This is a genomic window from uncultured Bifidobacterium sp. (assembly GCF_945269915.1).
GTDB lineage: Bacteria > Actinomycetota > Actinomycetes > Actinomycetales > Bifidobacteriaceae > Bombiscardovia > Bombiscardovia indica.
The window spans coordinates 1-52,317 of sequence record NZ_CALYOY010000013.1; the positions used below are offsets into that span (position 1 = coordinate 1).

Here is a 52,317-nt window from a genome sequence, read left to right on the forward strand (position 1 = left end):
GGCGCAACGTCAGCGACCGGACCGACCACGACCACAAACCCATACACATCACCATCACAGGGACCAAGGACTCTTTGGCACACACCCGAACCTCACGCCTGAACAACCGGAAAAACCATCCAACACCCCCTCTACCCTGCGGTCTCCACTCTTTCACGGATACCAGCAGAGCACACTATTCATGCCGTCGCTGTAGATCTGAACTGATCAATCCCGGTCTCGAAGTTGGTACGGTTGTATTGTTTGGACAATTGAGAATCTACGTCTCCGTATCATAGGGGTACGGCGATAGAATGATGGTGACTGGATTTAAGGACACAACATGAAATATATGAACATCGGCACCTCTGGTGTCAAAGCATCCCGTGTGGCTCTTGGAGTCATGCGCATCGATACCAAGTCGCCGGAAGAGGCTGCCACAATAGTGCGGACGGCCCTGGATGCTGGAATCGACTACTTCGATACGGCAGATTGCTACCATGGTGGTGAAAGCAGCAGGGTGTTGGGTCGGGCCCTGAAGGAACTCGGCATCGACCGGGCCAGTATCGGCATCCAGACCAAGGTAGGCATCTACCGCGATCCTGCCAGTGATCAGATCACACGGTACGACTTCTCTGCCAAGCACTTGATTCAGGCTGTGGACCAGGAACTGAAGAATCTGCAGACCGATTATGTCGACTACCTACTCCTGCACAGGCCGGATACCCTGGTTGAGCTGGACCAGTTGGCAGAGGCCTTCAACACGATGCAGACCTCGGGGAAGGTCCGGCACTTCGGGGTCAGCAATGTCAATCCTATGCAGGTAGAGCTCCTGCAAAGCGGAATCAGCCAGAAGTTGGATGTCAATCAGATTCAGTTCGGCCTAGGACATACGGGCATGGTTCAGCAGGAATTCCACGTCAACATGATTGACGATTCCAGCCTGGATCACGATGGCGGTCTGATTTCCTACTCGCGCCTGAAGCACATGACCATTCAGGCCTGGAGCCCCTTCCAGACGGGCTTCTTCGAGGGGGTCTTCATCGACAATCCCAAGTTCCCCGACCTGAATGATTGCCTGCAGAAAATCGCCGAGCAGCACGGCGTCAGCAAGAGCGCCATAGCCGTGGCATGGATTCTTCGCCACCCAGCCGGCATGCAGGTTCTGCTGGGGTCCATGACCCCCTCCCGCATTACCGAGATGGCAGCAGGTGCCGATGTGGATCTGACCGCCCAGGAATGGTACGACCTGTACCTTTCCGCCGGGAACGACCTTCCCTAAGATAATTCCGGTAGGTCGAGCGGCTCGGTTTCAAGGTAGTTCCCATGCACTATTTCACTCCCAAGCGATGCGCAAGCACGTCGAAGATCATGTATCATGACAAGGCAAAAGCGCTCCGTGCAGCTGATCAGAGCCTGATGGAGCGGGGTGCCCGGCTCTGGGTGTATCGGTGCCAGTACTGTGGTTTCTGGCATCTGACCAGCCATGAGCCGGGCTCTTACACCCGGGTGCCCCTCAATCAGCAGCTGAAACCCCATTCGAGGAGGAAGGGCTACAAGCCCCGGCATTTGAGATGAGGATGCCACTAGCAGGCCTGCCGCTTGGTTATCGGGTCATATCGAATCCCTGTGCCTGGATGGAGGGGAGCATCGGCTCGTGGTCCTCCTTGGGGTTGCAGGCCTTGTCCGCGATAATCCTGCTGAAAGTCTTGCGCGGAGCATCCATGTGGCGCAGGTCCCGGTAGTAAAGCTTGACCGTCTCGTCAAAGTCCTTTAGTGCCTGGTCCGGGGTGCCCGGGGTATCGGACCGGCCATAGGAGTCGAGGAATATCTGGGCCGGCCTGGGCATGCGGGGCTTCATGGGTGGATCCTGGGCAGGATGGCCTATGGCCAGGCCCAGTACCGGGTAAACCAGGCGTGGCAGGTCGAGCAGGTCGATCATCCGATTCACATCATTGATGACGCTGCCGAGGATGACACATCCCAGACCCATGGAATTGGCCGCGGTTTCCATGGCATGCAGGGCGAGAACGGCATCGTTCTGGGACTGTAGGAAGACATACCCTGTGTTGAGTACGAACCCTTTGGAGTCGATATCGATACCTTCGCGCTTTGCCAGGTCCGCATTGCGGCGCTGGTCGGCCAGGAAGATGTAAAGGAGGGGAGCCTGGGCCACATAGTCCTGGTGGGCCATGTCTGCGATGGCCCTGGCCTTGGTCGGGTCAGAGATGCGGATGGCGGACCACTCGTTGAAGTACCTGCTGGTGGCGGCATGCTGGGCCGTCTCTTCAAGCAGGGCAACCGTGTCGGGATCGATTGTCTCATCGGTGAAGGCGCGGATGGTCCGACGGTTGAGCAGTGTGTTGATGGTTTCGTTGTGTATCGTGGCTTCTGGTTTGGCGGATCTGCCGCCCTTCCCGGGTCTGCCGGGGGATTGTGGTGAAGTGGTCATGGGTCCCATTGTGTCCATTGCAACAGACGGGCACAAGACCCTGAAGGGTGTTCTTGCTGTGGGAGTAGTGACATATACCAACGCATGCCCTCCGTGCCGACTGCTTCGGGGTGCGCAAAAGGATGTATGACGGGTTGATCCGTAAAGCCTGATTCATGGCCGTTGACCCGTAATCTTACTCATGACATCCGGGTCGGTGAAAGCCGGCTTGTGGCATGCTGGCTTATGCGAGCCCGCTGAGGGGCGTGGCCTCTACTTATGGCGCCGATCGATCAAGGTCTGGGAACCCCGTTCGATCAGGGTTGATGCCAGTGTGGTCACGGCGGCCGAAAGGACGGCGAACAGCAAGCCAGCTGTGGCGCTCTCCTGGTCACCCTCTTCGGTGTCCACGCCACCGTTGCGTTTGCGCACCAGGCTGCTCCAGAAGGCTTGGAAGAGCTTGCCGGCCACCAGACCAGCGATGCTGGGGAGGGCAAACTTCGCAACCTTGTCCATGAGTGTTTCCGGATCCGACTCAATCGAAGAACGCATGCTGTTCACCTTTTCATCTATCCGGTGGAATACGCCGACCAGCTGGTCGGCTTGATTGCCCGGTTCCTGTCCTACCATGCTCATGAAGCCATTATTCCACGGATTTGGCTTAAAGGTGGCGCACTCGTGGGTGGTAAGATACCAGCATGATACATGCTGCGTCATCAGGCAAGGATGCCTCGAACGGCGGATATGCCGTGCTCCTGCGACACGGACAGACCGCATGGAGTGAGACGGGTCAGTACACGGGCAGGACGAATCTGTCCCTGACTGCAGAAGGCAGGAATCAGGCTAAAGCGGCAGGTGAGCGATTGCGCCTTGCCTTCCCGGATGGATTCGACCCTGAGTTTACCTTTGCCAGCCCCCTGCAGAGAGCCCAGGAAACGGCCCGGCTGGCTGGTTATGATCGGCTTGCCGATATGCCCGAGATCGTGGAATGGGATTACGGTCACGCTGAGGGACGTCGGCCTGCGGACGTGAGTGCCGAGATCGGGAGGGACTGGTGCCTGTGGGTTGACGGACCCCAGGCGCTGCGTGGCTGCCCGGCCCAGGATTGGAAGACCGAACTGCCGACTGGTAAGCGGATTAAGGTTCATGTCACCGAGGGAGAGACCCTGGACCAGGTGGCCCGACGCACCCGCAAGGTCGTGTCCCGTATCGAGCCTGTGGTCCGTGCAGGCGGACACGTTCTCCTGGTCGCCCATGCCCATGTTTTGCGTATCCTGGTCACCCAGTGGATGGACTTGGATCCGGACAAGGCCCAACTCCTCCGCATGGACACGGCCCATTACGGTGTGCTCGGCATCTACCAGGACAAGCGCGTCCTCAAGCAGTGGAATGTGTGAATCGTCGGTACCGTCAGCACTCCCCGGTGCGCATAGGCTGTAGTGGCCATCGGCTCACGATACATGCAAACGGTGTCAGCTTGGTATATGTCCGAGCCTTATTGGAGATAATCTGCTTCTGTGTGATATTTTAGGGTGTCTATGATAACGTATGCAATACGGTAAGTCGCATGGCCACCATGCGGCGTCATCGGTGACGATAACGGAATAAGGCCGGTCTCCTTTCGGTATGGAATCAAGCCGAATCGCCCCTCGGGCGTACAGCTGACACAGTGTCGTGGGGAGGTTGATATGGCCGGATGTATGCAATATATGGAGGCAGCAGAAGATGGTTGATGCGACCCAGTCGGGCCTGTCGATGTCGGCAGAGGAGTTTGCCCAGGCAGTGCGTCAGAGAGTGACGAATGCCTATGGCACCGAGTGTTCCCAGGCACGCGTCGAGGACGTCTATCAGGCTGTTGCCGGCCTTGTCCGTGAGCAGCTGATGCGCTCCTGGGTCAGGAACAACCAGCGAATGGTCGAGGGTTCCACCAAGGCGGTTGGGTATTTGAGTGCCGAGTATCTGTTGGGCAAACAGCTCTCCAACGCCCTGTTGAATGCCGGCCTGACCGATCAATTCGATGAGGCCATGCAAATACTGGGTTTTGACCCCAGGAAGGTCATCGAAGCGGAGCATGAACCCGGTCTGGGCAATGGTGGCCTGGGGCGTTTGGCGGCCTGCTATGTAGATTCACTGGCCTCCCTTGACGTACCGGCCTTTGGCTACGGAATTCGGTACGACTACGGCATATTCGAGCAGTCCTTCGACAGCCAGGGCCGACAGGTCGAGCGCCCTGACTACTGGCTGGAAGAGGAAGACGCCTGGGGTCATGAGAACCCGGGCAGGGTGCAGAGGATATCCTTCGGTGGCCGCGTGGTAAGCAAGGACGTCCGCCGGGTCTGGGAACCAGAATGGTCGGTCCGCGCCGTACCGGTCGACTACCCGGTTCCGGGATATGCATCCGGCAGGGTCAACACCCTGAGGCTGTGGGAGGCTCGGTCCTACGATGAATTCGATTTGGATGCGTTCAATAAGGCGGACTATCTCGGTGCCGTCAAGCCCCAGGTGGAGGCCGAGACCATCAGCAAGGTGCTCTATCCGGAGGATTCCACCACTGCGGGCAAGTTGTTGAGGCTCGAGCAGCAGTACTTCTTTGTGGCCGCCTCCATTGCGGATGCCATCGCCACTTTCTACCCGGGCGAGGAGCATCCGGATCTCACGGGATTGCCCGATAAGATCTGCTTCCAATTGAATGACACGCATCCGGTCATCGGTATCGTTGAGCTGATGCGGGTATTGCTTGATGTCTATGGGTATGAATGGGGCCAGGCCTGGGAGATCACCCGGTCGACCTTCAACTACACTTGTCACACCCTTCTTCCCGAGGCCCTGGAGGAATGGCCGGCGGACCTCATCGCCCAGCTTCTTCCCCGTCATATGGAGATCATCGAAGACATCGATCGTCATTTTGTGGCGGAACTGCAGGCCAAGGGGGTTGGTGCCGATCAGATCGACAGGATGCGCATCGTCACCCCTGGTGATGGCCGCAGGGTCAGGATGGCCTACCTGGCCACTGTGGGTGGGCAGAAGGTCAACGGTGTGGCCGAACTGCACTCCCAGCTGCTCAGGGACATCACTCTGAAGGACTTCAACGCCGTCTACCCCCAGAAGTTCACCAATGTCACCAACGGGGTCACCCCTCGTCGGTTCATCCGCTTGGCCAACCCCCGACTGTCCGCGCTGATTACGGAAGGCCTGGGTACGGATCGGTGGATTTCCGACCTTGACAGGCTGGAGGGTCTGGAAAAGCTCGCTGATGATGCCTCCTTCGTGGATCGGTTCATGCAGGTCAAGAAGGCGAACAAGGTGGACTTCGCGGATCATGCCGAAAGGCGCTATGGATTCCGCCCGGATCCGTCGACCATGTTCGATGTCATGGTGAAGCGTCTGCATGAGTACAAAAGGCAGTCCCTGAAGATACTGTCGGTGATTGCGCAGTACAACGCCATCAGGAGTGGCGCGGTCGATTTGACCACGATGCAGCCTCGGACCGTGATTTTCGGCGCCAAGGCTGCTCCCGGCTATGCCATGGCCAAGCTGACCATTCAATTGATCAACAATGTGGCACGGGTCGTCAATGCCGATCCTCAGGTCAATGGCCTCCTGGGGGTCTACTTCCCCTGGAACTACAACATTGAGCTGGCCGAGCACCTGATACCCGCCACCGATCTGGATGAGCAGATATCGCAGGCGGGCAAGGAGGCGAGCGGCACCAGCAACATGAAGTTCGCCCTGAACGGTGCCCTCACCGTTGGTACGCTTGATGGCGCCAATGTAGAGATCCGCAACCAGGTCGGGGAAGACAACTTCTTCCTCTTCGGCATGGACGTATCGCAGGTGCAGGATCTGTACGACCGTGGGTATGATCCGCGGGCCTACTATGAAGCCGATTCACGGTTGAAGGATGCCGTGGACATGGTTGCATCGGGTGCTTTCTCGTACGGTGATACCAGCACGTACCGGGATCTGGTCCAGGACTGGTTGAACAAGGACTACTTCATGACCATGGCTGATTTCACCGCCTACATGGACATCCAGGATGACATCGAGCAAGCCTACAGGGACGATGGGGAATGGGCACGTAAGGCGATACTGAACATCGCCCGCTGCGGTACCTTCAGCTCCGATAGGGCCGTCGAGGATTACCTTGACCGGATCTGGATGACCGGACCACAGGACTGAACGGCATCGTGCGGGTGACATCCGGTTGCGACCGCATGTCACCCGCACGGGTTTCTTACGACCTGGGAGGTTTGGTCGTGTCCCTCAGCACCAGATGGGTCGGAAACATCTGGAAGCGAGTATGAGGTTCGCGGTCGGCGATAAGGTCCAGAACCTTTTCGGCCGCCGACTTGCCCATGGCGTATGGGTCCTGCCTGATGGTCGTCAGGCCCATCTGGCGGCTATAGGTGCTGTCGTCGAAGCCGATCATGGAGAGATCCTCCGGTACGTGTCTTCCGTAGCGGCGAATTCGGTAGAGGACGGGTATGGCCAGCTCGTCGGTCTGGAAGCAGACGGCCGAAGGGGCAGGGTCGAGGGCCAGCAGCTGGGAGAGTGCCGAGTTGGAGACGTCCTGGCCCGGAGGACACTGTATGGCTGTGACCTGATCGGTGATACCGGCATCCTTGCAGGCGTCCATGAACCCGGCAAGGCGTTCGTCGGCACGGTATTGGAAGGGTGAGCCGTGGCCGGCCCTGACGAACGCAATCCTGTGATGGCCGAGGCCTATGAGGTGGTTGACCGCCAGTTTCATGGAATCGTGGTCATTCACGTTGACCGCCGCGTTGAACCGGTCGGTGGCAGGTATGTTGATGCCTACGATCGGCACGTCCATATCTCCGAGTTTGGCTATCTCCTTCGGCTCGATGTTGAAGGAGCAGACGACGATGGCATCGGCGTTGCGTCGGACCGGCAGGTTGGTGAAGAAGCGGTTGCGCGCTTCAAAGGTGTTCATGGAGTAGATCGAGATGTCGTAGCCGGCATCCTGCAGAACGTCATTCAGGCCTTCGAAGACGTGGCTGTTGAACCATTTGGTGATGCTGTCGCTGATAAGCATGGCGATGCGCAGGGATTGCCCCGATTTCAAGGCCGCAGCCGACCGGGAAATCCTGAAGTCCAATTGCTCGGCCACTTCCAGCACCCGATCACGGGTGCGGCTCGACACCAATTGCGGACGGGTAAAGGACCTGGACACCGTGGAGACGGAAACCCCCGCCTTTTCGGCTACATCTTGGATTGTGGACTTCATCGACCCCCTCCGATCGGCAGGCACCTATGACGGCGGGAGAACACCTGAGACCTGAACATGGGCAAACCGACCATACCTATCCTCCCGACTACAGTGTGACAGCAAGATTTCAGCAAGGTGTCCGGTTCGGAGACAACGATAGCATCATCTTCCATACTATTGCCCTTGCAATTATATGATGACCGGCCTCTTGAGATCTGGTTCTGGATGCTATGTGGGCGTTTCACTGGTCTGCTCACGAGATGGTTACGTTTTCATTATTGAGACACACGGTGGGGTCCTTCTGGTTGGATCTGCTCCACAGTTGCAGGGATGGTCCCGAAAGTTGCATGTTGCTACATTCCATCGCCCGGATGCTGGATCCACCCGACATCTTGTCTTTCTTACGGTCTTTAGGGGACAGCCTGAATTTGGTCGAGAAGTGGCGGACCGGCATGGCACGTATGCTATCGTTTGCATTTTTTGGAAATTTGTAGACAATGGTAGATAGATCGGATTTCATGTCAACGCGGATCCAGTGCATTGGCATCGTGAGGAATTCGGCACGAACAAGAGAAAGGTTCGATGATGAATCAAATGGTAACCAAGGGGGTCGGTCTTCTGGCGGCCCTGACCTTGTCGGTTGGTGCCCTTGCGGGATGCGGTTCCTCGTCTTCATCCGGAGACGACAAGGCCGATGCGGGCAAGGTGTTCTTCATGAACTTCAAGCCCGAGGCAGCGGATCAGTGGAAGGACATCGCTGACGAGTACACCAAGGAGACCGGCGTAAAGGTCGATGTGCAAACCGCCGCTTCCGGCACCTATGAGCAGACGCTCAAGTCGGAGATCGCAAAGTCACAGCCTCCGACACTCTTCCAGGTCAACGGCCCTGTGGGTCTGTCGAGCTGGAAGTCCTACACGGCCGACATGTCCAAGAGCGAGGTTTACAAGCAGCTCAACAACAAGGACCTGGCCCTGAAGTCGGACGATGGTTCCCAGGTGCTCGGTGTCCCCTATGCCATGGAGACCTATGGGTTGATCTACAACAAGGACATCCTCGGCAAATACATGAAGCTCTCGGATGCCAGGGTCAAGTCCGTCAAGGAAATCGACTCCTTCGAGAAGCTCAAGGAGGTGGCCGACGGTATCCAGCAGCATAAGGATGAACTCGGTGTCAAGGGTGCGTTCACGTCCGCAGGGTTCGATTCCAGCTCCGATTGGCGCTTCAAGACCCACCTGGCCAACATCCCCCTCTACTATGAGCTGAAGGATGAGAACGTCAAGGCACAGCCCGAGACCGTCAAGGGCACATACATGCCTCAGTTCAAGCAGATTTTCGATCTGTACCTGAAGGACTCCACCACCGATCCCAAGCAGCTGAGCTCCAAGACCGGTGATGACGCCAACTCCGAATTCGCCCTGGGTGAGGCCGCACTGTACCAGAACGGGACCTGGGCATGGTCGGACCTGGAGAAGGCGGGCATGGACAAGTCGAACGTGGGCATGATGCCCATTTACATCGGGGCACCCGGCGAGAAGAAGCAGGGACTGGCCACAGGATCCGAGAATTACTGGTGCATCAACAAGAAGGCCTCCAAGAAGGACCAGCAGGCCACTGAGAAGTTCCTGGCCTGGATGATCACATCCGAGAAGGGGAAGAAGGCCATGAGTTCCGACATGGGCCTCACCACCCCTTTCAAGAGCTTCGACAAGGTCAAGTCCGACAACCCCCTGGTCGAGGAGGCCGTGAAGGACTCCAAGTCGGGCAAGGAGCAGGTCGGCTGGAACTTCACCATGATGCCTTCCGAGCAGTGGAAGAACGATCTGGGCAACGCCATGCTGGAATATGCCCAGGGCACCGGTGACTGGGACAAGGTCAAGAGCGCGTTTGTCGACAACTGGGCCAAGGAGTATCAGGCCAACCATAAGGCTTGAGACTCTCGATCCTGTTCCCGCAAGTGGTCGTGTGAGTTGACTCGGTCCTGCACGCCTTCCGGCCTTTGGCGCGGAAGGGGTGCAGGACAATCTGAACAGCGGGGATCGAGGAAGGATATACATGGTTTCGATGGTTGGTAGGTCTGTTCGTAGGTGGTGGGGGTTGTTTACGTTGCCTACGGTGTTGGCTTTTGTTGTTGGTTTTGTGGTGCCGTTTGTGATGGGTGTGTATTTGAGTTTCTGTCGGTTCACGACGGTGACGGATGCGCGGTTCATTGGTCTGGGGAATTACCGGGCGGCCTTGTCGGATGGTGAGTTCTGGCATGCGTTGGTGTATACGGTGGCGTTCACGGTGGTGACGACGTTGGTGGTCAATGTCGTGGCTTTCGCGGTGGCGTTCCTGTTGACGAAGGCGATCCGCGGGGCGAATGTGTTCCGTTCGGTGTTCTTCATGCCGAACCTGATCGGCGGGATCATCCTGGGGTATATCTGGTTGTTGCTGCTCAACGGGGTGTTGGCCCATTGGGGTCGTTCGATCACGTATTCGGGTGTGTATGGGTTCTGGGGGATGGTGATGTTGTATTGCTGGCAGCAGATCGGCTATATGATGATCATCTATATCGCGGGTCTGCAGGCTCTTCCCGGTGATGTGATCGAGGCGGCGCAGGTCGATGGCGCCAATGGGCGGCAGACCTTGTTCCGGGTGACGTTGCCGTTGATGATGCCCAGTATCACGGTGTGTTCCTTCCTGACGGTGACGAACGGGTTCAAGATGTTCGACCAGAACCTGGCGTTGACCAACGGGGCCCCGTCGAACACGTCCGAGTTGTTGGCGCTGAACATCTACCGGACCTTCTACGGCAGGACCGGTTTCGAGGGTGTGGGCCAGGCCAAGGCGGTGGTGTTCTTCGTGATCGTGGCGGTGATCGCGGTGTTGCAGAACAGGTTGACGACCAGCAGGGAGGTGTCGGCATGAGTGAGCGTATCAGGCATTCGTGGTTGTGGACGGTTCTGTTCACGGTGGTCTCCCTGTTGTGGGTGTTCCCGATCGTGCTGGTGGTGGTCAATTCCTTCAAGAACAAGGCGTATATCTCTCGTGACGCGTTCTCGGTCCCGCGGGGCCGGGCCTTCGTGGGGTTGGATAACTACGCGCGGGGGATCGAGCGGACGAACCTGTTGGCGAGCTTCGGCTGGACCGTGGTGGTCACGGTGGGTTCGGTGGCCCTGATCCTGTTGTGCACGTCCATGTGCGCCTGGTGGATCGTGCGGGTGGGCAACCGGGTGGCGAGGTTCCTGTACCTGTTGTTCCTGTTCAACATGATCGTGCCGTTCCAGATGGTGATGTTCACGCTTTCCAAGCTTGCGGACATGCTGGGGCTGAACACGCCCTGGGGGTTGTGGATCGTGTATCTGGGGTTCGGCGCCGGTCTGGCGGTGTTCATCTTCACGGGTGTCGTCAAGGGCATCCCGGTGGAGCTGGAGGAGTCGGCCATGATCGACGGGGCGAGCATCCCGCGCACCTTCTTCGGGATCGTGGTGCCCATCATGCGTCCCTCGATCGTGTCGGTGGCGATCCTGGAGGCGATGTGGATATGGAACGACTTCCTGCTGCCCTACCTGACCCTGGACATGCGTAAGTACAAGACCATGAGCATAGCGATCCAGTACCTCAAGGGCGGGTACGGCAGCGTGGACATGGGGGCCATGATGGGATGCCTGGTCCTGGCCATCATCCCCATCATCGTCTTCTACCTCGTCTGCCAACGCTACATCATCAGCGGCGTCCTCGCCGGCGCCGTCAAAGGATAACCACACACAGGAACCAGACAGGACCGGCCCCGGTGTATCGTCAGGATAACCGAGCCGGTCCTTCCATACCCGGCACCACACCCCGGAGGCGATCATGAACTTCCTTTCACCGGACTCCGGTTTCATGCGCGGCTTGTCCGATGCCATAGACGCCATCTGGATCAACCTCCTGATGGTGGTCACCAGCCTGCCTTTGGTAACGGTGGGTGCCGCCTTGGCGGCGGGGCATGACGCGGCAAGGCGAATGCTGGAAGGCCAGGGGAACGTCACGGCTAACTACTTCAGGGCCTTTAAGGCGAACTTCGCCAAGGCCACCCTGATCTGGCTGGTGTTCGGCCCGACCCTGGCTGTCCTGGTCTTCTCCTGGGTGGTCTTGCAGATCCCCCTGCTCCTGATCGTCAAGTTCGCCTTCAGTATCGTCTGGATCATCGGTTTCGAGTGGGTGTGGGCCCTGCAGGCCAGGTTCGAGAATTCCGTCGGGCGCACACTCTTGAATGCCATGGTTTTCGGCGTGGTCGGATGGATCAGGACCCTGGCCATGGTGGCCATGGACCTGTGCTACCTGGCTCTGGTTGCGGCATCATGGTTCTACATGCCTCAGGGGCTCTTCCTCCTGGCCATTCTTGGGTACGGGACCCTGATCACGCTGCACACCCCTCTCCTGAATGGGGCTCTTGCGCGGTACGTGTCCTGATTCCCGGTGAAAGGGGACTTTACCTATCGCCCGGGTCCGGGGCTGAGGCGGAAAGTTGTGCCGCGCGATTAGGATTGGACAGCATGGTCACATTGCAGGATGTCGCACGGGAAGCAGGCGTTTCGATTGCCACGGCATCCTGGGCGGTCAATGACAACAAGAATGTCAGGATACCGGAATCGACCAGGAAGAAGGTCAGGAAGGTCGCCGAAGACCTGGGGTATCGGCAGAATGCGATGGCTCGGAGTCTGGCCAGGGGGCGCTCCGACCTGATAGGGTTCGTCAGCGACGGCGTGGCCACGTCGCCATTTGCCGGCCAGGTTATTCAGGGTGCGCAGGATGAGGCATGGCGGAACGGCAAGATACTGCTCATCGTCGATACGCATGGCGATCCAAGCATAGAACGCAGGGCCTGTGCTTTTATGCTGGAGCGCCAGGTTGAGGGAATCGCCTACTCGTCATGGGTGCATCATGAGGTCCAGCCTCCACGCGATCTTGGCAATGTCAACGCGGTTCTGGTCAACTGCTTTGACAAGAGGGGGCGTTTTCCCGCCGTTGTCCCCGATGAGGTCCAGGGCGGACGTACCGCCACGGAGCTACTGATTGAAGCGGGACACAGGAGAATAGCCTTCGTCAATGATGTCGGAGTCTCGCCTGCTTCGAAGGGGCGACTGCAGGGGTACAAGGAGGCTCTTGCCCATGCAGGGGTGGCTTTTGACCCGGACCTGGTCCTTCAGTGCAGGGCTGACCAGGACGGTGGTTATGGGGTGATGCGGCAGGTTCTGCAAACGCAGGCCACGGCGGTGTTCTGCCACAACGACAGAACAGCCATGGGTCTGTATGACGCCATGCGTGAGCGCGGACTGCATGTGCCCGATGATCTTTCAGTCGTGGGATTCGACAATCAGGAACTAATTTCGGCCCATCTCCATCCGGCCCTTTCAACCGTCGGTCTGCCCCAGTATGAGCTGGGTGTTCTCGGCATCCGTACCCTCCTTCAGTACCAGGAGCGACGAACAGAAGGCGCGACCAAGAAGGGGGAGGGTGTCAACAAGCCTTTCTACGAGCCCATACGAGTGGTCTGCCCACCTGTCCGCCGGAGCTCAGTCAAGCCCATAGCCGACTAGTGGGTGCCAGAACGATTCCTTAGGGTTGGAGGCTCGCATTTGACTTTCGGTGTAAGGAATCTATAATAAGTGCTTAATCGCTTAAACAGAGCAGTCGAAAGCGTTGTACTGAGATATGAGAACCCGAAAGGACATAATGACGAAGCTGTACTATCAATTCCCTGGCACTTGGTTCGGTGATTGTATGCCCTTTGGGAAGGGCGATGAGTTCTACCTCTTCCACCAGCGTGATGATCGCGATCCTGTTCCCTTTGGTCAGCCTTTCGGCTGGTCGCTGGCTACGACCAAGGATTTCGTGCACTATAAGGACTGCGGTATCGCTATACCTCGGGGAAGTGACCAGGACCAGGACCAGTTCATCTATGCCGGCAGCATCTTCCAAGCCGAGGGGCAGTACCACGCTTTCTACACTGGGTATAACCGGGATTATCCAGCCCAGGGCAAGCCCTCGCAGGTGCTGATGCATGCCGTCAGCGATGACCTCCAGCATTGGCGGAAGACCCAGGACGCCCTGACCTTTACCCCTCAGGAGGGGTACGATCCTGACGATTGGCGTGACCCCTGGGTTATTCGTGATGAAGACAAGGACCAGTACCTTCTGGTGCTGGGTGCCAGGAAGCAGGGTCCGAAGACCAGGCAAAGCGGACGGACCGTGGCCTTCACCTCCAAGGATCTGAAGGACTGGCGATTCGAAGGCGACTTCTGGGCTCCCGACCTGTACACCATGCATGAGATGCCTGATCTGTTCAAGATGGGTGACTGGTGGTATCACATCGTTACCGAGTACAGCGACAAACACGGCATGATCTACAGGATGGCACCCAGCCTGGAAGGCCCGTGGACCGCCCCTGTCGACGACGCCTTTGATGGCAGTGCCTATTATGCCGGAAGGACCTTCGAGCTGAACGGCAAACGCGTCCTGTTCGGCTGGGTCGCCACCAAGGAACACGACGATGACACGAGCAATTATGAGTGGGGCGGTACATTCGTGCCCCATCAGATCATGCAGCGTCAGGATGGTTCACTGGGCGTGCAGCCGGTGGACACCCTCTGGGAGTCCTTCGACGATCGGCGTGCCCTGCCTGATGTGAGCCTGGATTCACCCGACAGGTGTTCGGAACAGGTCCTGGATGATCAGAGCGGTGACTTGATCAGCTTCGAGGCCGATGTCTCATTCTCTGCCGGTACGCGTGCCTTCGGTTTGCGTCTGTATGAAAACGAGCAGACCGGTGAATCGTACCAGTTCGATTTCAAGGTCGGTGAGAATCGTTATCTCTTTGAGGGGAACCCGAACTACCCCTGGTTCAGCAACATGAACATTGGGCTGGAAAGGCCCATAAGGCTCGAACCTGACACCGTGTACCACATGCAGCTTGTGGTCGATGACACCATAGCCACCTTATATGTTGATGGTGTTGCCCTGAACGCCCGGGTGTACCGCCATTATGGGGACGGACTGAGTATGTTCGTCACCGAAGGCTCCATCAAGGTCTCGGGCATATCCATCTCCAACACCTTGAAGGAGGTGTAGTCACTTACCAAGAACCCATCAGGTAACCGGCATCCGTCGATGACGCAGTGGATGCCGGTGAGTACGATCCCACCACCCATGAAGCGTGAGTGGAGTCTTTTTAGCTTAAGCGCTTATCCATTTGTGATTGAAGTGAATAAGCGTCCCGATAAAGTAGTCGGTCTCAAAGCAATGGAGTGAATATGAGAAGAATCATGAAGGCCACGGCGGCAGTAGGCGTCCTGGTGCTGTCCGTCAGTGGGCTTGCCGCCTGCGGAGGGTCTCAGGAGAGCGCGGATAAGGGTCACGTGTACTATTTGAGCGCGAAACCCGAGCAGCAGGATGAATTCAAGGAGCTGGGCAAGCAGTTCACCAAGGATACGGGAATCCCCGTCGATATATCAGTGGCATCATCGGGTACTTATGAGCAGTCCCTGAAGAGCGAGCTGGCCAAATCGAATGCCCCCACCATGTTTGATGTCGATAACAATGACTTCCAGAACTGGGGGGATTACTACAGTGACATGTCGGGCACCGGCATTTACAAGGATCTGAAGAACAAGGATTACGCACTCAAGCTCAATGACAAGGTCATTGCAGTGCCCTATGTCATGGAGCGCTACGGAATCATCTACAACAAGGCTTTGATGAAGCAGTATTTCGACGCAAAGTGGTCGAGCATCAAGTCCATCAAGGAAGTGAACAATTTCAAGGCCTTGAAAACTGTCGCTGATGAGATCCAGGAGCATAAGGGGGATCTGGGCGTCAAGGGCGCTTTCAGCTCGGCAGGATTCGACGCCAGCTCCAGCAAGCGCTTTGGGGATCAGCTCGCCCACATTCCCGTCTATTACGAGTACCGGGACCAGAATGCCGTGGAAGAGCCCCCGACCATTTCAGGCAAGTACATGGAGAACTTCAAGAACATCTTCGACCTGTATCTGAAGGATTCGACCACCCCGCCGACCCAGCTGTCGAGTGCGACGATGGATGACTCGAACAACGAGTTCGCCACCAAGCAGTCCGTTTTCCTGCAAAACGGTTCATGGGGGTACCCGCAGATAAAGGACCAGGATGTGCCCGATGGGGATATAGGAGTGCTGCCCATCTACATCGGTGTCCCCGGTGAGGAGAAGTCCGGTCTGACGGTCAGTTTCATGTACTTCGCCACCAACAAGAAGGCCTCCGACAAGGATAAGAAGGCGACGGCGCAGTTCCTGGATTACTTCCTGAAGAACAACAACGCCAGGAAGATCGTGACTGACGATATGGGCTTCGAGACGCCTTTCAAGTCATATGAGAAGGATGGCTTCAAGTCGAAGAACCCTGTTCAGCGGGCCAATGATGCCTACGCCAAGGCCGGTGATTACGATACGGTGATTCACCCGCTTCCCAGCGCCCAGTGGGTGGCTTCGCTCAGCGATGCCATGCTTGAGTATGCTCAGGGAACAGGTGACTGGTCCAAGGTCCAGAGTTCGTTCGTTGACGGCTGGGCCAAGGAGTACAAGACCACGCACTGACAGGAAGGCAGAAGTCCAGGGTGGGGGCGTTCCGTCGGATTCCCGCAGAACGTCCCCGCCGGCCCTACCGGTGCAGCGGTTGATGGCGAGGTACTCATTGTCGAGTGCCGTGACTGATTCCAAAGGAAAGGGATGAGGTGCGAGATGAAAGCCAAATCGATTCTGGCAGTGGCTGCTTCCTTGTGCATGATGCTGGGTGTCTCGGCCTGTGGGGGGTCATCGAATCCCTCCGCCGAGGGGCGGGTGTACATGATCAGTCAAAAGGTCGAGAACAATGATCAGTTCGTTGAACTGGGTAAGCAGTTCACCAAGGATACAGGGATCGCGTTCAATGTTGTCTCCCCTGCGGCGGACAGCTATGAGCAGACACTGAAAAGCGAGCTTGCCAAGAGCAACGCCCCGACCATCATCGGACTCGATAACAACGACTATCCGAATTGGGCGGAGTACTGTGCGGACCTATCCGGCACAAGTATGTACAAGGACCTGAAGGATCCCAATTACGTGTTAAAGACCGGCGATAAGGTCGGGGCCATACCGTTCGTTTTGGACCGGTACGGCATCATCTACAACAAGGCGATACTGGGGAAGTACTTCCACGCTTCCTGGGCCAGTCTCCACTCCGTGGATGAGATCCGTGGTTTTGATGCCTTGAAGACCGTGGCAGATGAGATCCAGGCGCATAAGGATGAACTCGGCATCAAAGGGGCCTTTACCTCAGCTGGTTTTGAGTCAAGTTCCATCCGGCGTTATGGCGATCAGCTCGCCCACATCCCCGTTTACTACGAGTACCGGGATCAGGGCAGGACAGATCTGCCTCCCACGGTATCCGATAAGTACGTACCCGACATGAAGAGGATATTCGACCTGTACATCAAGGATGAAACGGTGCCTGCGACACAGCTGTCGAGTGCCACCTTTGACGATGCGGTATCCGAATTCTCGCTTGGGGATGCCGTTTTCATCCAGACGGGATCCTGGGCGTATCCGCAGCTCAAGGGCCAGAAGGTCGAAGACAAGGATATGGGCGTCCTGCCGATATACATGGGTGTGCCCGGAGAGGACAAGGCCGGGCTGACGATCAGTTCCAACTACTTCGCCATCAACAAGAAGATCCCTGCCGCCGACAGGAAGGCGACCGAGCGCTTCCTGGACTGGATGCTGACCAATGATGGGGCCAGGAAGATCGTGACGGACACCATGGGCTTTGAGACGCCTTTCAAGTCCTATTCCAAGGCAGGGTACAAGACCCGAAATCCCATTCTCAGATCCAACGATGCCTATGCCAAGAGGCATTGCTACGACATGACCATCCGTCCTCTACCCTCGCAACAGTGGTCCCTCAGTCTTGGGAACGCCATGTTGGAGTATGCCCAGGGTACGGGGGACTGGTCCAAGGTCCAATCGGCCTTCGTCGACGGCTGGGCTTCGGAATACAAAACGACTCACCAAGGATGAGGATGCCTATGGGCGCGATTGAGCACGGTTTCAATGTTTGCTGTCGTACATATCGGCGGGGTTGTGTCTCTGGTCATCCACGTTTCTCAGTGAGACCGGACCGGGCACTGACTCGGGATATGGGTTAGGAGGTTATGGTGGTTTCGATGGTTGGTAGGTCTGTTCGTAGGTGGTGGGGGTTGTTTACGTTGCCTACGGTGTTGGCTTTTGTTGTTGGTTTTGTGGTGCCGTTTGTGATGGGTGTGTATTTGAGTTTCTGTCGGTTCACGACGGTGACGGATGCGCGGTTCATTGGTCTGGGGAATTACCGGGCGGCCTTGTCGGATGGTGAGTTCTGGCATGCGTTGGTGTATACGGTGGCGTTCACGGTGGTGACGACGTTGGTGGTCAATGTCGTGGCTTTCGCGGTGGCGTTCCTGTTGACGAAGGCGATCCGCGGGGCGAATGTGTTCCGTTCGGTGTTCTTCATGCCGAACCTGATCGGCGGGATCATCCTGGGGTATATCTGGTTGTTGCTGCTCAACGGGGTGTTGGCCCATTGGGGTCGTTCGATCACGTATTCGGGTGTGTATGGGTTCTGGGGGATGGTGATGTTGTATTGCTGGCAGCAGATCGGCTATATGATGATCATCTATATCGCGGGTCTGCAGGCTCTTCCCGGTGATGTGATCGAGGCGGCGCAGGTCGATGGCGCCAATGGGCGGCAGACCTTGTTCCGGGTGACGTTGCCGTTGATGATGCCCAGTATCACGGTGTGTTCCTTCCTGACGGTGACGAACGGGTTCAAGATGTTCGACCAGAACCTGGCGTTGACCAACGGGGCCCCGTCGAACACGTCCGAGTTGTTGGCGCTGAACATCTACCGGACCTTCTACGGCAGGACCGGTTTCGAGGGTGTGGGCCAGGCCAAGGCGGTGGTGTTCTTCGTGATCGTGGCGGTGATCGCGGTGTTGCAGAACAGGTTGACGACCAGCAGGGAGGTGTCGGCATGAGTGAGCGTATCAGGCATTCGTGGTTGTGGACGGTTCTGTTCACGGTGGTCTCCCTGTTGTGGGTGTTCCCGATCGTGCTGGTGGTGGTCAATTCCTTCAAGAACAAGGCGTATATCTCTCGTGACGCGTTCTCGGTCCCGCGGGGCCGGGCCTTCGTGGGGTTGGATAACTACGCGCGGGGGATCGAGCGGACGAACCTGTTGGCGAGCTTCGGCTGGACCGTGGTGGTCACGGTGGGTTCGGTGGCCCTGATCCTGTTGTGCACGTCCATGTGCGCCTGGTGGATCGTGCGGGTGGGCAACCGGGTGGCGAGGTTCCTGTACCTGTTGTTCCTGTTCAACATGATCGTGCCGTTCCAGATGGTGATGTTCACGCTTTCCAAGCTTGCGGACATGCTGGGGCTGAACACGCCCTGGGGGTTGTGGATCGTGTATCTGGGGTTCGGCGCCGGTCTGGCGGTGTTCATCTTCACGGGTGTCGTCAAGGGCATCCCGGTGGAGCTGGAGGAGTCGGCCATGATCGACGGGGCGAGCATCCCGCGCACCTTCTTCGGGATCGTGGTGCCCATCATGCGTCCCTCGATCGTGTCGGTGGCGATCCTGGAGGCGATGTGGATATGGAACGACTTCCTGCTGCCCTACCTGACCCTGGACATGCGTAAGTACAAGACCATGAGCATAGCGATCCAGTACCTCAAGGGCGGGTACGGCAGCGTGGACATGGGGGCCATGATGGGATGCCTGGTCCTGGCCATCATCCCCATCATCGTCTTCTACCTCGTCTGCCAACGCTACATCATCAGCGGCGTCCTCGCCGGCGCCGTCAAAGGATAACCACACACAGGAACCAGTGCGGGCCTATTTGTGTATGGCCCACTGGTATTTGAGGTTAGACCGACCCACCGGTTGCTCCTTCGAGCACGGTGGGTCGGCTTTTCTGGTTGGCGTGTATGAGGCCAGAAGATACGAGGGGGTTGGGTATTCTGTATTCCCGTAAGGACGGTGTCCGCAAGGCATCGGCCGGTCGGCTGTCTGATGGGGGCGGACCCCGTCGAAACCTTTCACCGGCTCGCGCCGATATATGGAGACGGTACTTGGTTGTTCAAGCGAAGTTGATGGAAATGCACCGGAGGAGGATGGCAGTGGATACGGATGTGCTCGAAGACGACTGGTGGAAGCAGGCAGTGGTCTATCAGGTTTACCCTCGTAGCTTCAAGGACTCGGATGGAGACGGTCTGGGGGATCTGCCGGGAATCATCGATAAGATTCCCTATCTGAAAGCGCTCGGCATTGACGCGGTCTGGCTTTCCCCCTTCTACCCGTCGGCCTTGGCCGACGGCGGATACGATGTGATCGACTATCGCAATGTGGATCCCAGGCTGGGCACGATGGGCGATTTCGACTCCATGGCGGATGCCCTCCATGCAGCCGGCCTGAAGCTGATTGTCGATATCGTTCCCAACCACACCTCCAACCTGCATCCTTGGTTCCGGGAGGCCCTTGAGGCCGGACGTGGGTCCAGCGGGCGCGATCGGTATATCTTCAGGGAGGGGAGGGGCGACCATGGCGAACTCCCCCCGAACGATTGGCGGTCCCTCTTCGGTGGTCCTGCCTGGGAACGGGTGGATGACGGCCAGTGGTACCTGCACATCTTCGCCAGGGAGCAGCCGGATCTGAATTGGAAGGATCCTCGGGTTCATGAGGACTTCCAGCGGACCCTGCGATTCTGGTCGGACCATGGGGCCGATGGTTTCCGCATTGATGTCGCCCACGGCCTGGCCAAGGAGCTGGACGACAGGCCCCTGGACCAGATGGATCCCGATGCGGTCGGGAATACCCTCTCCCACGATGGCACAAGTCCTCTCTGGGACCGCAACGAGGTGCACGACATCTACAGGGAATGGCGGGCTGTCTTTAACGAGTACCGACCGCCCCGTTTTGCGGTCGGCGAGGCCTGGGTGGTGCCCGAGCACCAGTATCGGTATGCCTCGCCGACGGAACTCGGCCAGGTGTTCAACTTCGAGTTCGCCAAGGCGAACTGGAACCGGGAACAAATGGGCACGGCGATCCGCGAGGGTATGGAGGCTGCAGACAGATCCGGGTCGACCACGACCTGGGTCATGAGCAATCACGACATTCCCCGTCATGCGAGCAGGTACGGTCTTCCCCAGGTCGATGCCACGAATTATCACCAGCTGGCAAATGATTGGATCCTCCGTGACGGCCGCAGCTACCGCGAGGACAGGGCCCTGGGAACGCGGAGGGCTCGTGCCGCCATATTGATGGAACTGGCTCTGCCCGGATCGGTGTATATCTATCAGGGAGAGGAGCTTGGCCTGTTCGAGGTTCCCGATCTTCCCTGGGACCGTCTCGAGGATCCCACCGCCCGTCGTACCCATGGAAGCGCGACGGAGAAGGGGCGGGATGGTTGTCGCGTTCCCCTGCCGTGGAGTTCCGAGGACCAGCCTGAGTCGGCTCCCTGGCAGGCAACCTTCGGACAGGGCGGGTCCTTCGGGTTCTCGCCGGACACCAAGGAGGACGGTACACCCAGCGACGATCCGCACCTGCCGCAGCCCCTGTGGTTCAAGGACTTCTGCGTCGACCTTCAGGAGGGTGACGACTCGTCCATGCTGGCCCTCTATAGGAAGGCCCTGGCCCTGCGATCCGAATGGATGAAGAAGGCCCTGGCTTCGGGGCTGGACCTCGAGGAGAGGAAGGATGATGTGCTGACCTTCCGGCGGGCGGATGTCTCTGGATCGGGTGGACTCGTCTGCATGACAAACTTCGGGACCAATCCTGTCCCCGTCCAAGACGGTTCCATTGTGCTGGCTTCGGGAGCGCTCCAGGAAGGGATGATTCCAACCGATACCACCGTCTGGATCCGCTTCTGATTTCTCTCCTTCTTGCTGCAATCGAGTGCAGTGAGAAGGAGAGAATTGACATTGTTTCGTGTCAAGCGGCATAATAACTAATATCAACTAATGACAACGATTGCAATAATGCAGTCAATAGAATATCGGACCTGCCGATTTTCTGATCTTGCTGTGCGACGTGTCCGAGTGGTCGAGTGATGAGGAGACGAGTGATGCCCTACGTGGGTGATGTCCATTGTGGTCATATGCAGACGCCGAAGACGACCTGTGAGATTTCGGATGGTGCCTCGTGGTGAGTGAACAGGAAACAAGGCGTTCCGCTGACAATGCCCTGCATGAGCTGGCCGAACTGTACGGTGTGGCTAGCGAGTATGAGGACCAGCAGGGCACCCCCCGGTACATAACGGATGATGTCCTGGTGCGCGTGCTGGGGGATTTGGGTGTTTCGGCGCGGGACGAGAAGGAGGTCTCCCGGTCGCTGAAGACAGCACGCCAGGAAAAGGCTGACGAGTTCTGCCCCCCGACGATTCTGCAGATCCTGGGCGAGGAGACCAGGGTGGAACTGGGCCGGGTCGATGGGCCTGTCACGGTTAGGCTGGTGCTTGAAGACGGCAGGGACCTGTCTCGGTCGGTGCGGTGTGTCTCCTCGGTGCTTCTTGTCGGGGCCGATGTTCCGATGGGATATCACACCCTGTCGGTTTCCGATGGTGCGCATGGCGCCGATTCGACGCTCATCACCGCCCCACGGCGTATACCCCTGCCGCAATCCGTCGCCGACCATCCGAGGTGGGGATGGATGGCGCAGCTGTATTCCGTCAGGTCCAAAGATTCATGGGGCATCGGCGATTTCTGCGACCTGCAGCAGCTCTTGAAGGATGCGGCCTCCAAATCCGGGGCGGATTTCATGCTTATCAACCCGATTCATGCCTCGGAGCCCGTACCACCGCTGACGCCTTCTCCCTACTTCCCGGATTCCAGGACCTTCCTCAATCCCATCTATATACGGCCGGAGGCTATTCCCGAGTTCGCCAGGCTGGATTCCACCGACAGGGCACGCATTGCGGATCTGCTGGCCAAGATTGCTCCGACTGATGCGAATGCCAACGTTCTTGACAGGGATGGGTGCTGGGACAGCAAGCAGAAGGCGCTGAGAATCATCCACGACCAGGTAAAGCTGACACCTGAGAGGGCAAAGGAGTTCAAGGGATTCGTTCAGTCCGGTGGCGAGGAACTGGAGGGCTTCGCCTTGTGGTGCCTGGCTTATAGCTGGTGGGGGGCGCCCACCCAGGATGAAGGATCCTGGTTTCGTAGGGAGAGTCCGAGCTCCCCATCCATTCAGGACCTGAAGCAGGAACACCCTGATGACTTCGGCTTCTGTCTCTGGCTGCAATGGGTGGCCGATCAGCAGCTGAGCGCAGCACAGCGTACCTCCAAGGCGGTCGGCATGGCCGTTGGGCTGATGGAGGACATGGCGGTCGGGGTCAACCCGCTTGGTGCCGATGTCTGGTCCCATCCCAGCCGGTATGCTTCCGGGGCCACGGTCGGGGCGCCCCCTGATGCCTTCAACCAGCAGGGACAGAACTGGATGCAGCCGCCCCTGGATCCGAATGAGCTCAGGAAGAGCGGCTACCGCGCCTACAGGCAGCTGGTCCATGGCATGTTTGCGCATTGCGGGGCCATTCGAATAGACCATGCCCTGGGGCTGTTCCGGTTGTGGTGGATTCCGAACGGCTCGCCTGCAAGCCAGGGGACCTATGTGTACTATGACCACGATGCGATGCTCTCCATTCTGGCCATCGAGGCCACCCGTGTGCAGGGGATGGTCATCGGTGAGGACCTGGGCGTGGTGCCAAGGTTCGCTTCCAAGGCCCTGGCCGACCGCGGGGTTCTCGGTACGATCATCGAATGGTTCGAGCAGGCAGACGGGGAGTTTGTGGATCCTGCCCGCTACCGGACCTACGCCCTGGCTGCAGTGACGACCCACGATCTGCCGCCGACAGCCGGCTACCTGGAGTATGAGCACGTCAGGTTGCGTGAGGATCTGGGTCTGCTCGTCACATCTCCCGAGGAGTTCGAGCGTTCGGCCCGGCAGGAACATGCCGCGATGATCCGTTTCCTTGTTTCCCACGGCTGGTTGTCGCCTCGGGTGGCTGGGGACGAGGAGGGGCATCTGCAGGAAATCGTCGAGGCCATGCATCGTGCCATCGTCCACTCTCCCTGCCTGCTGAGAGTGGCCGCCTTGGTCGATGGTGTTGGTGAAAAGCGCTCGCAGAACCAACCGGGCACCGTCGACGAGTACCCGAATTGGCGTGTGCCCCTGGCTGACGGTGATGGAAAGGTCGTGTATGCGGATCAGGTCTTCGATCTTCCCCGCATCCAGTCCCTAGCCGCAGTAATGCGTGGGGAGGACTGAACCGGTGACCTCCTGAGTGGGATTGCTTCCTACGGGTTCCTGCATCATGGCGGTTTCGACATCTTCTTCGGGGAACGGGAATAATAGTTGCCGAAAGAAGTTGAGTGATGTAGGCTCAAGTTTTGGAGTGGTCAGGATGGCTGCTTACCGGGGCCGACGGAGGTCGGCCATCGGGGCCACGAACGAAGCGCGAGTGGAAAACGTAGAAAGCAAGGGGTGCAGGCACAGGTCCTGCACCGGAACTCATCAGGAGGTAATGAGTTATGGCACGTGCAGTTGGCATTGATCTGGGAACCACCAATTCCTGCATCGCAACACTCGAGGGCGGCGAGCCCACGGTCATCGTGAACGCCGAGGGTGCCCGCACCACACCGTCGGTGGTGGCGTTCAGCAAGTCCGGCGAGATTCTGGTCGGCGAGGTGGCCAAGCGTCAGGCCGTCACCAACGTGGACCGGACCATCAGCTCGGTCAAGCGCCACATGGGCACCGATTGGTCGGTCGAAATCGATGGGAAGAAGTGGACCCCCCAGGAGATTTCGGCGCAGATTCTGATGAAGCTGAAGAGGGACGCCGAATCCTATTTGGGAGAGCCGGTCACCGATGCGGTCATCACCTGCCCCGCCTACTTCAACGACGCCCAGCGCCAGGCCACCAAGGACGCAGGCAAGATCGCGGGTCTGAACGTCCTTCGTATCATCAACGAGCCCACTGCGGCCGCTCTGGCCTATGGTCTGGAGAAGGGCAAGGAGGACGAGCGCATCCTGGTCTTCGATCTGGGTGGCGGCACCTTCGATGTCTCCCTGCTGGAGATCGGCAAGGATGACGACGGCTTCTCGACCATCCAGGTCCAGGCCACCAACGGCGACAACAAGCTGGGTGGCGATGACTGGGATCAGAAGATCATCGACTGGTTGGTCGGCGAGGTCAAGAACAAGTACAACGTGGACCTCTCCAAGGACAAGATCGCCCTGCAGAGGCTGAAGGAAGCGGCGGAGCAGGCCAAGAAGGAGCTGAGCTCCTCCTCCTCCACCAACATCTCCATGCAGTACCTGGCCATGACCCCCGACGGGACCCCCGTCCACCTGGACGAGACCCTGACCCGCGCACACTTCGAGGAAATGACCTCCGACCTGCTGGGCCGTTGCCGCACGCCCTTCAACAACGTGCTGCACGATGCCGGCATCTCCGTCCAGGACATCGACCACGTGGTCCTGGTCGGCGGCTCCACCCGTATGCCCGCCGTCAAGGACCTGGTCAAGGAACTGACCGGCGGCAAGGAAGCCAACCAGACCGTCAACCCCGACGAGGTCGTGGCCGTTGGCGCCGCCGTCCAGTCCGGCGTCATCAAGGGTGACCGCAAGGACGTCCTCCTGATCGACGTGACCCCGCTCTCCCTGGGCATCGAGACCAAGGGCGGAATCATGACCAAGCTGATCGACCGCAACACGGCCATCCCGACCAAGCGTTCCGAGGTCTTCTCGACCGCCGAGGACAATCAGCCATCGGTGCTGATCCAGGTCTACCAGGGTGAGCGCGAATTCGCCCGTGACAACAAGCCCCTGGGCACCTTCGAGCTGACCGGCATCGCGCCGGCTCCCCGTGGCATTCCTCAGATCGAGGTCACCTTCGACATCGATGCCAATGGTATCGTGCACGTCTCCGCCAAGGACAAGGGCACCGGCAAGGAGCAGTCCATGACCATCACCGGCGGATCCGCCCTGCCCAAGGACGAGATCGACCGGATGGTCAAGGAGGCCGAGTCCCACGAGGCCGAGGACAAGCAGCGTCGTGAGGATGCCGACACCCGTAACGCCGCCGAGTCCGCCGCCTACCAGACCGAGAAGCTGGTCAACGACAACAAGGACAAGATCTCCGATGAGGTCGCCAAGGAGGTCACCGACAAGGTCAACGCTCTGAAGGAGGCTCTGAAGGGTGACGACATGGACAAGATCAAGAGCGCCCAGAGCGAGCTGATGACCTCCGCCCAGAAGATCGGTGAGGCCCTCTACTCCCAGCAGGCGGCTGACCAGGCCGCTGGTGCACAGGGAGCCGCAGCGGCCGGGGCCGGCCAGGCTTCCGGTTCCTCCGATGACGACGTGGTTGACGCCGAGGTCGTGGACGACGATGACAAGAAGAAGGACGGCGAGTGATATGTCAGCCTTTGACAAGGATGACTATCTGACCGGCATGGATGATGCCGAGTCGCTCAAGGGCGATGCGGCCTCGTCCGGCCGGGCCGGGGGTTCCCCTGGCAGCGGGTCCGACCAGGATCCGCGTGAGGGCCAGGGCCGGCAGGACCCGACCAGGAATGATGGCACCCCCAAAGGATGCCACGCCGCCCAGTCGGACGAGGCGCAGGGCCAGGGGGCCGATGGCCAGGATTCCGGTGGCGCGGCCCCGGGCGACCAGGCCAAGGGCAGGCACCAGGTCCCGGAAGATGGTGATACCCCGGTCCGGGATCAGGAAGGTCAGAGCCAGGACGGCGATTCCGCCGATGACGATGGTCTGACCCCCCTGGGCAAGGCCAAGAAGGAGGCCGCCGAATACCTGGATGCCCTTCAGCGTGAGCGGGCCGAATTCGTCAACTTCCGCAACAGGACCAAGAAGGAACAGGACCTTTTCCGCCAGCACGGCATCGTGGATGTCCTCACTGCCCTCCTGCCCGCCCTGGACGACATCGATCGGATCCGGGAGCACGGCCAGATGGACGATTCCTTCCAGGCCGTGGCCAACAGGATCGACAAGACCTTCGAGAAGTTCGGGGTCGAGAAGTTCGGAGAAAAGGGTGAGGACTTCGACCCCACCAAGCACGAGGCCATCCTGCACAAGCCCGATCCCGAGGCCAAGAAGGAGACCGTCGATACGGTCGTCGAGGCCGGGTACCGGATTGGCGACAGGGTGATTCGGGCCGCCAGGGTGGTGGTGACGTCGCCCGGACAATAGGCGGCTGGTGATCGTGGACGATCCACACAGTGAATCGGCGCCCGGGCATGCGGCGGCGAGGCGGGCTGATTCCGCCCGCCGCCGCACGCACAGGTGGCGGTTCCTATCCGATATTCGTTACTTATGAGGAAAGGAGACATGGATGGCTGAGAATGAATGGCTGAGCAAGGACTATTACAAGGTCCTTGGTGTCTCCAAGGACGCCAGCGATGCGGAGATCACCAAGGCATACCGCAAGCTTGCCCGCAAATACCATCCCGATCTCAATAAGACCAAGGAGGCCGAGGAGAAGTTCAAGGACATCTCCGAGGCCTACGACGTGCTCAGCAACAAGGAGCAGCGTCAGAAGTACGATGCCATCCGCCAGTTCGGCATGGGGGGCGCACGCTTTTCCGGGGGTTCCGGACAGGGAGGGTTCAGCACCGATGCCTTCTCCGACATCTTCGGCTCCATGTTCGGCGCAGGTGGCGCCCCGGGAGGCAGCAGGATCCGCTTCAGCACCGGAGGGGGTCAGCCCGACTTCTCCGACATCTTCTCCGCCTTCGGCGGGGGTGGGGCCCCGAGCGGCAACACGTCAGGCTATGGCGGGTATGAGACCCGGCAGGAGGCCAGGCCGGTCAAGGGTCGGGACCGCAACTCCTCGATCAGTCTCTCCTTCCGGCAGGCTGTAAAGGGTGCCACGGTCTCCCTGAGCGTGGGCGGGTCCAAGTTCAAGACCCACATCCCCGCCGGGGTGCGTAACGGGCAGAAGATCCGTCTGCCCGGCAAGGGCAGGCCAGGAAGCAATGGGGGCGCCAGTGGCGACCTCTACCTGCAGATCGAGGTCAAACCCAGCACCCGCTTCAGCATGGACGGGCGCGATCTGGTCATGGACCTCCCGGTCACCGTGTCCGAGGCGGCCCTGGGAGCCAAGGTCCGGGCGCGCGATGTGGACGATCAGGTGGTCACCTTCAAGGTGCCGGCCGGGTCATCCAGCGGTGACCAGGTCAAGGTGGCCGGTCGTGGCGTCCAGGACAGGCGCGGCAACGGCGATCTGGTCGGCCGCATCCAGATACGGATGCCCGACAGGATCGGCATGGCCCAGAAGAAGGCCCTTCGGGAGTTCGCCAAGGCCAGCCAGGACTTCGATGCCCAGGTGGCCGATGACCGCCTGAAGATCTGAACGGGCTGGTATTCGACAGGAGTTATATCCGTTTCCCTTCCGGTTCCCGCCGGAAGGGCACCCGGTGGGGTCCGATGCATCGGACCGGATTGCGCCAGGGAAGGGAAAGGGGATGAAGGCCATGACGCGGATAGACAGGGAGACCCGGCGTATGTACCTGGCCTGTGCCCAGGCCCTGGTCCGGGACGAGATGAATCTGGATGCGGCCGACGATGCCGGGATGGACATCGAGTTGCCGGTCTTCAGCGTGGGCCAGGTGGCCGACCTGGCCGATATCCATCCGCAGACCCTTCGCCAGTATGACCGCCTGGGCCTGATTGTGCCCAAGCGGACCGAGGGGGGAGCGCGACGCTACTCCCTGCGCGATCTGGACCGGTTGACCCGGGCCCAGCACCTGAGCCAGGACGAGTCCATCAATCTGGCGGGGGTGACCAGGATCCTGGCCCTGGCCGAGGAGAACCGACAGTTACGTCGTCAGCTCAGGCGGACCAGGCAGGCCGAGGAGCCCAGCATGTTCGCTGCCGCAGCGGACGGCCGGGTGGTTGAGATCAAGCGTTCCGGCAGCGCCCGTCTCTGGCGCCAGGAGATCATGCACGAGTATGATCGGTACCCCAGCGGGGAACCCGTCCGGAGGGGCAAGAAGCCTGTATCCACCTCCAAGTCCCTGATCATATGGGGCATGCGTTCCTGATTCGTCGGTCGGGCTCGTGGTTCTGTGGTATTGTTGACAGGTTGGCCGGTTCTGTCCAGGAATGCAGACCAATCGTCGCCTGAATGCTGTGATTGCCGGGAAATGCTACGCGCTTCCGCGAAATCTTCTGCTTTGCTCGCGGCTCGCGGGCTGTCAACCGATATGCCCGTTGTTTTTCCCATTTGAAAGGCTATCCTTGACTTCTCACGTCATGCCTGAAACTGCAACTTCATCCACACCAGCATCCAAGACCGGTACCAGCTTCGCCGATCTGGGCGTTCCCGAGGCCCTGGTCAGCGTCCTCGAGGCCGACGGGAAGACCGAGGCCTTCCCCATCCAGGAAGACACCCTGCCCGATTCCCTGGCCGGGCGCGACATTCTGGGCCGTGGCCGGACCGGATCCGGCAAGACCCTGGCCTTCGCGATTCCACTGGTGGCCCGCCTGGCCCTGGATAGGACCACCCTGCCCAAGGGGTCCAAGGAAGCCGACCGTGGCCGTGGCCGCAAGCCCCTGCCCCATCCGCGTGGCCTGGTCCTGGCTCCCACACGTGAGCTGGCCAACCAGATCGACGAGGTCCTGGCACCCCTGGCCAATGCCTACCACATGCGGACCTGCACCGTATACGGTGGGGTCAAACAGGGCCGTCAGGTCGATGCCCTCAAGCGCGGTGCCCAGATCGTCGTGGCCTGTCCGGGCCGTCTGGAGGACCTTCTTCAGCAGAAGGTGCTTTCCCTGGAATCAGTCAGCATCGCCGTCCTGGACGAGGCCGACGAGATGGCCGATATGGGCTTCCTCCCCGCCGTCGAGCGCATCCTCTCCCAGGTGAGGCCAGGCGGTCAGCGCATGCTCTTCTCCGCAACACTGGATCACGGGGTGGATGCCGTGGTCAGGCGCTTCCTCAGGAACGCCAAGGTCCACGAGGTGGATTCAGCCACCCAGCATGTGGATCAGATGACCCACCACATCTTCGAGACCACCCAGGATGCCAAGCATGACCTGGTCCGCCGTCTGGCCTCCGGCCAGGGAAAGCGCATCCTCTTCACCCGTACCAAGTTCCAGGCCAAGAAGCTGGCCAAGAACCTGATCACCAACGGGATCCCGACAGCCCAGCTGCACGGCAATCTTTCCCAGAACCAGCGTGACCGCAACCTGGAGGCCTTCTCCAAGGGTGATGTCCGTGTCCTGGTGGCCACCGACGTGGCCGCCAGAGGCGTCGATATCAGTGATGTGGACCTGGTGGTCCAGGTGGATCCTCCGGCGGACTCCAAGTCCTTCCTGCACCGTTCCGGGCGCACGGCCCGGGCCGGCAGGGCCGGCGACGTGGTCACCGTGGTCCTGCCGGATCAGCGGCGTGACGCCAAGCGGATGCTCCGTATGGCCCATATCGATGCCAAGCCCGTTCATGTCACCGCCTCCTCGTCCGAGGTCGACGAGCTGGTCGGCCAGGCGGCCGAACCAATTCAGGGCTGGTCCCTGGAATCCTCCACCCCAGGCCGATCAGGCGATGGGCGCAAGGAGGGTTCCCGTGGTCGTTCCTCCGGTGCCCGTGGTCGTAGTCGCGACCGTGATCGGCGATCCCGCGATGGGGGACCCCGTCGGGGAGGCAACCGTCCGGCGCGCTCGCCTCGTAATGACGACTTTGCAAGCCAGGATGGGCCCATTGATGCCCGCACTCGCAGAGGGCGTGGCCGAAACCGTCGTAAAGACGGCGCTGGTTGGTCGGAGGGGTCCGGGCGTGGTCGGAGGACCGGCCGTGACCGGACCTCCGGCAGGTCTGCCGGTTTCCGGCATGTACCACATCGGCATCATAACAGTTCCAATCCCTTCAGTTCCTCTCGGAGTCGCTGATTGAACCGGAACCCAGCAATGCGTCGGATCGTGGTTACTCTGACGTAGGTCGTTTAAGGTGTCATACTCGTCCAACACCCGTAGGGGAACTTTTCCGGGTGCCTGCTGATTGGTTTTCCGATGGCATAGCATCAGTACTGTTTGGTATTCTCCCGGAGAGCATGTATGCAGGAAGGTAATTGGATGGAGACAAGCAAACGTAATCAGGCTTACGATTATTTGCGTAAACAGATTGTTTTCTGCAAAATGAGACCCGGAGACACCATTAGCGAGAAGATTGTTGCTCAAGAGCTTGGTTTCAGTCGGACTCCGGTCAGGGAGGCCATTAACAAACTGGTCGAAGAGGGGCTGGTGCAGGTATTCCCGAGAAAAGGTATCATTGTCAGTCAAATCTCCCTGCATGGTCTGAACGATATGCTGAACAGCCGCCTTTTGGTGGAGCCTTACCTGATGCACTGTGCCTTCGATAAGCTGGATTTGGAAGCTCTGCGAACATACAGGAAAGATGCTCTAAGCCGCGTTGAACGGGACTGTTTCGAAGTCGTTTCCATTCAGGATGACTTCGACTACAGTTTTCACATGTATTTTGCACGTCTGGCGGGAAACCGGTATCTCGAAGGTTTCATGGATACGCTGCTTGCTCTGAGCCAACGGACGCGCATATTCCTGCCATCCCAGCAGGAACGGAATGCAGCTTCCAACCGTGAGCATCTTGCAATCATCGATAGAGCCATTGCCGGGGATGAAGAGGGCGCGGTCCAGGCCATCCGCAACCATCTCGAAAACTCGCGGATCAGTTATATGGAGGCCAGCCAGGTGCAGGCTGACTATTTCTGCTGACCCCCATTTGAAGTCAGAACACTCCCAAGGAGGCCAGTGACGCTTTTGCCGCATTGATTACATGGTCGGTGGTGATGCCGAAGTCGATCAGATTCTGTTCTCCTTCCCCCTGTAATCCAAAAGTCTCCACTGAAACAGCCTGACCGGCATCACCAAGATACCGATACCATGACAGGGCCAGACCAGCTTCGATGCTCACACGAGCCTTGACTGAGGTGGGCAAAACCCAATGACGGTATTCTTCTTCCTCCTCCTGGAACCACTCCATGCATGGCATTGAGACCACCCGCGCGTTGATTCCTTCCCTGGCCAGTGTCTCTGCGGCTTTGAGGGCCAGCTGCACTTCGGATCCTGATGCCATCAGGATAAGGTCGATGTGTCCCGTCGGATCGCTCAGGATGTAGCCGCCATGGCGTACGCCTTCCCGTGCTCGTTCCGAAGTCTGCTGAAGAGTGGGGAGCGGTTGTCTGCTAAGCACCAGTGCGGTCGGATGTGTATTGCCCTTTTCAAAAAAATGTCGGTAGGCTTCGGCCGTTTCAAATTCATCCGCTGGTCTGACAACCTCCAGATTCGGTATGGCCCGCATGGCGGCGAGGTGCTCGACCGGTTGATGAGTAGGACCATCTTGACCGAGTGCGATCGAATCATGCGTCCAGATGTACAGGTTGGGGATGTCCATCAATGCCGCCAGACGGACCGCAGGACGTTCATAGTCGGAAAACTGGAAGAAGGTGCTGCCGAAAGGTCTGGTATCCGACCCGAGAAGGATTCCATTGGTGATGGCACCCATGGCGAACTCACGGACGCCGAAGTGTAGTTGCCGTCCGAATGGACTGGCTTCAGGACATTGTCGGGTGGCATGACAGGCTGGCGAGAATGAAGCTGCACCATCTATATCGGTCATGCAGGCCCCTCCGAGGTCTGCCGATCCACCCCAAAGTTCAGGCATGATGGGCGCTACGGTGTTGAGTATCCGACCGGAGGCATGGCGTGTTGCGACATCCTCGCCGATTGTAAAGCTGGATTCCAGCGTGTCGATGGTGTCATCAAATTCCTCGGGCAGGTCGCCGTGATGGATCCTGTCATAAAGATCGGCCTTATCCGGGTTATCCATCCTCCAAGCCCTGTACAGTTGATCCCATCTTGCGTGGTCTTCGAGACCACGTTTACCGACCTGCCTGGCGTGGGCCAGTGCTTGTTGGTCCACTTGGAAGGTTTGATCCGGGTCCAGACCGAGGATGGATTTCAAACCCGCTACCGCTTTCTCGCCCAGGACAGATCCATGGGCTTTGGCCTCATTGGTCATGCCGGGAGTGGGCCAGGCCATCAGCGTGTCAACCTTGATGAACTTTGGTTTGTCGGTTATGGACTCCGCTCTGTTCAAGGCTTTGGACAGGGCGGATAGGTCTTCCTTGTAGGATCCATTGGGCTGAATGAAGCTGACGGTGTCCGTGTACCAACCGTAGGCATCAAATCGGGCAATCACGTCTTCATTGAATACCATGTCCGTGTCGCCTTCGATTTGGATATGGTTGGCGTCGAAGATGACGGTCAGGTTGTCCAAGGCCATGTTTCCGGCCAAGGAGCAGGCTTCGGACGTTACCCCCTCCTCCAGGTCCCCCTCCCCGCAAACCACCCACACCCTATGATCGAACGGCGATGCATCTCGCGCCGCATAGGGGTCCAGAAGGCCGCGTTCGTACCTTTGCCCACACGCGAAGCCAACCGCTGAAGCCAGTCCCTGTCCCAACGGTCCGGTTGTCATTTCCAATCCGGGTGTCACCCCCAATTCAGGGTGGCCGGGGGTCCTGGTCCGGGCGTCCGCCCGATAGTTCATCAGGTCATCCAACGTCAGACCGTATCCCGACAGGTAGAGCTGAAGATATTGAGCCAGCGAGGCGTGCCCTCCTGACAGGATGAATCTATCCCGTCCCGGCCAGTCCGGATCGGCGGGGTCATGCCGGATATACCTTTGATAGAGGGTGTAGACGATCGGCGCCAATGAAATTGCCGAACCGGGATGTCCGTTACCTGCCTGTTCCACAGCGTCAGCCGTCAGGGCCTTGGCCATATTGATGGCCCGTCTGTCCAAATCATTCCACGTTGCATTAACCATCACTTGTTAGCCGCCTTTCGCGGGTATGTTTCCCAAGGCTTCGTTTTCCTGGTGTCGGGAGCATCGGTGCCGTTCTGCTGAATGGGTAAGCCGCCTGAATATCGCAAATTGACATCAACGTCGAACAGCTTTAATATATCAGAAGTATTTCAGAGTTGCAAAGTGGCAATGCAGTAATACCCGGCGCAGTTGCCGGTGATACCGCACTGGAGTCATTAACGGAGGAGATCAATGACGGATCTATCGATTTATGAGACCTTGGATCATGCCAAGGCCATTCTTGACCGGCAGGAGGCCAAGCATGCATCGCGCGCCGGCTGGCTTATGGTTACGGCGCTGCTGATTGAATCCTGGGATATTTACTCCATGTCCTTCATCATGACCCATCTGAAGGATGTTTTCCACCCCAGCAGCTTCCTTCTGGGCTTTGCAGCTGCAGGTACCCAGTTAGGTGCCATCATTGGTTCGATCCTTGGTGGTTGGCTTACCGACAAGTTCGGTCGTCGGAATATATTCCTGGCATCAATGAGTATGTTTGCTCTTTGCGCTGTTCTTCAGGCCCTTTCCCCCAATATGTGGGTCTTGGCCATCATCCGCTGCTTTGCTGGTTTGCCAGTGGGCGCTGATGTGGCTAATGGATTCACCTACATGATGGAGATACTGCCCAAAGGCAAACGAGAGATTATGGGTAATCGTTGGCAGTTCATGTTTTCCTTGGGTATCCTCTGCGCCATCCTTTTGGTGACCGCGTTCGAACTGAGCAAGATACCGGCCAATCTGACCTGGCGATTCGTTCTGGCTATTCCAGCGATTCCGGCTGGTCTGCTTCTTCTTGTCCGTTCGGGCCTGCCCGAGACCCCGGTATGGTTGGTCGAGCATGGCGACTTCGTCAAGGCTCGCAAGGTGGCCGATGACTATTACGGCAAGGATGTCCTGGCAGGCGTGATTCCTGATCACGATGTCAAGATTCCTCAGCCTACATGGGGAGAGGCCATAAGAGACCTTTTCAGCGACGACTTCAGTCGGAAGAGCACGATTTTCGCTTGGATCTCCTGCTTTGTACAGGCGTTTGAGAATTATTCGTTCTCCTTCTATCTGCCAACCATCCTGGCGGGTCTGGGTATTGCAACGCTGGTGCAGAACAACATGGCCATGTTCGCCGTTTATGTGCTTGCGGCCATCTCGGCTTTCGTGGGACCGTTGACTTTACCGCGTCTTGGCCACAAGGGTTTGAGCGAGTGGGGATTCGGCTTGGTGACCATTGGTATATTGGTTATGGTCTTCGGGATTACCAGGACCAATATGGCAATCATCATTATTGGCTCCGGAATCATGCTTTGGGGACATTACTGGTCATCCGAAAGCGGTATGACAATAGCGTCCTTAGTGGCTAAGCCCGCCTATCGTGGTGCAGCTTCGGGTATCGCTTATGTATTTGTCAAGCTGGCATCTTTCCTCACGTTGTGGGTCTTCCCCACTCTCTATGACAAGTTGGGGGTTCCCAAGGCGACGCTCTTGATTGCCATTGGACCCGTCATCGCCTTCCTGGCTGCCGTTTTCGTCCTGCCGGAGACGTTCGGACATGCCGTCAATGCGGAGGTAATCAGGTCTGCCGAGGCTGCAGAAGACTAATTCCCTAACCTTGCGGTCCTATCCGCTGTTTACTTGACTGGTCTGGGAGAGAACAATCAACTTGGGATAGGTCCGCCATATAAATGTCAACAATCAGAAAGGAATCTCCCATGTTTGAAGTCCCCGCGATAAAGAGCGTCAAGCTCACCACTGCACGTGTACCGTTGCCGGAAGGCCCTTGGGGCGACCAGATTCACCATGTCGAGAACATCGAGGTGATTGTGGCCGATGTCACCGGGGACAATGGAGTGACCGGTACTGGTTTTAGCCATACCTCGGGTTGGTGCGGAGCTACTATAGCGACCTTGGTCAAGGAGATGATCCCCGATGTGATAGGGCTGCCTGTTTCGCCAAGGGCCCTGTGGAACCGTTCTTACAAGTACATTCATGATGTCGGCGGGGCTGGGGTAACGACCCATGCCCTATCCTCGTTGGATATTGCCTATTGGGACCTCTTGTCCAAGTCCTTGGACATCTCCTTGTATGACATGCTGGGTAAAGTGCGCGACAGGGTTCCACTGTACGGTTCGGGCATTAATCTGAATCTCTCCATCGACGAGGTTATCGAGCAAGTCAAGCGTTGGAAGGCCAAAGGCTACATTGCCGCCAAAGTCAAAGTGGGTAAGCCGGATATCGAGGAAGACGTCGAGCGGCTCAAGGCCATTCAGGAGGCTGTACCTGGATACCCGCTGGCTGTGGATGCGAACCAGGGTTGGAATCTTCCCGCAGCCTTGCGTGCATTCAAAAAGTTCGACGACCTCGATCTGTTGTGGATTGAAGAACCGCTTCCGTCCGACGATATCGTCGGGCATAAGGTTTTGCGTGAGCGGGTGAACACGCCTATGGCCATGGGGGAGAATATATACAATCTGAACCAATTCAACCAGTATTTCTCGCAGGGATCCTGTGATTACGTACAGGCCGATCTGGGACGAGTCGGAGGGATAACGGGATATCTCGACATCGCTGCTGCAGCGCGTGCTTATAACCTGCCTATGACTCCCCACTTTGTTTTCGAGTTAAGTGCCAGTCTGCTCTCCACCATCCCCAATGTCTACGCCTCGGAGGTTACCGATGGTGGTACATGGAGCGATTTACGCATCTTCAAGTCATCCGGTCATGTTGACGAGGATGGTTTCTGGGTTCCTCCGTCCGGACCGGGCCATGGTATCGAGGTCGATCGGGATTATCTGGATGACCACCGCTTCTAGTCATCTTTGAAATACACCGATTTCATGTCCCCATCCCGGTTGAGAACAGGCCGGGATGGGGTACGTCTGGAAAAGTATCTGGACAACAGGCAACCATGGGTGGAATCATTGTAAACAGGTCGGAACTCACGGATTAATGGACCATATGCTAATCACAGCCGCAGGACCGATTTTCCTGTTTTCAACTTCTGCACGATGGAGGATTCTGCGCAGATCATAAACACGATTCCGAGAGATTAACTGTTCTTGTCTTCAAGGGGCATTCTGTCCGATTTGGCGACTGGGTGGAACTCTTTGGGCAATTGTAATGTGCTCAGCACAACACTGTGGGGCATGATTTCCCTTGTCGTCTCCTGCAATTGGTCTGACGGTGAGGTTTTTTTTTTGCTTCCGTTGCATGACAACCTCTTCCAGAACCAGCGTGACCACAACCTGGAGGTGGCCGTCCGGCGCCCATGCCGTGATGATGACTTTGCATCGGGCCACGAGTGGCCCATTGATGCCCGAACCCTCACAAGTCGTGAAGGAAGACGTCGTGGAGACGGTGCCACTGGGTCGGGGGGATTCGGACATGACCCAGGGTGGTCGTCGGAACGGTCGGGGTGCCGGTCGTCACCGGACTTCCAGCAGGTCCGTCGGCTTCCGGCACGGACCACATCGACATCGCAGGGCCTCCAATCCCTTCCGTTCCTCCCGAAGTCGCTGATTGAACCAGGGGGGGCCGGGTCATACCAGTACAGGCGACCCGGCCCCCTTGCATATCGCCCAGAGCAGCACGGCATCTTCAGCCCAAGAGCGATACGACGCCTGGCATCGGTACCTCGAGGGATGCAGGCGAGAAGGAACGGTGGGCGACGGTTCGCGAAGCTTGAGCAATGATGGTTTCGGCAGCCAAGATTCGTACCACGGCGAGACGGTCGGCAATCCTGATTGTGGGCATCCGGGCGTTCAGATGAGTCTACGACTGGTGGGGGCTCCCGGACGCATAACTGATACCCTTGATGACCACGAGAAGGTGTCCTGATCGGGATCCCTGTCGGAGCACTGGAAGAAAGAGATGCTGATGAATACTGACCCGAACCACGACCCCCAGGATCCCAATCCTGTAATAGGTGAGGACCAGGCTGGGGTTGCCCCCGGCCAGGCCTCGGCGGCCCCCTCCGATCAGACTCCGGAGCCAAGCACTGATTTCGTTGTCATGGTGGATGGGCAGACGGTTGAGAGCGAAGCTGGACAGGACTCCCCGTCATCCCCTATCGGTGAGGAGCCCCAAGAGGTTGCTGTGATCGGTACCGATTCGTCGGTTTCCCGATCTGATACGCCCCAGGCGGGCCAGCGGTCCGATCCTTCCCGGGTCGATGCCCAGCCCGCTGCCTTGCATACCGATTCGCAGCCGGGTACTGCTGAGACGGATCCTCAATCCGTGGCCCCCCAATCGGCAGATTCACCGGAGGGCTATCAGTTCGGCCCCCAGCGTGCCGACCCGGCGTATGATGCTTCGCAGGCTGGTTCTCAATTTGATTCCCAACAGTTTGAGCCGCCACAGACCGGTCCGCAGTTCGATGCCTCTCAGGCTGGTTCCCACCAGGCGGGCGGGCCACAGTTCACCCCCCTACCTGGTGCTGTTCCAGTAGGCGTGCAGCCTCAGCCCGAGGTTCCACAATTCGGTGCACAACCTCCCGCTTCGCAGTTCGGAGGACCGCAGGGTGGGCAGAATCCCATCCCTGGAGGGCAGGCCTATCCTGCACCGGCGCCATACCCTGCTCCGAATCCGTATATGGCCCAGAACCCGTATGCGGGTCAGTTCCCGCAAATGGCCCCGCCGATTCAGCAGGACAGCGGCAAGGCGAGTGGTCTGGCCATCGCATCCTTGATTCTGGCCATCCTCTTCTGGCCCATCGGTCTGATGGTTTCCATCATCAGCGTTTGCCTCTCATCCGGCCGCGAGAACAGGACCAGCAGGATCCTGTCCCTTGTCGCCTTGGGAATCTCCCTGCTGGTATTCCTGTTCAACGTCATCATATTCGTCGTGGTGTTCCACAGCACGGTGGATTTCTTTGAGAATCATATACCGGATCTTATTGATCAGTCCTATTCCCAGACTGCCGATGACAATGGACAGGATGATGGCGAGGACCGGGAGAGCGGCCTTCGGTATTCCGAACATGCTGCAATCGACCCCATCTGCGATCTGACCAACGGTCTGGAGTTCATCGCCTAGGAGTGTTCGGAAGACGGTCCTGGTCCAGCCGCGGAACAATCCTTGCGACGTCGTGATCATATGGGATTCAGGGCCGTAGCCCCGACTCGAATGAGATATGGGTTCGGCCGTCGTCCTCGCGGTTCCGGGATGGTAGTATTTCCTGGAGAGTATTGGATATCGCAGTATATAACTCTTGACAAGTCATTGATGGTATATACCGGCTGAAGTGTGCCCCGGGAAGAGAGAATGATTATGAGCGACGATGCGCAGAATACAGGTACTCCCGGGTTCAATGGTCCGGGTCCGGACAACCGGGACTCTGAGAATGACCGGCTCTCGGGTGCGGGACAGTCGGGATACAGGCGGCAGGCAGATCCCACCCCGGACAATCCGATGCCGGGCACGCCTTATGAGCCGCCGGCTGCGGTGCCGGAGCAGCCTGCTCAGACCTATGGTCGGCCGGACTGCGGTCAGTCGGTTTATGGTCGGCCGGACTATGGAGCAACCCCGACTCCGGGCCGGCAGCAGACGCAGTATTACAACAGCCCGCAGGCACAGCCTTCTGGGTCCATGCCGGGTCAACCGACCCCGGGAATGCCTCGGGCCCAACCGATTCCGGGTGCCCCCATGCCGCAGGGCCAGCCCTTCGCCCCCCAATATCAGCCCCAGGGTTATCAGCAGCCGTTTTATGGGCAGGGCTCCACGGATGAGTCCTACAGTGGCCTGTCGATCGCGGCCATCATTACCGCCGTTCTTTTATGGCCGGTTGGCCTGATCCTGTCAATCGTCAGTCTTTTCACCTTGCGCAAGGACGGGCGGGAAAAAGGCAGGGGCTTGTCGATCGCCGCCTTGATCGTCTCCATCGTCATCGGGATCGTTTCGATTCTGCTGGTGGTGGAAGGGGTGCACTTCGTTGATCGTCTTGTCTCGGATGCACAGAGTCAGGCACAATCGCAGTATTCTGCGCCTACGGATGAAGGCGATGGTTCCGCCGATACACAATCGGGGACATCCAAGCATTACAAGAGCATTCAGGACTGGCTCGACCACTCTCCGCGTGGCAGGCAAGCCACGAAAGAGCTAAGGAAACAGAAGGAACAGGGCAACGAGGATGGATACGCTGTCGAGCTGAAGGACGGTGGCGACCAGAAGCTGGTTATGGATATAACCTATGAAGATTCATCCAGTGATGAATCAGACAGCTCTGGTGTAGATATGACGGATGCGATCATGGACGCATTCGAGCCGACCATGAAAGCCCTGGCGCTCTCGCTTCAACAGGAGGGGTTCGATCACCCGACCGTTGAGCTGCTCTTGCACAGTCCCGACAACTCATTCCAGCGTAGCGCCACCTATGACACGGATGGCAAGATTTCCTAACAGGAAAGCCCAAGCTGCCGACGCGAAGAGGTGAAAGACGTCTGCGGGCCGCATTGAGGATCTGCAGGCGTCATTTGTACCAGGCGCATTCAGGGAAACAGACAAGCACAGGTTAGATGGTCGATGGACCTGTGGAGCTGAGGGTAGTCGAAACCCCGACCTCTTCGATGCGAACGAAGCGCTCTACCAACTGAGCTACAGCCCCAGGCGTTGCCCGACCATAGCCGAACAACAGATGATACTTTAGCGCGGGGCCCTCCCAAACGCAATTCAATACGGGGAGGGGCGGCGGATAAGGAGGGTTCCCGTCTGCATGTCTGCGGTTCTTCCTTGTGAAGGGGCCCATGCCGGCGCGTGAGTAGCCTCCCTATAATTACAGCGCGGGAAGTCGGGTGTCACTCCATCCGGTTTACCGCCTCCTCTGTCTCTTCCTTTTCGTCGGCCTCGGTCTCCTTGCCCTTCCTGCCGAACCTGGCCCTGATGAGGCCGATGACGGTGGGCAGGACGGAGATGACCAGAATGAGGATGACGACCAGCTCGAAGTGCTCCTGAACGGCCGGAATACCACCGAAGAAGAAGCCCAGGAGGGTGAAGACGGTGGACCAGACCAGGCCGCCCAGAACGCTGAAGGGCGTGAAACGCCGCCACTTCATACCCGAAATGCCGGAGATGAAGGGCATGAAGGTCCTGATGAAAGGAAGGAAACGGCCCAGGACGACGGCCAACGGACCCCACTTGTCGATCAGGTTCTCGGTTCTGGCGATCCGCTCAGGTGTCAGTGACCTGACCCTACCGGAACGGACGATGGCCCGCCCGAAGAAGTGCCCGATGAAATAGTTGCTCTGGTCGCCGACGATGGGGGCCAGCCATACGATGGGCAGGAGGACATCCAGCTTGAGACCGCTGGAGGGGTCGTGGGCGAAGACACCGGCCGCAAAGAGAAGGGAGTCCCCGGGCAGGAAAGGCATGAAGACCACGCCGGTCTCGACGAAGATAATCAGGAAGATGAACGCGTAGGTAGGCCCCAGGCCCATGGCGATCCATCCGGCGATGGCGCTGCGAGGGTCCTTGAGCAGGTTCAAGAGCCAGTTGATGACACCCATGTGTGAGGCCGTCCCGTCCGTTGAAGTTCGAGTAATGCAAAACCGACTCACACTCTAACAAGGCGGACCCGTGTTCGTCAGTCATGGCGGACATTCCTTGCGGGGATAACACAACCGACCGGCTGCCCGGATGCGAGGAATCGGGAAATCAATGCCAAACGGTATGCCTTGTGGAAAGTCGGACTTCGGTATCGGATAAGGTGGGGAAGGCAATATCGATTTCATGGTAGAAACCGTGTGAGGTTTCCGGCTCCATGTACAGGGACGCAGGAAACGGAGCGGACATCCGCAAGGGAAAGGTAAGTATGAGCGATACGCATAGATTTGAATTGCCGGCGGACTTTACCTGGGGAACGGCCACCGCCTCATTCCAGGTGGAGGGGGCCGCCAGGGAGGACGGCCGCGAGGATTCCATCTGGGATACCTTCTGCCGCGAGCCGGGGAGGATCCTGGATGGGTCCAACGGGGACCAGGCCTGTGACGAGTACCATCGCTACCCCGAAGACATCTCCCTGATGAAGGAGATGGGGGTGGGGGCCTACCGTCTCTCGGTGGCCTGGCCGCGCATCTTCCCCAGCGCCCAGGGCAGGTTGAACCAGGCCGGACTGGACCACTACCGGAGAGTTCTGGACATGCTGCGCGACCAGGGCATCAAGCCGGTGGTGACCCTCTACCACTGGGATCTGCCCCAGTACCTCCAGGATGCAGGCGGCTGGCCCAACCGGGATACGGCCAAGCGCTATGCCGAGTATGCCGGTGTCCTGGCCCGAGCCTTCGGTGATTCGGTGGATACCTGGACCACACTCAACGAGCCATGGTGCACGGCCTATCTGGGGTACGGCAACGGTGCCCATGCGCCGGGAATACGGGATTACGACCAGGCCCTGGCAACTGTTCACCACCTGAACCTGGCCCACGGTCTGGGTGCCCAGGCCATCCGGGCGGAGCTGGGTGACAAGGCTCGGGTTTCGGTCACCCTGAACCTGCAGGTGAACCGGGCCGAGTCGGGAAGCGAAGAGGACCTGGCGGCCAAGACCCGGGCGGACCTCTTCGCCAATGAGGTCTGGCTTGGCCCCATGCTTGCCGGGACCTATGACCAGCGCATCAGGGAGGCGGCCCAGGGAATCACCGACTGGCGGTTCGTGCGGGAGGGAGACCTGGAAACCATCCATCAGCCTCTGGATGTGCTCGGTATCAACTATTACTCAACCAACCATGTACAGGCAAGACGGATCGGTGAGGGTTCAACCCAGGCCGGTGTCGGCCCCCAGGGCAGTCTGCCCGACCAGGAGGCCAACGCCATGCCTGCCCAGGAGTCGGTGGAGACACTGCCTCCCCGGGGTGAGCTGACTGCCATGGGATGGAACCAGGAACCCCGGGGGTTGACCGACCTCCTGCTTGAGGTTTCCCATCGTTTCCCCGACCTGGACCTGATGGTGACCGAAAATGGTTCGGCCTGGGAGGATGAGGTCAGCCCGGATCCTTCCCAGCCCGGTGGGAAGATTGTGCACGATCCCAAGCGGGTGACCTACTTGGAGCAGCATGTCAGGGCCGTGGCCAAGGCCATCCAGGATGGCGCCAGGGTCACCGGCTACTTCGCATGGTCCCTCCTCGACAACTTCGAGTGGGCCCTGGGCTACACCAAGCGGTTTGGACTGATCCGTGTGGACTACCCGACACAGGAGCGGATCTGGAAGGATTCCGGCCGCAGATATGCGCGGATCGTCAAGGATAATGCCATCTGAGTAGGAGACTTCCGTATAGGCCCGGTGCATCTCTCCGTTCCCGGATAGGTCCGGGACCGGGAGAAGTACCGGGGCTTCGGTTTTCCGGGTCCGCCTATATCCAGCTGGGGAGCCACATGTGGATGCGCCAGAACCAGTAGGGGACCGGCATGGCCGTCCAGAGAGGGTAGAAGAAGAGTGAGGTCATCCCCAGGATGATCATCGTCGTGCACATCATCTGCCGGTAGACCAGCTGGCCGGTGTCGTGACGGACACGGTCGGCCATGTAACAGATTCCCAGAATCATCCAGGGCAGGATGACGATGGAGTAGAAGGTGAAGGTGGTCCGGTTCAGGTATTGGATCCAGGGGAGCCACCCGCCCAGGAGGCCGGCCAGCACAGCCCAGAGGCGCCAGTCGCCTCTGTGGGCGCGTAGGCAGAGACCGATGGCTATGAGAATACAGGCCGAACCCAGCCACCAGATCAGGGGGTTGCCCAGGGAGGTGACGGCAGCGACACAGGGTGAGTCGGGGCTGATGGAGCACAGACCGGGATGGTCGGTGAATCTCTGCCAGTAGAAGCTGGTCGGGCGCACCTGCAGGGGCCAGGTCAGGGGGTTGGCCATGTAGGGGTGCGAGGCATCCAGGGTGGTGTGGAACTGCCACATCTCGCGGTGATACTCGACCAGGGAACGCAACCCCTCAGGCAGCCAGGTCAGGCCCTGACCGGGGTGGCCGCCCGCCCACCCGTGCATGTAGGAGTCGCTGTGCCTGAACCATCCGATCCAGGAGGCCAGGTAGGTGCCTGCCCAGAGGGGGATCATGACCAGGGCGGCGGGAATCCCGTCCTTGAGGATGCCCGCCTTCAGCCATGATCCGTACCCGACCTTGTGGCGCTCCCAGGCATCCCAAAGGACAGAGATCAGGGCGAAGACCGCGAAGAGATAGGCCCCGGACCATTTGGTGCCCGTGGCCAGCCCCAGGAGGACGGCGGCACCGGTTCTCCACCAGGACCAGGCGATGAAGGGGCCGGTCGTCTCGGTGGCCAGGATCCAGCCATCGTCCTTTCCCTGCGCGGGCCAGGGGAGGGGAGTGCGGATCCGGTAGTGGAGCCTTTCAATCCTCCAGTCCGTCTTCCAGGCGGCCCGAAGGCGGGCCCGGGCCCAGTCACGGTGTCCGAGGAGACAGAGGAAGGCGGCCAGGGCGAAGACCATGATGAAGTTGTCCAAAAGACCGGTGCGGCTCATGACGATGCCCAGGCCGTCTATGGACATAAGGAACCCTGCCATCATGGCGATGGGCAGATTGCGGAAGAGTCTGAGGGCCACCCGGCAGAGGAGGAGGATGGCGATGGTCCCCGCAATGGCGGTGGCGACCCGCCAGGCGAAGGGGTTGTCGGCCCCGCCGAAGAGCTTCAATCCCAAGGCGATGCACCACTTGCCTATGGGTGGGTGGACCACATATTCGGCCTGGTCCAGCCACTGGTTCACGTCACCTTGGGCGAAGGCCTGGTCGATGGGAATCTTGTTGGGGGGCAGGACCTTGGGCCAGATCCTGGGTTCGCCCGTCTTCAGCATGGTCCAGGCGTCCTTGACGTAGTAGGTCTCGTCGAAGACGACGGCGTGGGGGGAGCCGAGCCTGATGAAGCGTAGGAGCCCGCCCAGGAGGGCCATGAGCATGCATCCCAGCCATTCCGTCTGGCGCCTGGTCAGGCTGTGCAGGTACCGGAATCCGTGCAGCTGCTGGAGCCGACCGCCGGATACGGGTGGATGACCCGTGCGACGGGCGGCACGCCGACCATGCCTGGCGGAGTGATGCTGCGAAGAATTGCTGAGGATGGATGCCATCACCACCAAGATTAGGACATACTGAAAGCATGATGAGGAATGACGATCAAACCCTTTCCCGGACCGACAAATCCCCAGAGGGACCTGGCGGAGATCCGGAGGGCGGGCCGTCCTATGTTTCACGTGGAACACTGTTCCTGGCTGCCACTCCCATAGGCAATACCGGGGATGCTTCCGCCCGGTTGACCTCCCTCCTGGAGTCGGCCGACCTGGTGGCCGCGGAGGATACGCGCAGGCTTTACGACCTGGCCAACAGGCTGGGTGTGCGGGTATCGGGGCGGGTGGTGGCATACCACGACCACAACGAGGACCACATGGCCGATCCGATCCTGGACCAGGTACGGGATGGGGCCTGTGCCCTGGTGGTATCCGATGCGGGCATGCCCACCATCAACGACCCGGGCATGGCCATCGTCCGGCGGGCCATCGAGCGGGGGGTCCCGGTCACCTGTGCCCCGGGGCCCAGTGCTGTTCTGGATGCCCTGGCCCTGTCCGGACTGCCCACGGACCGGTTCTGCTACGAGGGTTTCCTGCCCAGGCGGCATGGCGAACGCATCCGCCATCTGCGCTCGCTCAGGAATGAGCCACGGACCATGGTCTTCTACGAGACCACCCACAGGATCGACCAGGCCATGCAGGATCTGGATGAGGCCTTCGGGGCGGACCGCCTCATGGCCCTTTGTCGGGAACTGACCAAGGATCACGAGCAGATTCGACGGGGGACCATTGCCCAGATCATCGAATCCATGGCCCAGGACCCACCCCGGGGCGAGATGGTCCTGGTGGTGGCAGGTGCCGGCTCCGACCAGGTCCAGGCCGGAACTTCGGAAGTCCTTACAGACCATGCCCTGGCCGTCATGGCCAGGCAGCGGGCCGAGGAGGAGGGCGTCAGGATCAAGGACGCCATCGCCCGGGTGGTCGCCGAACACCCCCTGCCGGATGGGTCCCTGCCCAACCGCAAGAAGGTATATGCGGCCACCCTGGAAGACCGCCGGGAGGACTGAGGTCTGCCGGCGGTTCGGGGATGGGAACGGTATTCGCTCTTCTGCCGGTATTCTTTTCCTCCGGGTTTTCGGCAGTCTTAAACTACGGGACGGCTGTGATTGAAGGGCATTGGCTTTGGTCTCTGGCCCGGGTGAGTGGTCTGGGGAGTGGCTCGAAGTGCTCGCGGAATCTCATGAATCCTCCAAGAGAATCTCCAAGGACCGTTTCACACCGGGGCCGCCCAGCTGGGAGACGGTTTCCAGGAGGGCCGGGGAGGCAGCCGGATTGGCGGCCAACCAACGGCGCAGTTCCGGGTGTTCCCTGGCTATGAGCCAGAGGATGTCCGTCGGGGTCTCTGGGTCGGTGGCCATGGCGGGGGTCGGGACCAGGGGCGGTTCAGGTGGCCCGGATTCATGGCTTTGACTGGACAGGGCATATGGGGTGCTTATGACCGCCGACATTCTCGTGGCCTTGTTTCGTCGGTTTGCGCGTCGGCTTTTGTACCTGCGCCCCTTGATTGCTGGTCCCAGGGGCCCTGGGGATTCCACTTTGCTGCCGCACCGGAACGCTGAGAGCAGGCCGGGATTGGAGACGGACCCTTGCTTGTGGCGGCGGGGCATCAGAAGAAGGCCTTGAGCCCGGTGATGGTCTTGATGCCTGTGGCGTGTCCCGGCCAGCGGGGGTTGGCGGCAAGGAGATCCAGACAGTCGGAACAACTGACCTGGTAGCGGTCCATGAGTTCGTGGATTCGCTCCTGTCGGGCTTCGCCCCTGCTCAGGGCCTGCTGCTCCTCACAGGCCAGGTCGCAGGCGGTCCACAGGGGGGAGGTGACCCAGAGCCTGCCCAGTCGCATCAGGTATTGGGGATTGAGCTTGCGGTTGTGGGGGCGGAGGGGACGTCCAAGAACGGGTGCGCGGAAGTGGGAGTTGGAGATGACATCGAGGGTCTCCGGGAATGTGCCGTTGAGCCAGATCCAGAGGGCCAGGGATCCGCAGGCTGCCGCCCCGAAGGGAAGCAGGGGAAGGATGATCGAGGCGCGTCCGAAGATGCCTTCGGCGTCGTCATTCCGGTAGCAGGTTGCAGGGTCCAGGACTGTGACGATACCGAGCCGAACCAGTAGGTTCAGGCTCAACCGGCCTGGGAGATCACCAACTTGTATCAGACCCGGTGAAGAGGGGAGATCTTCGGCTGCCGACAGCGATTCATGGTGCCGGGGTGCGACGGTTCCCGGGCGGTCTTCCGTCTTGCCGCCCGGCCTGGCGGGGGGTCTGACCAATGTGCGGGAGGCATGGCCCATCCTGACTGGCGACAAGGTCCGGTCTCCCCCGAAGACATGTTCTCGAGTCATGGTCCCGACACTAGGAGGGGCCACTAGGACTGGGACGCAGGCTGTTTGGAGTGGGGCAGTTGTGGATAAGTTCGATGGCAAAAGCATTCAATGTGTACAAAACGGGCCTGGGAAGGGGGCATGTGGACGAAGGGCGGAATTCCATGGAAGGCCGCCCGGTTGTAGGCCGAAAACGATACCCTTGCAACTATGAGTCATATTCTTGTTTCCGTTGCCTGGCCCTATGCAAACGGGCCCCGTCACATCGGTCACGTGGCCGGATTCGGCGTACCTTCCGATGTATATGCCCGCTACGAGCGCATGAAGGGCAATGATGTCCTCATGGTCTCGGGCACCGACGAGCATGGCACCCCCATTCTGGTGGAGGCCGATGCCGAGGGTGTGGGTCCCCAGGAGATTGCCGACCGCTACAACCGGGTCATCGCCAAGGACCTCTGCGACCTGGGCTTGAGTTACGACCTCTTCACCCGCACCACCACCGGCAACCACGAGCATGTGGTCCAGGAGCTCTTCAGGCAGTGCCTGGAGAACGGCTATATATACGAGGGAACCCAGAAGGTGGCCATCTCCCCATCCACCGGCCGCACCCTGCCCGACCGCTACATTGAGGGCACCTGCCCCATCTGCGGAGCCGATGGCGCCCGGGGTGACCAGTGCGACAACTGCGGCAACGAGCTGGACCCGGACGAGCTGATCAATCCGGTCTCCAAGATCAACGGGGAGACCCCCCGTTTCGAGGAGAGCAAACACTTCTTCCTGGACCTCCCGGCCCTGGCCGGGGCCAACCTGGCCTGGCTGAAGACCCGGGAGGGTTGGAGGAGCAACGTCCTCAACTTCTCCCTGGGTCTCTTCAAGGAGGTCAAGCCCAGGGCCATCACGCGTGACATCGACTGGGGCATCCCGGTTCCGGTGGATGGATGGATCGACAATCCCAACAAGAAGCTCTACGTCTGGTTCGACGCGGTGATCGGTTACCTGTCGGCATCCATCGAGTGGGCCCGCCGTCAGGGCGATCCCGAGGCCTGGCGCAAGTGGTGGAACGATCCCGAGGCCCCTGGCTACTACTTCATGGGCAAGGACAACATCACCTTCCACTCCCAGATCTGGCCCTCGGAGCTCCTGGCTTACAACGGCAAGGGGTCCAAGGGCGGCAAGGCCGGCGAGTACGGCGAGCTCAACCTGCCCGAGCAGGTGGTGGCCAGTGAGTTCATGACCATGGAGGGCAAGAAGTTCAGTTCCTCCCGGGGCATCGTCATCTATGTCAAGGACATCCTGGCCCGCTACCCGGTGGACGCGGTCCGCTACTATATTTCGGTGGCCGGCCCCGAGACCTCGGACTCCGACTTCACCTGGTCCGAGTTCGTGCGCCACAACAATGAGGAACTGGCGGCATCCTGGGGGAACTTGGTCAACCGCGTGGCCAACCTCCTCAACAAGGACTTCGGCTGCATCCCCGAGATTCAGGATTCCTGGCTGACCGAAAGGGACCGTGCCCTTCTGGACGAGAGCCTGAAGGCTTTCGACATCGTGGGCGGGCTGATCGAGCGTCACCGTCAGAAGGCGGCACTGGGCGAGGCCATGGGCCTGGTGGGTGACATCAACAAGTACATTTCGGCCCAGGAGCCCTGGAAGATCAAGGATGATCCGGATCGTCTGGCCACCGTGCTCCACACGGCCGCCCAGGCAGTGTGTGATGCCAATACCATGTTGGCCCCCTTCCTGCCCCATGCCTCCCAGAAGGTCTATGAGGCCATGGGTGGTACAGGCACCTTCTCCCCCCTGCCCCACCTGGAAGAGGTGGAGGACCTGGACAAACCCGGCTTCACCTACCCGATCATCACCGGCACCTACAAGTTGGGTGAGAACGTCCACTCCTGGGCTCGTGAGTCCATCAAGGACGGCACACCCATCGCCAAGCCTTCGCCGATTTTCGCCAGGATCCCCAATGAGGCCGTCCAGGAGGAGTTGCATCGATTCCAGACCCAGCTTGACGAGCGCAAGGCCAAGGAGCGGGAGCGCTTTGAGGCGGAGCAGGCCAAGCTCAAGGAGCGGTCCGGGAACCGAGAAACATGGAGGGACGAACCCCGGGTCTGATTCACAGACAATTCTAAGGTTATGGGGTACTTTCCTTAAGGTGGGCCTGCTTATATAAGAAGCATCGGTTGAAGTACTGACCGACGGGGTTGTTACAAACCTCACAATTGAACCCCTTCTTCTTCCCCTTCTCTTCTCTCCTGGCGACCTTTCCCGGTCGCCAGGTTCTTTTTTGCGGGGTATGACTCCGAGCCATCACGATCGATTACATGCCGGTGACTTGTTCGTCTTGTGCAGAACGGCCCCAACAGTGCCTGCAGTGCGCGTCTTCGTCACACACGGGCAATAGGATGAAGTCTTATGGAAATCAGTCGATTCGCCTGCGTCCTTTTCGATCTGGATGGGGTGCTCGTACCCACCACCAAGCTGCACAAGGCGGCTTGGAAGCAGCTCTTTGATAAGGTCCTGCCCAAGGGTTCCGAGCCCTATACCGAGCAGGACTACTACACCTATGTGGATGGCAAGCCCCGTTATGACGGAGTCGATGCCCTCCTGAGGAGTCGGGGCATCGAGCTGGACTGGGGGAGCCCGACCGATGGACCGGATGCCAAGACGGTCTGCGGGTATGGCAATCGAAAAAACTCCACCTTCGAGCGTCTGCTCAACGAAAAGGGCATCAACCCCTACCCCGATACGGTGGACGTGCTGCGTCACCTGACCACCAATGGGAAGCGCCTGGCCGTGGTCTCCAGTTCGAAGAACACGGCCGCGGTCCTGGAGGCCGCCGGCATCGCAGGGTTCTTCGAGACGGTGGTGGACGGGAACACCAAGAGCGAGCAGGGTCTCAAGGGCAAGCCCGCCCCCGACACCTATGCATATGCAGCCAAACTGCTGGGTTTGCGCAACCAGGATGCCATCGTGGTGGAGGATGCCCTCTCCGGGGTGGAGGCTGGCCACGCCGGTCGGTTCGGTCTGGTAGTCGGCGTGGACCGGGGGGCAGGTCGGCAGAACCTGCTGGACTCGGGTGCCGATACCGTCATCGACAATCTGATCGAGCTGATCGAGGACGACGGGGGAGAGCGCCGGCTCGGGGAGAATCCCGACCTGGACCCGGACCGGTACCCCATCGATGAATGGGCCTTCACCGAGGTGGGTCGCCCCAACACGGTCAGCGCCACCAACTTTTCGGTGACCAACGGCAACATCGGTGTCCGTGGCCAAGGCGACGGCACCCGCTGCCTGGGAAGTGGAACCTTCCTGAGCGGCTTCCACGACACCTTCGACATCACCCACCCGGAGGGGGGCTACGGGTATGCCAAGGTGGGCCAGCTGATTCAGGGTGTCCCGGACGCTTCGGACTTCACCTTCAAGGTGGAAGGAATCCCCCTGAGGCATCCCCAGGAGAACCGGCAGAGCCTGGATTTCCGCTCCGGCATCTGCACCACCACCTACCGATACCAGCTGGATGACGGAACCCGTCTCACAATCAGCCTGGAACGGATGGCCTGTCTCTTCGACAGGAGTCTGACCGTCACCATGGTCCAGGTGGATTCCCCGGACCGCGACATGACCGTGGTGGTGGATGGCGCCGTCAACGCCGATATGCCTCATCGTTCGGTGACCGATGACCCCCGCAAGTCCCAGATCATCGACGGGTGTGGTATCCACGAGGTCCTCGACAACGAGGTCTACCCGGCGGCCGGCGGCGACTGCCGGGTCTACCGGTGCAACAATTCGCGGTTGAGTGTGGCCCTTGGAATCAGACAGACCAAGAACGGTCAGCCGGTCGACGGCCAGTCCTGGCGTCTGGACATCAAGCGCGGCGGTTCCGCCCGCCTGGTCCGCTATGCCGTCTACCAAAGCCATCCCATCCTGCCCCAGGGCACCACCGGCAACGGCCTGGTCGTCCAGACCCAGAGGGAGGGCACCCGCAACCTGGTCGAGGATTGCCGCGACATCCTTGATGAGTTCAGTGCCCAGGACCTCCAGGATCTGAAGGACCGCCAGCGCGAATGGCTGGACAGGTTCTGGGAGCGCGAGGACATCCGCGTGGAGGCCAAGGATCAGGGCCGCACCCAGCAACTGGTGCACTGGGAGCTCTTCCAGCTGGCCCAGTCCACGGCACAGATCACCAACGGGGTCGGCGCCAAGGGGTTGAGTGGGTCCGGTTACAGCGGCCATTACTTCTGGGATACCGAAATCTACATTCTCCCCTTCCTGACCTATTCGGACCCCAAGCGGGCCAGGTCGGTGCTCCACTATCGTTACCTGATGCTGCCGGCGGCCCGTCGCAGGGCCGCAGCCCTGAACCTGGGCGGGGGCCTCTTCCCCTGGCGGACCATGAACGGGGAGGAGGCCTCGGCCTACTTCCCGACGGGTACTGCCCAGTATCATATCGATGCCGACGTGGCCTACGCGGTGGCCCAGTATGTGCAGGTCAGCAATGACCAGGACTTCCTGGAGACCGAGGGAATCGACATTCTCGTCGAGACCGCCCGCCTCTGGATGAGCCTGGGACGGTACAAGGCCGACGGCCGCTTCCATATTCACTGTGTGACCGGGCCTGACGAGTACACCGTTCTGGTGGATGACAACCTCTACACCAACGAGATGGCCAGATTCAACCTTCTGGCCGCTTACCGGGCCTATGAGTACCTGCGCAAGAACCGTGTGGATCTGATCGGCTCCATCCGCACGCGTCTGCACTTCGAAGATGACGAGGCCCAGGAGTGGATCCGGGCCGCCGAAGCCATGTTCGTCCCCTACGACAACAACGAGGGGGTGCACGCCCAGGACGCCCAGTTCATGGAGCGCCCCATCTGGCACTTCGACCGGTTCACGGCCCGTCCCCTCCTGCTCTACTATCACCCGTTGGTGATCTACCGGCATAAGGTCCTCAAGCAGACCGACGTGGTCATGGCGCTCTACCTGCTCAGCTCCTGGTTCACGCCCGAGCAGAAACTGGCCGACTTCGACTATTATGATCCGCTGACCACCGGGGATTCCACCCTTTCCGCGGCCTCCCAATCCATTGTGGCCGCCGAGGTGGGTCGGGATGACCTGGCCATGAAGTACTTCCGGCAGTCCCTTTTCACCGACGTTTCCGACATGCATGCCAACACCGCGGATGGAATCCATCTGGCGGCCTGCGGCGGGGTGTGGTCCGCGCTGGTCTGTGGTTTCGGTGGTCTGCGCGACACCGGCGGTACAAGACTGAGCATCGATCCCCACCTGCCCAAGGAGTGGGATTCCCTGTCTTACCAGCTGACCGTGGGTGAGACCCGGTTCAG

The 52,317-nt window shown here is 59.4% G+C and carries 38 protein-coding genes and 1 tRNA gene; 30 read left to right on the plus strand and 9 right to left on the minus strand.

The genetic code is table 11. The features are described from left to right. Positions 1–322: 322 nt before the first annotated feature. Together Q0K62_RS03665 and Q0K62_RS03670 are read left to right on the plus strand one after the other, a co-directional pair. Positions 323–1,261: an aldo/keto reductase gene (locus tag Q0K62_RS03665; RefSeq protein WP_297316631.1), complete on the plus strand. Its 939-nt coding sequence runs from the start codon at positions 323–325 to the stop codon at positions 1,259–1,261. A 44-nt stretch (positions 1,262–1,305) separates the two neighbouring features. Beyond that, entirely contained in the window at positions 1,306–1,557 is a 252-nt protein-coding gene (locus Q0K62_RS03670; protein ID WP_297316632.1) for a hypothetical protein, read from the plus strand. A gap of 28 nt (positions 1,558–1,585) precedes the next feature. On the opposite strand, the gene Q0K62_RS03675 is transcribed toward Q0K62_RS03670, so the two are convergent. Next, entirely contained in the window at positions 1,586–2,431 is an 846-nt protein-coding gene (locus Q0K62_RS03675; RefSeq protein WP_297316633.1) for a nitroreductase family protein, read from the minus strand. Between the two features lie 252 nt (positions 2,432–2,683). Beyond that, positions 2,684–2,962, minus strand: coding sequence for a DUF4235 domain-containing protein (locus Q0K62_RS03680; RefSeq protein WP_297316634.1), 279 nt, complete (start codon positions 2,960–2,962; stop codon positions 2,684–2,686). A 146-nt stretch (positions 2,963–3,108) separates the two neighbouring features. On the opposite strand from Q0K62_RS03680, the gene Q0K62_RS03685 reads away from it, so the two are divergent. Beyond that, positions 3,109–3,807 (plus strand): histidine phosphatase family protein, encoded by a 699-nt coding sequence (locus Q0K62_RS03685; RefSeq protein ID WP_297316635.1) that lies wholly within the window; start codon positions 3,109–3,111, stop codon positions 3,805–3,807. Between the two features lie 328 nt (positions 3,808–4,135). Further along, complete coding sequence (locus tag Q0K62_RS03690; protein ID WP_297316636.1) at positions 4,136–6,589, plus strand: glycogen/starch/alpha-glucan phosphorylase; 2,454 nt, start codon at positions 4,136–4,138, stop codon at positions 6,587–6,589. Between the two features lie 55 nt (positions 6,590–6,644). Here Q0K62_RS03690 and Q0K62_RS03695 read toward each other — a convergent pair whose 3' ends face one another. Continuing rightward, on the minus strand, positions 6,645–7,655 hold the full coding sequence (locus Q0K62_RS03695; protein WP_297316637.1) for a LacI family DNA-binding transcriptional regulator: 1,011 nt from the start codon (positions 7,653–7,655) through the stop codon (positions 6,645–6,647). Between the two features lie 564 nt (positions 7,656–8,219). Here Q0K62_RS03695 and Q0K62_RS03700 point away from each other — a divergent pair. From Q0K62_RS03700 to Q0K62_RS03785, 18 genes are all read left to right on the plus strand, one after another. Beyond that, complete coding sequence (locus Q0K62_RS03700) at positions 8,220–9,569, plus strand: ABC transporter substrate-binding protein (protein WP_297316638.1); 1,350 nt, start codon at positions 8,220–8,222, stop codon at positions 9,567–9,569. A gap of 121 nt (positions 9,570–9,690) precedes the next feature. Beyond that, positions 9,691–10,545: a sugar ABC transporter permease gene (locus tag Q0K62_RS03705; RefSeq protein ID WP_297316639.1), complete on the plus strand. Its 855-nt coding sequence runs from the start codon at positions 9,691–9,693 to the stop codon at positions 10,543–10,545. Next, entirely contained in the window at positions 10,542–11,378 is an 837-nt protein-coding gene (locus Q0K62_RS03710) for a carbohydrate ABC transporter permease (RefSeq protein ID WP_297316640.1), read from the plus strand. The genes Q0K62_RS03705 and Q0K62_RS03710 overlap by 4 nt, the downstream gene beginning before the upstream one ends. 94 nt (positions 11,379–11,472) lie before the next feature. Continuing rightward, positions 11,473–12,072, plus strand: a complete 600-nt coding sequence (locus Q0K62_RS03715; protein ID WP_297316641.1) for a DUF624 domain-containing protein — start codon at positions 11,473–11,475, stop codon at positions 12,070–12,072. A gap of 83 nt (positions 12,073–12,155) precedes the next feature. Beyond that, the gene (locus Q0K62_RS03720) at positions 12,156–13,199 is read left to right on the plus strand and encodes a LacI family DNA-binding transcriptional regulator (RefSeq protein ID WP_297316642.1); all 1,044 of its coding nucleotides are present in this window, start codon (positions 12,156–12,158) and stop codon (positions 13,197–13,199) included. A gap of 184 nt (positions 13,200–13,383) precedes the next feature. Further along, positions 13,384–14,730 carry a GH32 C-terminal domain-containing protein gene (locus Q0K62_RS03725; protein WP_297316643.1) on the plus strand — a complete coding sequence of 449 codons (1,347 nt, stop codon included), beginning with the start codon at positions 13,384–13,386 and terminating at the stop codon, positions 14,728–14,730. Positions 14,731–14,912: 182 nt separating this feature from the next. Further along, a complete protein-coding gene (locus tag Q0K62_RS03730; protein ID WP_297316644.1) occupies positions 14,913–16,226 on the plus strand; it encodes an ABC transporter substrate-binding protein in 1,314 nt (437 codons plus the stop codon). 144 nt (positions 16,227–16,370) lie between these two features. Beyond that, complete coding sequence (locus tag Q0K62_RS03735) at positions 16,371–17,684, plus strand: ABC transporter substrate-binding protein (RefSeq protein WP_297316645.1); 1,314 nt, start codon at positions 16,371–16,373, stop codon at positions 17,682–17,684. Between the two features lie 137 nt (positions 17,685–17,821). Next, positions 17,822–18,676 (plus strand): sugar ABC transporter permease, encoded by an 855-nt coding sequence (locus Q0K62_RS03740; RefSeq protein WP_297316639.1) that lies wholly within the window; start codon positions 17,822–17,824, stop codon positions 18,674–18,676. Beyond that, entirely contained in the window at positions 18,673–19,509 is an 837-nt protein-coding gene (locus Q0K62_RS03745) for a carbohydrate ABC transporter permease (protein WP_297316640.1), read from the plus strand. Before Q0K62_RS03740 ends, Q0K62_RS03745 begins: the two co-directional genes overlap by 4 nt. A 302-nt stretch (positions 19,510–19,811) precedes the next feature. After that, positions 19,812–21,566 carry a glycoside hydrolase family 13 protein gene (locus Q0K62_RS03750; RefSeq protein WP_297316646.1) on the plus strand — a complete coding sequence of 585 codons (1,755 nt, stop codon included), beginning with the start codon at positions 19,812–19,814 and terminating at the stop codon, positions 21,564–21,566. Between the two features lie 274 nt (positions 21,567–21,840). Continuing rightward, positions 21,841–23,961, plus strand: a complete 2,121-nt coding sequence (malQ, locus tag Q0K62_RS03755; RefSeq protein ID WP_297316647.1) for a 4-alpha-glucanotransferase — start codon at positions 21,841–21,843, stop codon at positions 23,959–23,961. Between the two features lie 263 nt (positions 23,962–24,224). Beyond that, entirely contained in the window at positions 24,225–26,111 is a 1,887-nt protein-coding gene (dnaK, locus tag Q0K62_RS03760; RefSeq protein ID WP_297316648.1) for a molecular chaperone DnaK, read from the plus strand. Between the two features lies 1 nt (position 26,112). After that, positions 26,113–26,904, plus strand: coding sequence for a nucleotide exchange factor GrpE (gene grpE, locus Q0K62_RS03765; RefSeq protein WP_297316649.1), 792 nt, complete (start codon positions 26,113–26,115; stop codon positions 26,902–26,904). 142 nt (positions 26,905–27,046) lie between these two features. Next, the gene (locus tag Q0K62_RS03770) at positions 27,047–28,066 is read left to right on the plus strand and encodes a DnaJ C-terminal domain-containing protein (protein WP_297316650.1); all 1,020 of its coding nucleotides are present in this window, start codon (positions 27,047–27,049) and stop codon (positions 28,064–28,066) included. Between the two features lie 121 nt (positions 28,067–28,187). Beyond that, complete coding sequence (locus Q0K62_RS03775; protein WP_297316664.1) at positions 28,188–28,757, plus strand: MerR family transcriptional regulator; 570 nt, start codon at positions 28,188–28,190, stop codon at positions 28,755–28,757. 211 nt (positions 28,758–28,968) lie between these two features. After that, a complete protein-coding gene (locus Q0K62_RS03780; protein WP_297316665.1) occupies positions 28,969–30,606 on the plus strand; it encodes a DEAD/DEAH box helicase in 1,638 nt (545 codons plus the stop codon). 183 nt (positions 30,607–30,789) lie between these two features. After that, the gene (locus tag Q0K62_RS03785; RefSeq protein ID WP_297316651.1) at positions 30,790–31,446 is read left to right on the plus strand and encodes a GntR family transcriptional regulator; all 657 of its coding nucleotides are present in this window, start codon (positions 30,790–30,792) and stop codon (positions 31,444–31,446) included. 13 nt (positions 31,447–31,459) lie between these two features. Here the strand turns inward: Q0K62_RS03785 and tkt are convergent, their stop codons facing one another. Further along, the gene (gene tkt, locus Q0K62_RS03790; protein ID WP_297316652.1) at positions 31,460–33,562 is read right to left on the minus strand and encodes a transketolase; all 2,103 of its coding nucleotides are present in this window, start codon (positions 33,560–33,562) and stop codon (positions 31,460–31,462) included. Positions 33,563–33,793: 231 nt separating this feature from the next. Here tkt and Q0K62_RS03795 point away from each other — a divergent pair, with 231 nt between their 5' ends. From Q0K62_RS03795 to Q0K62_RS03810, 4 genes are all read left to right on the plus strand, one after another. Next, on the plus strand, positions 33,794–35,194 hold the full coding sequence (locus Q0K62_RS03795; protein ID WP_297316653.1) for an MFS transporter: 1,401 nt from the start codon (positions 33,794–33,796) through the stop codon (positions 35,192–35,194). A 110-nt stretch (positions 35,195–35,304) separates the two neighbouring features. Further along, positions 35,305–36,405 (plus strand): mandelate racemase/muconate lactonizing enzyme family protein, encoded by a 1,101-nt coding sequence (locus Q0K62_RS03800; protein ID WP_297316654.1) that lies wholly within the window; start codon positions 35,305–35,307, stop codon positions 36,403–36,405. Positions 36,406–38,182: 1,777 nt separating this feature from the next. After that, positions 38,183–38,626, plus strand: a complete 444-nt coding sequence (locus Q0K62_RS03805) for a hypothetical protein (protein ID WP_297316655.1) — start codon at positions 38,183–38,185, stop codon at positions 38,624–38,626. A gap of 234 nt (positions 38,627–38,860) precedes the next feature. Beyond that, on the plus strand, positions 38,861–39,988 hold the full coding sequence (locus tag Q0K62_RS03810; protein ID WP_297316656.1) for a hypothetical protein: 1,128 nt from the start codon (positions 38,861–38,863) through the stop codon (positions 39,986–39,988). 132 nt (positions 39,989–40,120) lie between these two features. Here Q0K62_RS03810 and Q0K62_RS03815 read toward each other — a convergent pair. Both Q0K62_RS03815 and Q0K62_RS03820 read right to left on the minus strand, forming a co-directional pair. Next, positions 40,121–40,193: transfer RNA gene (locus tag Q0K62_RS03815), tRNA-Ala, on the minus strand. A gap of 190 nt (positions 40,194–40,383) precedes the next feature. Further along, positions 40,384–41,091 carry a VTT domain-containing protein gene (locus Q0K62_RS03820; protein ID WP_297316657.1) on the minus strand — a complete coding sequence of 236 codons (708 nt, stop codon included), beginning with the start codon at positions 41,089–41,091 and terminating at the stop codon, positions 40,384–40,386. 305 nt (positions 41,092–41,396) lie between these two features. Here Q0K62_RS03820 and Q0K62_RS03825 point away from each other — a divergent pair, with 305 nt between their 5' ends. Beyond that, entirely contained in the window at positions 41,397–42,836 is a 1,440-nt protein-coding gene (locus Q0K62_RS03825) for a family 1 glycosylhydrolase (protein WP_297316658.1), read from the plus strand. 94 nt (positions 42,837–42,930) lie between these two features. Here Q0K62_RS03825 and Q0K62_RS03830 read toward each other — a convergent pair whose 3' ends face one another. Then, positions 42,931–44,493 carry a phospholipid carrier-dependent glycosyltransferase gene (locus Q0K62_RS03830; RefSeq protein WP_297316666.1) on the minus strand — a complete coding sequence of 521 codons (1,563 nt, stop codon included), beginning with the start codon at positions 44,491–44,493 and terminating at the stop codon, positions 42,931–42,933. Between the two features lie 197 nt (positions 44,494–44,690). Between Q0K62_RS03830 and rsmI the strand changes: the two genes are divergently transcribed. Continuing rightward, entirely contained in the window at positions 44,691–45,665 is a 975-nt protein-coding gene (gene rsmI, locus Q0K62_RS03835) for a 16S rRNA (cytidine(1402)-2'-O)-methyltransferase (RefSeq protein WP_297316659.1), read from the plus strand. Positions 45,666–45,836: 171 nt separating this feature from the next. On the opposite strand, the gene Q0K62_RS03840 is transcribed toward rsmI, so the two are convergent. Together Q0K62_RS03840 and Q0K62_RS03845 are read right to left on the minus strand one after the other, a co-directional pair. After that, positions 45,837–46,106 (minus strand): hypothetical protein, encoded by a 270-nt coding sequence (locus Q0K62_RS03840; RefSeq protein WP_297316660.1) that lies wholly within the window; start codon positions 46,104–46,106, stop codon positions 45,837–45,839. A gap of 158 nt (positions 46,107–46,264) precedes the next feature. Continuing rightward, positions 46,265–46,777: a hypothetical protein gene (locus Q0K62_RS03845; protein ID WP_297316661.1), complete on the minus strand. Its 513-nt coding sequence runs from the start codon at positions 46,775–46,777 to the stop codon at positions 46,265–46,267. 405 nt (positions 46,778–47,182) lie between these two features. On the opposite strand from Q0K62_RS03845, the gene metG reads away from it, so the two are divergent. Together metG and Q0K62_RS03855 are read left to right on the plus strand one after the other, a co-directional pair. Next, on the plus strand, positions 47,183–49,087 hold the full coding sequence (gene metG, locus Q0K62_RS03850) for a methionine--tRNA ligase (RefSeq protein WP_297316662.1): 1,905 nt from the start codon (positions 47,183–47,185) through the stop codon (positions 49,085–49,087). 300 nt (positions 49,088–49,387) lie between these two features. Beyond that, positions 49,388–52,317 (plus strand): HAD-IA family hydrolase (locus Q0K62_RS03855; RefSeq protein WP_297316663.1); only part of this gene is annotated, 2,930 nt, incomplete at its 3' end.

Bases quoted from the DNA above. Each gene is read 5' to 3' on its own strand.
- Q0K62_RS03665 (WP_297316631.1), top strand. From the start codon at position 323: ATGAAATATATGAACATCGGCACCTCTGGTGTCAAAGCATCCCGTGTG.
- Q0K62_RS03670 (WP_297316632.1), top strand. From the start codon at position 1,306: ATGCACTATTTCACTCCCAAGCGATGCGCAAGCACGTCGAAGATCATG.
- Q0K62_RS03675 (WP_297316633.1), bottom strand. From the start codon at position 2,431: ATGACCACTTCACCACAATCCCCCGGCAGACCCGGGAAGGGCGGCAGA.
- Q0K62_RS03680 (WP_297316634.1), bottom strand. From the start codon at position 2,962: ATGCGTTCTTCGATTGAGTCGGATCCGGAAACACTCATGGACAAGGTT.
- Q0K62_RS03685 (WP_297316635.1), top strand. From the start codon at position 3,109: ATGATACATGCTGCGTCATCAGGCAAGGATGCCTCGAACGGCGGATAT.
- Q0K62_RS03690 (WP_297316636.1), top strand. From the start codon at position 4,136: ATGGTTGATGCGACCCAGTCGGGCCTGTCGATGTCGGCAGAGGAGTTT.
- Q0K62_RS03695 (WP_297316637.1), bottom strand. From the start codon at position 7,655: ATGAAGTCCACAATCCAAGATGTAGCCGAAAAGGCGGGGGTTTCCGTC.
- Q0K62_RS03700 (WP_297316638.1), top strand. From the start codon at position 8,220: ATGATGAATCAAATGGTAACCAAGGGGGTCGGTCTTCTGGCGGCCCTG.
- Q0K62_RS03705 (WP_297316639.1), top strand. From the start codon at position 9,691: ATGGTTTCGATGGTTGGTAGGTCTGTTCGTAGGTGGTGGGGGTTGTTT.
- Q0K62_RS03710 (WP_297316640.1), top strand. From the start codon at position 10,542: ATGAGTGAGCGTATCAGGCATTCGTGGTTGTGGACGGTTCTGTTCACG.
- Q0K62_RS03715 (WP_297316641.1), top strand. From the start codon at position 11,473: ATGAACTTCCTTTCACCGGACTCCGGTTTCATGCGCGGCTTGTCCGAT.
- Q0K62_RS03720 (WP_297316642.1), top strand. From the start codon at position 12,156: ATGGTCACATTGCAGGATGTCGCACGGGAAGCAGGCGTTTCGATTGCC.
- Q0K62_RS03725 (WP_297316643.1), top strand. From the start codon at position 13,384: ATGCCCTTTGGGAAGGGCGATGAGTTCTACCTCTTCCACCAGCGTGAT.
- Q0K62_RS03730 (WP_297316644.1), top strand. From the start codon at position 14,913: ATGAGAAGAATCATGAAGGCCACGGCGGCAGTAGGCGTCCTGGTGCTG.
- Q0K62_RS03735 (WP_297316645.1), top strand. From the start codon at position 16,371: ATGAAAGCCAAATCGATTCTGGCAGTGGCTGCTTCCTTGTGCATGATG.
- Q0K62_RS03745 (WP_297316640.1), top strand. From the start codon at position 18,673: ATGAGTGAGCGTATCAGGCATTCGTGGTTGTGGACGGTTCTGTTCACG.
- Q0K62_RS03750 (WP_297316646.1), top strand. From the start codon at position 19,812: ATGGCAGTGGATACGGATGTGCTCGAAGACGACTGGTGGAAGCAGGCA.
- dnaK (WP_297316648.1), top strand. From the start codon at position 24,225: ATGGCACGTGCAGTTGGCATTGATCTGGGAACCACCAATTCCTGCATC.
- grpE (WP_297316649.1), top strand. From the start codon at position 26,113: ATGTCAGCCTTTGACAAGGATGACTATCTGACCGGCATGGATGATGCC.
- Q0K62_RS03770 (WP_297316650.1), top strand. From the start codon at position 27,047: ATGGCTGAGAATGAATGGCTGAGCAAGGACTATTACAAGGTCCTTGGT.
- Q0K62_RS03775 (WP_297316664.1), top strand. From the start codon at position 28,188: ATGACGCGGATAGACAGGGAGACCCGGCGTATGTACCTGGCCTGTGCC.
- Q0K62_RS03780 (WP_297316665.1), top strand. From the start codon at position 28,969: ATGCCTGAAACTGCAACTTCATCCACACCAGCATCCAAGACCGGTACC.
- Q0K62_RS03785 (WP_297316651.1), top strand. From the start codon at position 30,790: ATGGAGACAAGCAAACGTAATCAGGCTTACGATTATTTGCGTAAACAG.
- tkt (WP_297316652.1), bottom strand. From the start codon at position 33,562: ATGGTTAATGCAACGTGGAATGATTTGGACAGACGGGCCATCAATATG.
- Q0K62_RS03795 (WP_297316653.1), top strand. From the start codon at position 33,794: ATGACGGATCTATCGATTTATGAGACCTTGGATCATGCCAAGGCCATT.
- Q0K62_RS03800 (WP_297316654.1), top strand. From the start codon at position 35,305: ATGTTTGAAGTCCCCGCGATAAAGAGCGTCAAGCTCACCACTGCACGT.
- Q0K62_RS03805 (WP_297316655.1), top strand. From the start codon at position 38,183: ATGGCCCAGAACCCGTATGCGGGTCAGTTCCCGCAAATGGCCCCGCCG.
- Q0K62_RS03810 (WP_297316656.1), top strand. From the start codon at position 38,861: ATGAGCGACGATGCGCAGAATACAGGTACTCCCGGGTTCAATGGTCCG.
- Q0K62_RS03820 (WP_297316657.1), bottom strand. From the start codon at position 41,091: ATGGGTGTCATCAACTGGCTCTTGAACCTGCTCAAGGACCCTCGCAGC.
- Q0K62_RS03825 (WP_297316658.1), top strand. From the start codon at position 41,397: ATGAGCGATACGCATAGATTTGAATTGCCGGCGGACTTTACCTGGGGA.
- Q0K62_RS03830 (WP_297316666.1), bottom strand. From the start codon at position 44,493: ATGCTCATGGCCCTCCTGGGCGGGCTCCTACGCTTCATCAGGCTCGGC.
- rsmI (WP_297316659.1), top strand. From the start codon at position 44,691: ATGATGAGGAATGACGATCAAACCCTTTCCCGGACCGACAAATCCCCA.
- Q0K62_RS03840 (WP_297316660.1), bottom strand. From the start codon at position 46,106: ATGTCGGCGGTCATAAGCACCCCATATGCCCTGTCCAGTCAAAGCCAT.
- metG (WP_297316662.1), top strand. From the start codon at position 47,183: ATGAGTCATATTCTTGTTTCCGTTGCCTGGCCCTATGCAAACGGGCCC.